The organism is Streptomyces sp. NPDC058307, assembly GCF_042880295.1.
Lineage (GTDB): Bacteria > Actinomycetota > Actinomycetes > Streptomycetales > Streptomycetaceae > Streptomyces.
In genome coordinates this window covers 1-56,783 of record NZ_JBHVYZ010000055.1, presented here as the reverse complement: position 1 = coordinate 56,783, position 56,783 = coordinate 1, and the positions used below count along the sequence as shown (strand labels likewise).

Here is a 56,783-nt window from a genome sequence, read left to right as displayed (position 1 = left end):
GCTTGGTGACGTTGGTCGTCTTGTTGAAGCTGAACTTCAGACGGCCGAGGGCCTCCCGGCCCGGCAGCAGCTCGGCGGACTCGGTCTCCAGCTCGTGCATGTCCATGCTCATGAGGGACGTCCTTTCAGGTGATGTGGATCGGGTACGAGGTGGTGCGCGGGTGCTACTGGGTGACCGTGATGTTCTGGCCGGCCTGCGAGGCGGCGGCCGAGGCCAGGGAGTGGTCGTTGACGGCCAGGGACGAGTTGTGGGCCTCGACGTTGGCGATGTGCTTGGTGACGTTGGTCGTCTTGTTGAAGCTGAACTTCAGACGGCCGAGGGCCTCGCGGCCGGGCAGCAGTTCCGCGGACTCGGCCTCGAGCTCGTGAGCGTCCATCATGATCAATTCCCCCTCAGGGATGGGCATTTCCGGTCGGACCGAGTCAGGTTCCCCCCACACTCTGTCCAACTTGGTCGGACGTGTTGTCCAACGAGATTGGACACTAGGGCCTCGCGGGGCCACTGCGCAACCCGTTCGGGGAATCACCCTTTCGGCGGCGGGCGGGGCCGCCCGTAGAATCGGCCCCGACATGGACGGTTCCGCCGAGCGGCGAGCAGGAAGTGACCCACCCGTGGCCAACGCACTCCAGCAGTTGATCCGTGAGCGCCTGGACCGCAAGGGCTGGTCCTACGGCGACGTGGCGCGCCGCGGCGGCATCCCGCGCTCCACCGTCCACCACCTGGCGACCACCGACCGCGTCGTCCGCATGCCCCAGTCGGCCACCCTGGAGGGACTGTCCAAGGGCCTGGAACTCCCGTTGGACACCGTCCGCCGCGCCGCCGCGGAGGCCTGCGGCATCCACGTGTACGGCACCCCGGCCGACCCCGAGGTGGACGTCCTGATCGCCAGCCTCCAGAAACTCTCACCCGACGACCGCCGCCATGTGGCCGCCCTCGTGGAATCCCTCCTGGACCGCACCCCGAAGAAGTGACCACCGGCCCGGAGTACAGCCTCCGGTGAGCGACCACCCGGACCGCTCCGCCGCGAGGACGCCCCTGACGGTCCCCACGCCACCCGGGCAGCGACCCGGCGGCGGCCCTCCCCAGAGCCACGCCCTTGAGGAACCCGCGCCGGGGCGGCACGTACGGCCATTGGCCACCGCGCCCACGCCAGGCAAGCGCCCACCCGGGTAGGCCTCCGGTGAACGACCGCCCGGACCGGCCCACTCCGAGGACGGCGCCCAAGAGCCCACCGCACGAGCGCCCCAGAGGGCCCCACCCCATGTGATGCGTGCGGCGCGCTCACACCACCCGAGGGCCGACCCTCCCCCAGGCCACACCGTTGAGGAACCCACGCCCAGGCGGCACGTACGGCCATCCGCCACCACGCCCCCCCGACGGCCGGCCGTCTCCAGCGACGCCCCTTCAACGCCCCGACCCCACACGGGACGTCCGGCCTTCCGTCACCCGGCCCCAAGCACGTATCACCCGGAGGCGACCAACGCTGGGGAGGATGGCCCCACACGGGCGTACGGCCCTCCGACCCCCGCCGCGCCAACCACTCGAAGACCTGCCCACCCCACGGTCGGAACCCCTTCCGGACCCCAGCCCGCACCACGCCGGCGCAACCGCGAACACCGAACGTCGCACCACGCAAGCAATCGCTCGGGGGCGGCCCAGCCGGGGACTCAAACCTCTCCGGGGCCCGGCGCCCGCGCCGCGCGCACCCCCTGTGAGAACCGACCCGCCGCCAGGCGACCGCCCACCCGGAACCCACCCCGGACCACACGAGCAACCGCCGCGCCACCCGCACGCGACGAACGACCCCGACCCCACCCCTGCCCAAGGAAGTGACCGTCCGGAAGCCAGGTCCCGGCGGTCCGCGACCGCGGATGTTCACTCTTCCGTGGAGTCGGAAAAAGAATTCGACTGTGCCCGAAAGTGCCGGACTCCCCCGCTAGTCTCTCGTCCTGCCCGGGGAGCGAGAGCCGTACGACCCCGGGCTCCCAGGGGGGAATGTGTTGTTCGTGCATGGCGGACCGGCCACGGCCGTGGTCCGCGGGCCCGCCGGAGAATCAGTCGTTCTGCTCTCCGGCGAGCTGCCCGAGGTACTGACCGATCAGTCAGTGACCGAACTCGTGGAACTGGCCGCCGCCGTCCTGGACACGGACGAGCTGCCCCTGTTCCACGCCTGTCTGAGAACCCTGCGCCGCGACGGTCTGCGCGCCGGCCGCCGGATCGAGATCGACGGTGCCGTACTGACCGTCTACGAGGGTTGACGACAGCACGCCGGCCCACGCGGGACAACCCGCGTGGGCGGGAAAGTGCCCGGAGCCGGACTTGAACCGGCACGCCCGCGAAGGGGCAGCGAGGTTTAAGCTCGCCGTGTCTGCATTCCACCATCCGGGCAGGCCATGGGCTCCGCATCGAGGTTCCGAGCCTATCGGGATACATCCCCCGAACAGCGGGCGGGCGGATCCATGTTGTCTTATTTTATTGACGCCTGAGGGTGCATCAGACCGTGGAACACGCCATCCGCACTTGCCAATAGCGTTCCGTGCGACATCCGGCCGCGCATGTGGAATGACGGAATTTCACCGCCCGAACGAGGACGCTCCACCTGTTCTTCGCGCACGCCCCCGATCAGGGGCCGCCGTCATCCCCAGGTATGACACCGAGCGGCGCGGTCCCTCCGAAGTCTGCCTTCGGAACCAGAACTGCGGCTGACTACACGACGGGCTCCGGCCACCACGATGGAAGACGTCCCTCAACGATGTCGTCCCGCTAGGAGTTCCATCCCGTGACCACCACACCAGTCGCCGGCCGGGCCACCACCGTGGCCGCACGCGCCACGGATCTGTCGAAGATCTACGGACAGGGCGAGACCCGGGTGGTGGCCCTGGACCGGGTCACCGTCGAGTTCCGCCAGGCCGAGTTCACCGCGATCATGGGCCCCTCCGGCTCCGGCAAGTCCACGCTGATGCACTGCGTGGCCGGCCTCGACACCTTCTCCTCCGGTTCGGTCCGCATCGGCGACACCGAGTTGGGCTCCCTGAAGGACAAGCAGCTGACCAGGCTGCGGCGGGACAAGATCGGCTTCATCTTCCAGGCGTTCAACCTGCTGCCGACCCTGACGGCCCTGGAGAACATCACCCTCCCGATGGACATCGCGGGCCGCAAGCCGGACAAGGAGTGGCTGGACTCGGTCATCCGGATGGTCGGGCTGCGGGACCGCCTCAGCCACCGCCCCGCCCAGCTCTCCGGCGGCCAGCAGCAGCGCGTCGCCGTCGCCCGGGCTCTCGCGTCCAAGCCCGACATCATCTTCGGTGACGAGCCGACCGGAAACCTCGACTCGCGCTCCGGCGCCGAGGTCCTGGGCTTCCTGCGCAACTCGGTACGGGAGCTGGGGCAGACGGTCGTCATGGTGACCCACGACCCGGTGGCCGCGGCGTACGCGGACCGGGTGGTGTTCCTCGCGGACGGCCGGATCGTGGACGAGATGTACAAGCCCACGGCCGACAACGTGCTTGATTTCCTGAAGCAGTTCGACGCGAAGGGCCGCACCTCCTGATGTTCCGCACAGCCCTGCGCAACGTACTCGCGCACAAGGCCAGACTGCTCATGACCGTGCTCGCCGTGATGCTCGGCGTGGCGTTCGTGTCCGGCACCCTCGTCTTCACCAACACCATCTCCGAGGCCTACCAGAAGAGTTCGGCCAAGGGCTTCGACCAGGTCGACGTCGCCGTCACCGCCAAGTCCCGGAAGGACAAGGGCAACACGATCGGGAAGAACCCCGAGCTGACCCAGGCGCTGCTCGAGAAGAGCGCCGAGGTTCCGGGCGCCGCGAACGCCATCGGTGTCGTGAGCGGCTTCACCGCCATCGCCGACAAGGACGGCAAGCTCATCGGCGGCGGCTTCCAGTCGCAGGGCGGCAACTACTACGGGGACAAGGACCCCCGGTACCCGCTCGCCGAGGGCACCGCACCGCATGGCGCGAACCAGGTCGCGATCGACTCCGAGACGGCGAAACGGGCCGGCTACAAGGTCGGCGACACCGTACGCATCTCGGTCGACGGCCCGGTCCTCAAGCCCGTCGTCACCGGCATCTTCACCACCGACGACGGCAATGTCGCGGCCGGCGGCAGCCTCGCGCTGTTCGACACGGCCACCGCACAGAAACTGTTCGGCAAGCCGGGGACGTACGACGAGATCGACGTGAAGGCGGCTTCCGGCACCTCGCAGACCGCGCTGCGGGCGGCGCTGGACAAGGCGCTCCCCTCGGACCTGGTGGAGACCGAGACCGGCAAGGAACTCGCCGACAGCCAGGCCGAGTTGATCTCCTCCTCGATGGCCGGTCTCAAGCAGGGACTGCTGGTCTTCGCCGGCATCGCGCTGTTCGTCGGCACCTTCATCATCGCCAACACCTTCACCATGCTGGTCGCCCAGCGCACCAAGGAGCTGGCTCTGCTCAGGGCGGTCGGCGCGTCCCGCAGGCAGGTCACTCGGTCGGTGCTGATCGAGGCGTTCGTGGTCGGCCTGATCGCCGCCGTGACGGGTCTCGTGGCCGGCATCGGAGTCGGGGCCGGGCTCAGGTCCCTCATGAGCACGCTCGGGGCGACCGTCCCGGACGGACCGCTCATCATCACCCCGGGCACGGTCGGCACGGCCCTCGCGGTCGGCGTCCTGATCACCATGCTCGCGGCCTGGCTCCCGGGCCGCAGGGCCGCCAAGATCCCGCCGGTCGCGGCGATGAGCAGCGTGCACGCCAAGGCGACGACCAAGTCACTGGTGCTGCGCAACACGCTGGGCGCGCTGTTCAGCGGGGCGGGGGTCGCCGTCATCCTGGCGGCCACCACCATGGACGGCTCGGACGGCCAGGCTCCCATGGGCATGGGCGCGGTCCTGCTGATCATCGGCGTCTTCATCCTCACCCCTCTGCTGTCCCGCCCGCTGATCGCGGCCGCGGCCCCGCTCCTGCGCGTGTTCGGCATCTCCGGGAAGCTGGCCCGCCAGAACTCGGTGCGCAATCCGCGCCGTACGGCCGCCACCGCCTCCGCGCTGATGATCGGGCTCACCCTGATCACCGGCATGACGGTGATGGCGGGCAGCCTCCAGAAGTCGATCGACAAGATGGCGTCGGCGGCCATCGAGGCGGACTACGTCGTCTCCATGGCCAACGGCAACGAGCTCTCGCCCGACGTCGAGAAGAAGCTGGCGAAGGTCGACGGCGTCACCGCCGTCAGCCCGCTGCGCAACGCGGCCTCCCGCATCGACGGCGAGACCGAGTACCTGACCGGCGTGAACGGCTCGGCGATCGGGAAGCTGACCGACCTGAAGGTCGACAGCGGCACCTTCGAGGTCGGCGGCACGCGGGTCGTCGTGGACAAGGACACCGCCAAGTCCTACGGCTGGAAGGCGGGCTCTTCCTTCACCGCGCACTACGAGGACGGCAAGGCGCAGAAGCTCACGGTCGCCGGGGTCTACGAGGGCAACGAGCTGATCAGCGGCATCATGCTCGACACCGCGACGCTCAGTCCGCATCTGAGTGACCTGTCCGACATGCAGGTGATGCTGAAGACGTCCGACGGCGCCTCCGCCGCGGCCAAGGACCGGCTGGAGAAGGCCCTCGGCTCCAACCCGGCCATCAAGGTCCAGGACAAGAAGGACCTGTCCGACTCCATCGCGCAGATGTTCACGCTGATGCTGAACATGCTCTACGGCCTGCTCGCCATGGCGGTGATCGTCGCGGTCCTCGGGGTCATCAACACCCTGGCCATGTCGGTGTTCGAGCGCTCCCAGGAGATCGGCATGCTCCGCGCGATCGGCCTGGACCGCAAGGGCATCAAGCGGATGGTCCGTCTGGAGTCCCTGGTCATCTCCCTGTTCGGCGGGGTCCTCGGCATCGGCCTGGGAGTCTTCTTCGGCTGGGCGGCCGGTGAGCTCCTCGGCACGAAGATGGCCACGTACGAACTCGTCCTGCCCTGGACCCGAATGGCGGTCTTCCTGCTGCTCGCGGCGACGGTAGGCATCCTCGCCGCCCTGTGGCCGGCCCGCCGGGCGGCCCGCATGAACATGCTGACGGCGATCAAGGCCGAGTGAGCCGAGCCGGCCGTACGACAGTGGGGGCCCGTTGCCCGGCAACGGGCCCCCACTCGTGAACCGCTCGCCTCAGTTCCAGGTGCGGGCGCGCAACGGCAGTCCGGAGGTGCCGGACTCGGGGGTTCTGATGGCGAGGACCTGGTTGACGCCGATGCGGTTGCGTTCGAAGGCGAGGGCGCTCGCGGCCATGTACAGCAGCCACACGCGGGCCCGCCCGGGGCCGGCGATCCGGACCGCGCGCTGCCACTGGGCCTCCAGGTTGGTGACCCAGCGGCGCAGGGTGTGGGCGTAGTGCTCACGGATCGACTCGACGTCCCGCACCTCGAACCCGGCCCTCTCCAGCATGGTCACGGTGGTGCCGAGAGGAGCGAGTTCGCCGTCGGGGAAGACATAGGAGTCGATGAACTCGTCGACGTTGTACGCCGATTCGTCGGTGTGCGGGCGCCGGGCGATCTGGTGGTTGAGCAGCCGCCCGCCGGGCTTCAGCAGCTTGAGCAGGTCCTCGGCGTACTCCAGGTACCGTTCCGCGCCCACGTGTTCGGCCATGCCGATGGAGGAGATGGCTTCGTACGGCCCGTCGGTGACGTCCCGGTAGTCCTGCACCCGGATCTCGACGCGGTCGGTGAGCCCCTCGTCGGCGACGCGCTTGCGGGCGTAGGCCGCCTGCTCCTGGGAGAGGGTGATGCCGACGACGCTCACGCCGTACTCGCGGGCGGCGTGGATGGCCATCGAACCCCAGCCGCAGCCGACGTCGAGGAGTCGCTGCCCGGCCCTCAGGCCGAGCTTGCGGCAGACGAGGTCCAGCTTGTCGCGCTGGGCCTGCTCCAGGGTGCCCTCGGGTTCGGGCGCCGCCCAGTAGGCGCACGAGTACACCATCGACGGGCCGAGAACGATCTCGTAGAACGCGTTGCCGACGTCGTAGTGGTGGCTGATGGCCCGCTTGTCGCTGCGCCTGGTGTGCAGATGGCCGCGGGCCCGGCGGACCTCCTCGGGCGGCGGGGCGGGCGGCAGCGGCGGCCCGGCGAGGGCGACGAGTCCGCGTACGGCGGAGCGCACCTCGGGTTCGCGCAGGGCCTGCCAGAGGGTCCTGGCGTCCTCCCCGCGCTCCCAGACGAGCCCGGAGATCAGGCCGAGGGCGGTGAAGAGGTCGCCGTCGATGTCGAGGTCTCCCGCGACCCAGGCGCGGGCCAGCCCCAGCTCGCCCGGCTTGAACAGCAGCCGGCGTACGGCACGCCGGTTGCGCACGACGAGCGCGGGCGCGTCGGGCGGCCCGGCCTCCGAACCGTCCCAGGCGCGGATCCGCACCGGTAGCGGTACTCCCAGCAACTGCTCGAAGAGGGCTCTGAGCCGCAGCGCGGCATCTGCCATGGCGCACACCTCCGTGACGAGGATCCCGGATTTGTCCACCCTGGTAAACAGCGCCATGCCGGAGCGCAGTCCCTTCGGCGGGTCACGTCCGGGCAAAACACGTGGAGCAGCCATGTACACCCGGTGGGCGCGGGAAGCGCGGGAACGCCGAAGGACCTCCCGCACCACGGATGGCGGGAGGTCCTTCGGGGTGGATCAGCGACCGGAACCGTTCGGATGACCGGAGCCGGTCAGTGGCCGAAGCCGGTCGGGTGACCGGAACCGGTCAGTGACCGGAACCGGTCAGGAGGCCTTCGCCTCGGTCTTCTTCGGCTCGGCGGCCGGCACGGGACGCGCGGCCTCGTAGAACTCCTCGCGCGGGTGCTCCATCGCGCCGAGGGAGACGACCTCGCGCTTGAGGAACATGCCGAGGGTCCAGTCGGCGAAGACGCGGACCTTGCGGTTCCAGGTCGGCATGGCCAGACCGTGGTAGCCGCGGTGCATGTACCAGGCGAGACGGCCCTTGAGCTTGATCTTCATCTTGCCCATGACGATCATCGCCACGCCCTTGTGCAGGCCGAGACCCGCGACAGCACCCTTGTTGGAGTGGCTGTACTCCTTCTGCGGGAAGCCCCGCATCCCGGAGATCACGTTGTCGCCGAGGACCCGCGCCTGCCGCAGCGCGTGCTGCGCGTTCGGCGGGCACCAGGCGTTCTCGACGCCGGCCTTGCGGGCGGCGACGTCCGGGACCTGGGCGTTGTCGCCGGCGGCCCAGATGTAGTCGGTGCCCTGGACCTGGAGGGTCGGGGCGGTGTCCACGTGACCGCGCGGGCCCAGCGGGAGGCCGTAGCGGGCCAGGACCGGGTTGGGCTTGACGCCGGCGGTCCACACGATGGTGCTGGAGTCGACCTCCAGGCCGTTCTTGAGGACCACGTGGCCGTCGACGCAGGAGTCCATCGAGGTGGAGAGGTAGATCTCCACGCCCCGGCTCTCCAGGTGCGCCTTGCCGTACTGGCCGAGCTTGGGGCCGACCTCGGGAAGGATCTTGTCGGCGGCGTCGACGAGGATGAACCGCATGTCCTCGCGCGAGACGTTGCTGTAGTACTTGGCCGCGTCGCGGGCCATGTCCTCGACCTCGCCGATGGTCTCCGCGCCCGCGAAGCCACCGCCGATGAACACGAAGGTGAGCGCCTTGCGGCGGATCTCCTCGTCGGTCGTGGAGTCGGCCTTGTCGAGCTGCTCAAGCACGTGGTTGCGCAGGCCGATGGCCTCCTCGATGCCCTTCATGCCGATGCCCTGCTCGGCGAGGCCGGGGATCGGGAAGGTGCGGGAGACCGCGCCGAGCGCGATCACCAGGTAGTCGAAGGGCAGCTCGTACGCCTCGCCGACCAGCGGGGCGATCGTGGCGACCTTGCGGTCCTGGTCGATGGTGGTGACCCGGCCGGTGAGCACCTCCGCCTTCGGCAGCACGCGTCGCAGCGGGACGACGACGTGGCGCGGGGAGATGTTGCCGGCGGCGGTTTCGGGGAGGAAGGGCTGGTAGGTCATGTACGACCGGGGGTCGACGACCGTGACGGTCGCCTCGCCGTAGCGCATCTTCTTGAGAATGCGCCGAGCTGCGTACAGGCCTACGTACCCACCGCCTACTACGAGGATCCTGGGACGCTCCGTGGTGCTCATGCCATCGAGTATCCACCCGCCTCAGGGGGGTCGCTCGTGCGCCCCTTCACAAGCTCTTGCAAGGGGTGTGTTATCCTCCGCGACTCGCGTGATCCACATCATGCCGTGGGACGGGAACCACCCTATCCGGCAACCCGTTGTCAATGCCGCGTGAGCTGCCTCTCCGTGCCGGAACCGGTCCCGTGAGGGGCCCTCGCGGGACCCCCGCGCACCCCTCCGCCGAAGCCCGCCTCCCACCGTTTTGAACGTGTTCACACGGGTGTTGAGCCCCCGGAAGGGTCAACCGGACGACATTCGTCGTCCGACAGGACCCAATTCCTTGTGAAGAACTTCACGAACTTTCTCGGCGCCACGTCAACGAGGGGCCCCGAAGGGCCCCCCGGACGCGCTCATACGTTGTTCTGCCTGCTCAGCAGAGGTGCCGACAGGGCCTATGCGAGGGACCACGCGATGCCGTCGAGGATGTCGTGCTCGCTCACGACGACCTCCTCGGCGCCGATCCGCTCCATGATCGCGAGGAGTACGAGGGCCCCGGCGGCGATGACGTCCACGCGCCCCGGATGCATGGAGGGCACGGCCGCGCGCTCGGCGTGGGTGGAGTGCAGCAGCCAGTCGGTGATCTCGCGGACGCGGTCCTGGGAGACGCGGGAGTGGTGGATGGCCTCGGAGTCGTACTCCGGGAGCTCCTGGGCGATCGCCGACACCGTGGTGACGGACCCGGCGAGCCCCACCAGCGTGCGCGCCTCGCGCAGCGGGACACTCTCCTCGGCGAGGTCGAGGGCGCCCTCGATGTCGCTCCGTATGGCGGCGATCTGCGCGTCGGTGGGCGGGTCGCTGACGACCCCGTCCCGCACCAGGTGCCGCTCGGTCATCCGCACACAGCCGATGTCCACGGAACGTGCGGCGCGCACATGGTCGTCGCCCACGACGAACTCCGTCGACCCCCCGCCGATGTCCACCACGAGGTAGGGCTTGGCCAGGTGGTCGCCGCCCCTCAGCTCCCTGGTAGCCCCGGTGAAGGAGAACTCGGCCTCCTGGTCCCCGGAGATGACCTCGGGCTCGACCCCGAGGATGTCCAGGACCCCGCGCACGAACTCGTCCCGGTTCTCGGCGTCCCGGGAGGCGGAGGTGGCGACGAACCGCAGCCGCTCGGCCCCGTGCTCCTTGATGACCGCCGCGTACTCCCGGCACGCGGCGAAGGTCCGCTCCAGCGCCTCGGGCGCGAGCCGCCCGGTCCGGTCGACCCCCTGCCCGAGCCGCACGATCGTCATACGGCGGTCCAGGTCGACCAGTTCGCCGGTCTCGGGGTCGCAGTCGGCGACAAGGAGCCGGATGGAGTTCGTACCGCAGTCGACGGCGGCGACACGGGTCACTTGGCGTCCTCCTGCTGCTCGGTCAGGTTCACGCAGGCCCCCTTGCGCCACCACTCCGGCAGCATCGCGATCGCCTCGTCACCCAGCGGGTTGACGCCCGGGCCCGCGGCCAGCGAATGACCGACCAGGACGTGCAGGCACTTCACCCGGTCCGGCATGCCGCCCGCGCTCGGGAAGCCCTCCAGGACCTCGATGGCGTCACGGCGCGCGAGGTAGTCCTCGTGCGCGGCCCGGTAGGCGGCAGCGAGTTCCGGATCGGTCTGCAGCCGCTCCGTCATCTCCTTCATGACGCCGTTCGCCTCCAGCGTGCCGATCGCCGAGGCGGCGCGCGGACACGTCAGGTAGTACGTCGTCGGGAAGGGCGTGCCGTCCGGCAGCCGGGGCGCGGTCTCCACGACGTCCGGCTGCCCGCACGGGCACCGGTGCGCGATCGCGCGCAGCCCGCGGGGCGGCCGGCCGAGCTGCTGCTTGAAGGCCTCCACGTCCGCGTCGGTCGGCTCGGTGCGCGGGGTGGAGGGCGGAGGCGTTTCCATGCCTGTCTTTCTATCGGTCCATCGGTCGGTTCACTGGTCGGAGGCGTCGGACTTGTCGACCCCGTCCCAGACGTTCGCGTACCAGGGGCGGTCGGCCGCGCCCAGGTCGGTGCGGGACTGCCTCGCCGCGTCCGGGTCGACCACGATGAAGCCCGTCTCCCCCGGCAGCACGTAGTGCAGCCGCTGCCGGATCTGCTGCTCCGCGTACGCGTCGTCCTGCCAGCGCGCCTTGAGGTCGCGCAGCTTCTCGACCCGCTCGGCGGCCCGCGCCTTCTCCCGCTGGAGGTCGGCGATCTCGGCGCGCTGGGAGACGTACTGCCTTATCGGGTACGCCAGCGCCACCACCAGCGTGCACAGCACGAGGGCGAGCAGCGCGGCCCGGCCGGTCAGCCGGGAGCGGCGGGCCTGCCGCTTGGTCTGGGAACGGTAGACCCGGGCCGCGGTCTGCTCGCCGAGCAGCCTGATCCTGGTCGTGGTGGAGAAACGGTCCCGGTCCTTCACGGCCATCGGCTCTCCGCCTCCCCTTCTACGTACGTACGTCCCCGCACACGGTACGGGACCGGTACGGGGACGTACGTACGACTGGCTAAGGCTTAGCCCTGCCGGGGTCAGCCCTTGAAGCGGGGGAAGGCCGAGCGGCCCGCGTACACCGCCGCGTCGTCGAGGATCTCCTCGATGCGCAGGAGCTGGTTGTACTTGGCGACGCGCTCGGAGCGGGCCGGGGCGCCGGTCTTGATCTGGCCGCAGTTGGTGGCGACGGCGAGGTCGGCGATGGTGACGTCCTCGGTCTCGCCGGAGCGGTGCGACATCATGCACTTGAAGCCGCTGCGCTGGGCGAGCTCCACGGCGTCCAGGGTCTCGGTGAGCGAGCCGATCTGGTTCACCTTGACGAGCAGGGCGTTGGCGGTGCCCTCCTCGATGCCGCGGGCCAGGCGCTCCGGGTTGGTGACGAACAGGTCGTCGCCGACGATCTGGACCTTGTCGCCCAGCTTGTCGGTGAGGACCTTCCAGCCGGCCCAGTCGTCCTCGAACAGCGGGTCCTCGATGGAGACGAGCGGGTAGGCCGCCACGAGCTCCTCGTAGTACTCCGTCATCTCGGCGGCGGAGCGGTCCTTGCCCTCGAAGGAGTAGACGCCGTCCTTGTAGAACTCGGAGGCGGCGACGTCGAGCGCCAGGGCGACCTGCTCGCCGGGGATGTAACCGGCTTCCTTGATCGCCTCGAGGATGAGGTCCAGGGCGGCGCGGTTGGACTCCAGGTTCGGCGCGAAGCCGCCCTCGTCGCCCAGGCCCGTCGACAGGCCCTTGCTCTTCAGGACCTTCTTGAGGGTGTGGTAGACCTCGGTGCCCCAGCGCAGCGCCTCGGAGAAGGACTCCGCGCCGATCGGGGCGATCATGAACTCCTGGATGTCCACGTTGGAGTCGGCGTGCGAGCCGCCGTTCAGGATGTTCATCATCGGCACCGGCAGCAGGTGCGCGTTCGGGCCGCCCAGGTAGCGGAAGAGGGGGAGGTCGCTGGCCTCGGAGGCGGCGTGGGCGACGGCGAGGGAGACGCCGAGGATGGCGTTGGCGCCGAGCGAGCCCTTGTTGTCGGTGGCGTCCAGGTCGAACATCGCCTGGTCGATCAGACGCTGCTCGGTGGCGTCGTAGCCGACCAGCTCCGGGCCGATCTGCTCGATGACGGCCAGCACGGCCTTCTCGACACCCTTGCCCTGGTAGCGGTTCGGGTCACCGTCGCGCAGCTCGATGGCCTCGAAGGCGCCCGTGGAGGCGCCGGACGGGACGGCGGCACGACCGGTGCTGCCGTCGTCGAGGCCGACCTCGACCTCGACCGTGGGGTTGCCTCGGGAGTCCAGGATTTCCCGGGCTACGACGACGTCGATGGACGGCACGAGCATCTCCTTCTTGGGATGTGACACGGTCCGCCGGGACCGCGGTGGGTTCTGCGAGACCGAGCCTAACCGGCTCCGGGGGATCGGCCACCGTGTGGACCGCCCCCTGGACAGAACCGAGAGTAAATTGTTTCTGAACTGAACAAAGACGGGCCTCGGCGAGCATGAAAAAACCCCGCCCCGGTGCGTACGGGGGAACACGCACCGGAGCGGGGAGCCCGTGGGGACGGGGGGTGACCCTCACGAGGCCTTCATCATGAAGGACACGGCTGTGAGGGCACTGTGGTTCAGCCGGGGCCTACTTCAGGTGCAGCTGCTGACCCGGGTAGATGAAGTCGGCGTCGGTGATGATGTCCTTGTTCAGCTTGAACAGCTTCTGCCAGCCGCCCTTGACCTTGTGCTTCTCGGCGATCGAGCTGAGCGTGTCGCCCTTGACGACCTTGTACTCGCCGTCGCCCTTCTTGACCTTCTTGCCGGTCGGGGTGGTGACGGTCTTCTTGGCGGCCGGACGCTCGGCCGAACGCGAGGCGCTCTGCTTCTCGGTCGAACGGCTGCTCGTGTTCGAGGAGCTGGAGTTAGAGGAGCTGGAGTTCGACGAGGAGGACGAGCTGCTGCCGCTGTAGCCGGCGCTGGACAGGCCCTTGCCGCAGACCGGCCAGGCACCCTTGCCCTGGGAGGCGAGGACCTTCTCGGCGACGGCGATCTGCTGGGACTTGCTGGCCTGGTTGGCCTGCGCGGCGTACTGCGTGCCGCCGTACGCGGCCCAGGTGGAGGCGGAGAACTGCAGGCCGCCGTAGTAGCCGTTGCCGGTGTTGATGGACCAGTTACCGCCGGACTCGCACTGGGCGACGGTGTCCCACTCGGAGGCGGTAGCGGCGGAGGCGTTGCCGGCCGCCATCAGCGGGGCGGCGATGGCGACACCGGTGACACCCGCCAGAGCGGCGGCACGGGTGGCCTTGGACGGACGGCGGTGCTTGCCCTTGCCGGAAAACAGCATGGTGGATCCCCTCACCGACGCCTGCGAGGTGAGCTGTCGGGTTCGGGCCGGTTGAGTTGCCCGGCCGCGCACCTCCCGGTGCGCGACTTAACCCCAAGCCGGTCCAGCTGAACTGCTGGGTCCGGCACTTACCTTGGGTCCCCCGCTCCTGCCTACGGCGCTTGACGCGACGACTGTTCCCGTTCGGCCACTGGCAGGATTCGGCGTTGCGACCGACGGGGCTCGGGTTGCCGAGCGGTCACGACCGTAGACACGGGCTCGGTCGAATTTCAAAGACGATCAGGGCTTCTGAGACTCATCCCACACTTTCACCAAAGTGGACATTCAGTGCGAAGTGTGACGTGAACTCCCGCTGTTTTTCAGGCCTTTTCAGCCCTATTCAGCCCCTGTGTCGAGGGTCTGACCGGCGACGATGCCGTTCGGGTCGGCCCCGATGCGGTCCTTGTTCTCGGCGTAGAGGGCACGCCATCCGCCGTCGAGGCCAAGGGAGTCGGCGATGGAGACGAGGGAGTCGCCCTCCTGGACGGTGTAGGTGCCGACGGCATGCCGGCCGGCCGGGGAGGAGGCTGTGCTCTTCGTCGCAATCTCCTCGGCGCTGGAGCCGCGGTGCTTGCCGGAACCGAGGGCGCCGACGTCCACGAGGGCCGAAGAGCTGCCCCGCTGCCACGACTTGTCCGCTTCGTCCTCTTCCGTGCTCACCACGGGCGAGCTGTCGGAAGGCTGGGTGTCCGCTGCGGCGGAACCGTCGGAAGTCGAAGGGTTCTTTTTGTCCGGCTTGGCGGAACTGTCGTCACCGGAGGGAGTGGCCGACGGCGAGGGCGTCACGGACGAACCGTCCAGCCCGTCGAGCAGACCGGAGGACTCCTCGGAGCCCGAAGAGTCGGCGGAACCGGAGGAACCGGACGAGCCCGATGAACCGGATGTGTTCGACGAGTCGGACGCCGAGGGCGAGGGCGTCCCGCTCCCCACCCCCGTGTCGACGTCGGCCGAGCTCGAGTCCTTGCTGAGACCGCCGAGCAGACCGCAGGTCGGCCAGGCGGCGATGCCCTGGTCCGCGAGGAGCTTCTCGGCCACGGCTATCTGCTGGTTGCGACTGGCGAGGTCCGCCGTCTCGGCGTATGCGAGGCCGCCGTACTTCTCCCAGTTCTCCTGGGACATCTGCAGGCCGCCGTAGTAGCCGTTGCCGTCGTTGGCGCTCCAGGAGCTGCCGCTCTCGCACTCCGCGACCCGGTCCCAGGTGGTGCCGGTGGCGGCGCTCGCCCCGGTCGCTCCGAGCAGTGGGATCGCGATGGCGGAGCCCGTCACACCGGCCGCCACGAGGAGAGCGGGAGCCTGACGGGGGCGACGGTGACGACCGTTCCCGGAGAGCATGAGGGGACCTTTCCCGAGACAGCAAGTACCGGCGCGGCGAGTGGTGCGGGGCACCGCGCTGGTCCGTGAACGTATAGGGATTCGATCACTTGTCACAAGTTAATGCCGCGTAGATCACGTGAGGATCACAAACTTGAGGACTCGTCACGTTTACCCGCCTCCGATCCGGGACAAGAGGGGTCTCTCGGTCGATTACCAGACGGGCGTGAACTCCACCGGCAAAGTGCGCAGTCCACGCATGATGAGTCCCCCACGCCACCGCAAATCAGCCGAATCGACCGCCAGTTGGAGATCCGGGAGGCGGGTGAGGAGGGTGGCGAGCGCGGTCTGGCCCTCCAGGCGGGCCAGCGGGGCACCGAGGCAGTAGTGGATGCCGTGGCCGTAACCGAGGTGCTGATTGTCACGGCGGGACAGATCGAGCACATCGGGGTCGGCGAACCGCTGTGGATCCCGGTCCGCGGCGGCGAGTACGACGAGCACCGGGTCACCCGTGGCGATGTCCTGCCCCCCGATCCGCAGCGGTTCGGTGGCGAACCGCCAGGTGGCCAGTTCCACCGGGCCGTCGTACCGCAGCAGTTCCTCCACACCGGTCTCCAGGAGGCCCCTCTCCTGCCTGGCCAGGGATTCCTGCAGCCGGTGGCGCTGCTCGGGGTGGGTGAGGAGGGCGTAGGCACCGTTTCCGATCAAATTGACGGTGGTCTCGAAACCTGCGAACAAAAGAATGAAGGCCATGGCCGCGGCCTCGTTCTCGGTGAGGTGCTCCCCGTGGTCGGAGGCCCGGATGAGCGCGGAGATGAGGTCCTCGCCGGGAGGGGGCTCATCGGGCAGCGCTTCCCGCTTCCGGTGGATGAGCTCGGCGAGATAGCCGCGCATCTTCTTCACGGACCGCGCCACCCCGCCTCGCGGACCGCCGCCGTGACGGATCATCATGCCCGCCCAGTCCCGGAAGTCGTCCTGGTCCTCACCGGGGACACCGAGCAGGTCGCAGATCGCGTAGATGGGGAGCGGGAAGGCGAACTCGTGGATGAGGTCGGCGGAACCCGTGGCCGCGAACCCGTCGATGAGACGGTCGGTCAACTCCTGTACCCGGGGCGCGAACTCGGCGACCCTCCTGGGCGTGAACGCCTTGCTGACGAGCCGTCGGAGCCTGGTGTGGTCCGGTGGATCGATGTTCAGCAGATGCGTCATCAGCTCCGCCTTGCGCTCCCCCGGGATGCCGGTCTTGCCCTTGGCGTGCGCGGGCTCGTCGTGATGCGCCGGGTTCTTGCTGAGCCGCTGGTCGGCGAGGGCCTGTTTGGCTTCGGTGTACCGGGTGACCAACCAGGCCTCCACACCGCTGGGCAGCCGGGTCCTGTGGACCGGGGCGTGCTCGCGGAGCCAGGCGTAGGCGGGGTAGGGGTCGGTGGCGAACTCCCAGGAGAAGAGCTCGGGGGTGGGGGCCGAGGAGGGGGGAGTCTCGGGGGTGGGAGTCTCGTCGGTGGGACTCGCAGGGGCGGGAGTCGCGGGGGCGGGACTCGCAGGGGTGGTGGCGGGCTGGTCGGTCACTCCTTGACGTTATCCGGCGGGGTGGGGCGCGAGGTTCCCCGGCGGGGTGGGGCGCGAGGTTCCCCGGCGGGGTGGGCCGCCAGGTCCCCGGCGGGGTGCGCCGCCAGGTCCCCGGCGGGGTGCGCCGCCAGGTCCCCCGGCGTGGGCGCCAGGTTCCCGGCGGGGGGCGCCAGGTTCCCGGTGGGTGGAGTGGGGCGCGAGGATCCCCGGTGGGCCGGCCGCAACACTCCCCGTCAAGATCGGCCACCAGGCTCCCCGGCGGCGTCGGCCACAACACTCCCCGCCAAGATCGGCCGCGAAGCTATTCGGCGGCCCGGGCGGCCTCGGCCTCGCGGATCGCGTCCCGGTAGGCCCGTGCCGCCGCTCTCAGCGCTGCCTCCGGGTCGATGCCCTCCGCCTCGGCGTGGGTGGCCAGGGCGAGGAGTTCGTAGCCGAGGCCCTCGGTGGTGGGGAGGGGGACGTCCAGGCCTGCCGTGCGGACGCGGGAGGCGAGCTTGGCGGCGAGGGCCAGGGCCGGCTGGCCGAGGGGGATGCCCTCGGTCACCGAGGTGCGCTGCTTCTCTATCGCCTTGGTGCGCAGCCAGTGGGCCTTGACCTCCTCGGGGGTGCTGGCCGTCTCGTCGCCGAAGACGTGCGGGTGGCGGTGGATGAGCTTGGCGACGATGCCGGCGGCGACGTCGTCGACGGAGAAGGGGGCGTCCGGGTCCTCCTCGGCGATCCGGGAGTGGAAGACGACCTGGAGGAGCACGTCCCCGAGTTCCTCGCGCAGTTCGTCGCGGTCGCCCTCCTCGATGGCCTCGACGAGTTCGTACGCCTCCTCGATGCCGTACTTCGCGAGGCCCTCGTGGGTCTGCCGGGAGGACCACGGGCACTCGGCGCGGATGCGGTCCATGACCTGGACGAGGTCGAGGAGCCGGGCGCCGGGCAGGTCGTAGGAGGCGGGGAGCAGCTCCAGCTCGGGCATCTGCAGGCGTCCCGATCCGGCGAGGCGGGCCAGACCGTCCGTGAGGGCCGGCTCGCCCTCGCCCGTGGCCACGACGACCACCGCGTGCCCGCCCGCGCACGCTGCGACCAGTTCCTCGGCGGTCGGGGAGGTCTCGTCGACCGCTATTCCCGCCTCCCGCAGATACGGCAGTTGGGGGTGGGTGCCGTCCGCGCACAGGACCCGGTCGGCTCCGTGCAGCACCTGCCAGGCGGGCCAGGACAGCAGGCCGGGGGCGACGCGGTGGCTGGTGGTGAGCAGGACGATGCGGCCGGGGGCGGACGCCGGGTCGGTGTCCTGGTCGGGGGCGGGCTCGAAGCCGGTTGCGTTCACAGTTCGAAGCTAACGCACGGCGCCGACGGGGCGATCAGGTTGTCCACAGGCAGGGGGTGGCGGGGTGATCGTATGATCACCCGTCTGCTGTGGAGGCCGTCTCTGTCCCGCTACGCGCTCTGTTCGCTCCCCGCCGCCGTGACCTCCCGCACCCACGGCGTCTTCGCGTCGACGCGGGTGCTCTTCTTGACGTCCCAGGTGCCGTAGCGCGGGTTGAGGTCGACGTCGAGTTCCTTGGACGCCTTGCTGAGGGCGTTCCAGAAGGCGGGGTCGCTGGTATCGGTGCCGAGGGCGCCGGCGAGCTTCTGGGCCTCCAGCTGGAGGCGGAGGTTGTCGTCGAGGCGTTCGGGCGCGATGCCGTACCGCTGGAGCCAGGCCGTCTCCAGGCCCTTGGTGCCGCCGGCCTGCTCCTCCAGGCCGGAGCGGAGTTCCTGGACCTGCTTGCGGGTCACGGTCACGCCCGCGTCCTCGGCCGCCCGGTGCAGCACCTGGTCGAGGACCATGCCGTGCAGGACGTCGCGGGTGAGGGTGCCGGTCTTGGCGATGGCCTGTTCGTACTGGGCCTCGTCCGTGACGGCCGCCCGCTGGGCGTCGCGCACCTCGGTCACCCGGTTCTCCAACTGCGCGACGGTGATCCGCTGGCCGCCGACAACGGCCGCCGCGCCGGGATGCGCGTCGCTTCCGCAGGCGGTGAGGAGGGGGGCCGCGGCGGCGAGCGCGGCGGAGAGGAGGAGCGCGGTGCGACGACGGCGGTGCAAGGGTGCCTCCCGAGGAGATTGTGCGACGGTGCACAAGGTCTTGCGGTGATCGATGGTAGGCAGGGGACCGGCTCTGGCCAACCCATTCGACCAACGATTCACCGGGACTTCGGGCACCGCCGCGCCCGGGCGGGGTCGCGGGGCGCGGGGCGCGGGGCGGGGGGTCGCGGGGGCGGCGGCCGATGCTGCGATGTGCACCCCGGCTTACGGCTACGAGGGGCGGGTCTACGGGCGGAGCGGTCTACGAACGGGGCGGGCCTACGAACGGGGCGGCCGGTGGGCTCAGCCCTGTGCCTCCACGGCCTGCCGCACCGCGGCGGCGACACCGGCGCGCAGTCCGTCGTCGTCGGGCACCCAGGCCACGTTCGTATCGGCCTTGCCTTTGCTACCGCTGCCGCTCCCGTTCTCACTGCCCACGAGCACGAAACCCTGTTTCGCGTACCGCCGGGTCGCCTCCTGCGCCGCCTTCACCTCGGGGCCGCCCACCGCGAGGACGACCTCGCAGGATCCCTGGAGCAGGGCGTTGAGGAAGGGGCGGGCGTTCGCGGTGCTCTGTTCTCCGGTCACCGAGGAGTAGCTCACGCGCGCGTGCGTCGTGTGGGAGGCGTCCTGCATGCCCTGCCAGACGGCCGCGGCGGCCTTGGCGTTGATGCCGTGCCGGTCGGTGAGGAGGCACGCGTCGGACTCGGTGTAGTGGCGGGCGCGGGTGGCGGGGATCGGCGGGCGACTGCTGCCGTGCCGGTGGAGGAAGAACCCGGTCACGATCATCACGAGGGCCAGGGCGACCGCCGTACCGATCATGGCGAGACTGCGTCCGCTGAGTGAACGCAGCCCGACCACCGTGGCACGCCCCACAGCCGCGAGCCGCCCCGTCTCCTCGGCCCGGACCGACCGTGTCCGCGTGACCTGCCGAACCTGCTTGACCATGTAATGCTACTCCTCCACGCGCACGGGCACCGGGCGTTCGGCCACCTGGTCGGCGTCCACGTCTCCCGACCGCTCTGCCGCTTCGTCGACCGCCGTACCGCCGGCCCGCGCACCGATCCACCGTGGCTCACGCCGACCCGCCCGTCGGGGCCAGGCCGTCCACGCGTGCACCGGGGCGACTGCCATCGACAGGGTGATCAGCAGCAGGTCGACCCCGAACAACGCACCGTGAGTGTCGTCCGGCGTCAACGTGAGTTCGGTGACCCAGGCCACCAGGACCACGCTGAAGCCCGCGAAGGCCAGCCAGTCGGTGCGGCTGCGGCGCCGCAGGGCGAGCACGAGGGACGGGACGGGACAGAGAAGGCCGAGGCTGACCACCGGCAGCGCGGCGAAGCCCGCGCGCACGGCGGGCAGACGCAGCACCGGCGCGGCGGGCAGCTTCAGCACCCTGGAGATCAGCCTCGGCATCCTCATCGCCCTCACCTTTCGGTCCTCGACGCTCAGCACCGTCGGTCCTGGGCTTTCAGTTCTGCCGGTCCTCGGCTCGCGGTCACATGCTCAGCCGGTGATGGCGACCGGCCCGTCCCACGCGTCGCGGTCCACGGTGATCGTGTAGCCGCCGCGGGACTCCTTGCTGTTGACCATGTACTGGTGAGCCCGGCTGTGTCCGGTGTACTGGGTGGCGCCCCAGGGCCAGTCCGAGGTGGTCGTGTTGACCTTGTCCCACAGCGCGTACCAGAGGTTGCCCGGCAGGTCCGTCTTGTTGGTCGCGGTGGCGATCGCCTTGGCGCTGGAGCTGGTGAAGCCGTAGTAGCCGGCCCGGTAGGTCTTGGCGTGCAGTTCCTTGTCGAACGCTCGGACGTACGTCAGCACGGCGTTGTTGCAGGAGGTGTTCGTCGTGTCGTACGCCTCCATGTCGAGGAAGATCGGGCTGCCGGCCTTCATGCCGAGCGCCGAGGCCTTGGCCACCGCGTCATCCGCCTCGCTCTTGCCGACGGAGGCCGCGGTGGAGGCGCTGATCTTCACCGAGCCGCCGGAGCCGCAGGACGGCTGGGAGCCGACGTAGAGCGGAACGAGCTTCCAGCCGACCGTGCTGACGGACTTGACCCAGGACGCGGTGAGGTTGGGCTGGCTGCAGCCGCGGTTCTTGCCACCTATGTAGACGGCGGCGGCGCCGTAGAAACCGGTGTGCCAGGCCTTCATCGCGGCGAGGGAGGGGGCGGCACAGGTGTCGAAGGCGCGGCCCGTGAAGGTCTTCTGCGCGGGCCAGGTGGTGGCCGCCATCGAGGTCGTCGCGGCGATCCCGCCACCCGCGACGACGACGGCACCGGCCACACTCCACGAGATGTACCTGCGCTTCTTCGACTGCCGATGGTCTGCCATCCCCACCCCTGTTCATGACAAGCGGACCTGTACGACGTCGCGTACACGTCCGACGGAAGATTCCAAGTGCCCTTGCCCTGCGGCGGCGCGGGTCCGGCACGGTGAGGCGGTACGACGGCGGCCGTACGACTTCTGCGTGGACTGTTCCTGCGCACACGGAAGTCGGGCACCATGAGCGGATCGCACCGTAACCGATGCCGTCCTTTCCCCCGGGAAACAGAGTCCCTGGATCGCCACAAGATTCCCTCATTTCACGGCAAAAACTCCTGAACCAGGGAACGCGGGCCGTGCGAACTCCGTATACGGTCGCGAACTTGGCGAACACGGGACCAAGTCGAACAGAACACGTCGGCCGCCGGCCTCGGTGGCGATACTGAGGCCGATACCGATACCGCCACCGCCACCGCCACCGTCACCGCAGAACCCGTGTCCGCGGTAGGTCACGCCCGCCGGGTGCGCCGGAGGATCCGTATCGCGGGCCAGGCCAGCAGCCCGGTGACGGCCCAGAGGAAGCCCGCGAGGCCGATCCATTCACCGGTGGTGGTCTCGGGATCGCCCCCGCCGAAGACGGTGACCGCGAGCGCGAGGAAGGCGAACAGCCCGCCGAGGACGCTGAGTACGACCAGCCCGGCGGTCTGCCCGCCGGTGCGCCGGGTCGCCGACTGCGCGGGGGCCGATGCGCCATGGACCTCCGCCGCTTCGGCGACCTGCGCTCTCGGCACCCGCTGCCGCGGCGGCAACTGCACGCGCGCGTGCGGCGGTACGGCCGCGTCGAGCGCCGCCATCGTGTGCGCGTCGACGCCGTGCAGACCGGGTTCCACGGCGACGGCGAGGCCGTCGGTGCCGATGAGCCGCCGACCGCCGTCGGGCCAGCTCAGCACGGCGGCGCAGGCACGGTACGGAACGGTCACCGCGAGGTCGCCGCCGTCCCGCCCGCGCACCGTCAGGCTGACCCCGTCGTCGCCCACCACCAGCGCGGACCCGTCCTTGGCCAGCGCCTCGAAACGCCGCCCCGTGACGGCGTACGTCGACCGGGTCGGCGCCTCCGTGTACCCGGCCCAGTCGGCGCGGTGCCCGGCGGGTACCTGCAGCAGGGCTGTGCCCGCCGCCTCCAGGGCCACCGCGTGCAGATGGCCGGGCGTCACCGACCACAGTTCGTGGCGCAGCTCGTCCAGGCTCCGGGGCGGCCGACCGGCGAGCAGGTCCTCCGCCGCGCCCGGCAGCCTTCGTACGGCCCCGTCGGCCGCCGTCAGCGCCGCGTCGGAACGCGCCCGTACGGCGTCGAGGTCGGCCTGTCCGACATGCCCCGCCTGGAGCGCGGCGAGGACGTCGACGAAGCCGCCGAGCACCGCGTCCTGCTTGGCGGGCAGGGCGTCGGCGAAGGCGGTGAGCAGGGCGTGGCCGTCGCGGCGGGAGGTGTGGTCGGTGGCCGCGGTGTAGGAGTAGCCGCCCTCCTGGCGCAGGGAGCGGGTGAGTTCACGTTCCAGGACACCCGCGTACAGCCGGGAGGCGGCGGTGTCGGTGACGACGGCGTCGAGCAGGACACCGCCCTGGCCGTCGGAGAAGTGGGCGGGCGTGACGGGGAGGGCGGACGTGACGACAGGCAGCGGGTGCCGTGGGCCCGGGGGCAGCTTCGGGGAGAGCCCCGCCGGGATGCGCTCGCCCGCGATCCACAGCACGGCGTTGCCACCCGTGAACCAGGTCCGCGTCCAGTGCCGTACGTCCTCCGGACGCAGGCCGGGGACACCCCACTCCGGGTAGCTGACCAGTCCGTAGCCCTGGGCGCCGTAGCGCCACAGCGGGAGTTGGCCGGGCTCGCGGCGGGACTCCTCGGTGCGCAGGATCTCCTTCTCGGTCTCCAGGCGCTCCATGGGGAGGTCGGCGAGAGAGCCGCAGACGCCGTGCAGGTAGGCGACGATCTCGTGCTCGGCGCCCTCCACGTGGAAGTGGGTGAAGGCGGCCTTGGTCGCGCCGTTGTAGTGGTAGTCGGCGATGCCGTGCCGGTACAGGGCGAGGTGCTCGACGAGGTGGGTGACACCGGCGCGGGCGAGGGTCTCGTCGGCCATGCCGACGCGGAAGACGAGTCCGGCGCGGGTGGGTCCGGGGGCGTGGGCGAAGAGGGTGGGGATGCCTTCGACCTCGGTGAGGTGGATCGCAGCGGGAGCGTACTGGCCGTCCTGCGGGGCCTGTTGGTTCATCTTCGGCCTCTCAGGGCGGTGTCGCGGTGTCGGACGTATGCCTCGGCGGGCTTGCCGAGGTAGCCCCACGGGTATTCGGAGGCGAGGTTGCCGAGGGCGCGGAAGTGGGCGGCGGCCTGCTCGGTGTCGCCGATGAGGGAGAACAGCGCGGCGAAGCCGCCCTGGACGGTGACCCAGCCGTACGGGCGCCGGAACGCCGGGTGGAACACCGACCTCCCGGCCGCTTCGAGGAGTTCGGCGTGGACGTGCGGCTGCCGCAGGTACTCGGCGCGCTTGTCGTCGCCCTTCAGGTCGAGCCAGTGCTCGATGTGCGCCTCGGCGACCAGGCCACCGCTCAACGAGCCTTCCGGGGCGGCCAGCAGACACTCGCGGGCGAACCCGTGCGCCTCCTCCCAGGTGCCGCCCCACTTGGGGCAGAGTTTCTGGAGGAGGCGGGCCTGCCCGGTGAAGTGGTGCGGGTGGTACTTGGCCAGCCGGTCGTAGCGCCGCCGGGCCTCGTTCTTCCCGAGCGACAACCCGAGGGCGGTGTTGAGCCGTTCGGCCCAGGCGGCGTCGTACGACGGGTCGAGGGCCGTGGCGCGGATGAGCAGTTGCTCCGCGTCCCGCAGGTGCGCGTGGAAGGCCTCGAACTGCTCCCTGCTCACATCCTGGGCCCGCGCCGAGGTCCGTATCCCCCACCCGGCCTGCACCAGCCGCGCACCGAGCACGGTGAGCGCGAACACGTCGTACGGCGCCGCACTCACCTGCTGCCGCAGCGCGTGCTCGACACCGTCGACCTCGGCCAGCACCCGCACGACGAAGGCGCGGTCGGTACCGGGCGGCAGGTTGTCGTGATACTGCCGGACCGAGGCCCAGTCGGCGATGGTGGCGGCCTGTCGCAGCCAGGTGACCTCCGGGAAGGCAGAGGCGAGTTCGAAATCGGGTTCGGGAGCGGGCCCGGGGTCGGGTGGCATGCGGCGGATCCTAAGCGAGGCTCGTGACATAGAGCGCGGCGGGGAAAGCCGAGGTCAGGGATGGGATACGGCATACGTGGTCTTGACTGTCGACGGACCTGCCCGCCAACTTCCGTTCACCGGGACGTCATATCGTGCGCACTTTTCCGCCCACACTTCCGGAAGGCCCCCCATGTCGCTGAACGCCCGTCGCAACCGCCAACTCCTGGAGGCGGCAGCCCCGTTGCTCCTGCAGGACGAGAGGATCGAACTCACCTCCCTCGCCGGCGTCGGCTCGGTCTCCGTCCGCAAGCAGGCCCTGACGGCTGCCGTGGTGGGCGTGTTGAGCGCCGGAACGGTGATGGCCACGGTCACTCCACGCCCCATGTACGTCGTCCTGACCGACCAGAGAGTCCTGTTCTTCGACGGCAACCGCGGCGGCAGACCGGGCAAGCTTCAGTTGAACCTGCCGCGTCCGTACGTCTCGGCCGGCGGCTCGAAGAAGGCGTTCCTGGGGCTGCAGTTCGTCACGCGACTGTCGGTGGCGGGGCAGGAGCAGGGGCTGAAGGTGACGTTTCCGGTGCAGCATCGGGGGGATGGGCCGCGGTTCGTGGGGGCGTTGCCGGTGACGCGCTGAAGCGCACTGGAGTGCTGGAGTGCTGGAGTGCTGAGGTGCTGAGGTGCTGACCGAGAAAGGTCCTCCATTTCAGGCAGCGGCGAACGCGCACCATACGTACTTGCCCCGACGTCCATGCCTGGCCAGCGGCTGCCAGCCCCACTGATCGGCGCAGGCCCGCACCAGCGCCAGGCCCCGGCCGCCTTCCGACTCGGCGACCTGCTCCCACGCGTTCGGCGGTTCAGGGGGCTCGGGGTCGGCATCCCAGGCGCCGACGCGCAGCACGCCGGGCGACCACTGCACGCGCAGGGCCACGGGCCCCTTGGTGTGGCGTACGGCGTTGGAAACCAGCTCGGTGGCGGGGAGCTCGGCGACGTCGACGAGGGTGATCAGGCCGTGCATGGTGAGGATCAGGCGCAGGGTGCGGCGGCAGACGGTGACGGCTCGGGGGTCGTTCGGGATGTGGAGGGTGTACTCCCAGGGCTGCTGGGGGTCGGTTTCGGTTGCTGAATGGGGTGCGGATTCGGTCCTGGTTTCGGTCTCGGCTTGGCGCTCGGCCTCGGCTTGGGGCTCGGTTTTGGCTTGGGGCTCGGTTTCGGGCATGCATGAACTCCCTTTTGATGGTGGGGGGTTGGGAGCGGTGGCAGTATCGCGGCCGTCATGGCGGGACGGAGCGGTGCACTTCCGCAGAGTGCGCGCTACGTCACCGACGGTAGGGCTTTCATGTAATACATGGCAAGCGAGTCGCGTAATCTGCCCCCGAACGAGCCACCCGGGCAGGCATGTTGATCCGAGGAGCAACCGATGGTCCTGAGGCGCGAACCAACTGCGCGTCACATGCGCCTGGGGGTCGAGCTACGCAGGCTCCGCGAGGGGGCCGGGCTCACCACCATCGAGGCAGCGGCGCTGCTCGGGGCGAACCGGGTCCAGATCACCCAGATCGAATCCGGACTCGCAGGCGTGAGCGACGAACGGGTACGCCGCCTCGCATCCCACTACGACTGCACGGACCAGGAGTTCGTCGACGCCCTGGCAGTGATGGCCACCGACCGGACACGCGGCTGGTGGGAGGAGTACCGGGGGGACCTGCCCACCTCGTTCCTCGACCTCGCCGAACTGGAGCACCATGCCACCTTCCTGCACGAGGTGGCGATCCTGTACGTGCCGGGGCTGTTGCAGACCGAGGACTACGCCCGCGCCGTCTTCTCGGCCAGGGTGCCTGAACTCACCGACGACGAGCTCCAGTTGCGCGTGCGGCATCGCATGAGGCGGCAACAGAGCAGCGTCACCTACGAGTCGGTGATCCACGAGTCGGCCCTGCGCATCAGGGTCAGTGACCGGGCCGCCTGTCGGGCACAGCTCATCAGACTTCTGGAACTCTCCGAAGCGGACAACATCACCATCCGCGCCATCCCCTTCGATTTGGACGGCTTCGCCTCAGCCGCCAGCACCATGACGTACGCAGGTGGCCCGGTTTCCAAACTGGACACCGTGGTGCGTGACGTACCGCACGGCTCGGCCTTCATCGACTCCGAGGCACAACTCACCGCCTTTCGAACGCGCTTCCGTAAGGTGGAAGCCGTATCACTCGACCCCGGACAGACGCGTGACTTCATCAACCGGCTGGCGAAAGAGCTGTGAGGCACCCATGGACAACTGGCGGAAGTCGTCCTACTCAGGTCCCGACGACGGCAACAACTGCGTCGAGATCTCAACCCGCCCCACCCACATAGCCGTCCGCGACTCCAAGATCCCGACCCGGGCCACGCTCACGTTCCGGAAGGGAGCCTTCACCGCCTTCGTCGAGACCGTCAGGACAGATACGGGACACCTGCACGCCGCGGTGGAGGCGAACTGAGACCGGGAGGAGCGCCGCCCATGCCGGCCCCAGACATCGCCGTGGGAGCCTTATCGTGATGGCCGTGATTTCGCAGAACCTGTAGAGCCTTCTGAACAGCCGTTGACTGTTCAAGGCTGCATGCCGGGCAGTGCGGGCACAGGTCCTGCTCTCCACCAGGAGTTGCCAGAGCAGTCGACGGCTGGTGGTCTCCCCGTAGGTCAACGACCTATCCGACTACCCCACAGGTGTGGCACACCGCGATGTGCTGCATCGCTCCGCTTTCCTTATTGGTCACCTAGCCTCGACATCTTTCTTGCTGCCTTGTAGTCGAGTACCGGCGGGTTGGCTGCCCGTTCCCCTACCACTCAGCTCTCCGGAACCCCGGCCAGATATTCGATGAGCTCTTCCAGGAATTTTTCGAAAAATTCGTTTCCGATAATACAGTCATCGAACTGACCGTACATGTCGCCAATCTTCACACGCTGCCCGTTCAGGCGTTCAGAACTGGCGCCGGGTGTGCCCAATACGTACTCCGCACCATACTCGCGCGCCATTCGCCTCCATTCACGAAGATACGTCGAAGCGCTCTGCCGACTGAGACCGAACGGAATGATCAGCGTTTCAAGTGCAAGAACAGTATTCTTGGGAATTTCAGGCACGACCGACAGTGTTACCAATTCATCGCTGTCCACTTCAAAGCGCCACGCGACATCGGCCACGGTCTACCCTCCATCGGGGAAGAAGGTTGACGGTGTGTAGGAGTACTCCTCCGCCCCTGTACGTTCCCTGAGTGAAGAGCTCCACTCCCGCTGACATAACGTCGCCCTCAGACCAACTCGCTGCGAAGAAGGTGAGTCGTGCGCTAGCTACCTTCTGCAGCGTGTTCCTGTCTGGGCGGAGTGCGCCAACCGTACCGCGATAGTCGCAGTTCCATCGGCGTTGGTAACCAACTCGCCGTTTATGAAGCAGTTTCCGGCACACCCCAGTCTAGTCCGGATGTGTTCGAGCCGCCGAGCTGTGCACCCTGCACGTGTGCTCGGTTTCACCCCCTACCGCTCTATGCGGACGGCGACGAGGAGCGATTCGACAGGTGGCGGAAGAACTGCGCGACCTCATCTACGGTATCGACGACACCGCTCTTGCGCACAACGGGTTCTGGGAGAACCTCTGCGACGACGTAGCGATCGGGGACTATGCGGACTGGGATGAAATCTTCGGATCCTAAACACCGAGATCTCAAATCCAGGCTCACTCATCAATCCACCGGAAATGCCGTGAGAGCTAAAGTCATCTCATTGCTATATTCATCACAGAGTTCCAACAGTTGGCGACCCAATACAGAAGAGAGGAGCTCCTCATTGACTGAAGAAGCCAGGATGGCCTCATGGCAGGCCCCTTCAACTACCAGATTCCTCGTACCGAAGTACCCCATGCCATATGAGGTGAACCGCTCGTCAACACCGGCAAGGTAGCGCTCACGATCCACCTCGCCCGCGACCACCGTGAGCGAGTTCTCCATGTATTTATCGAGGTAATCAGCCAACTCTCGGGCAAGGGAAATCACCTTGTCGGTCTGGGCTTCGCTTAGCTCTCCCAGCGCATCCCCAAGCATGAGCCAGCCATTAATGGCCTCCAGCTGAAAACTTTGTGCGAATTCTGGCTCAATCTCGGACTGGAACAACGGTGCAGCGTGAAGGTCAATCACAGCCTGTTGTAGTTCTCTATTAACCTCTCCATCCATCTGCGCTTCCCCACTTCGAAGCAGGGCGTTCATAACGGAAGCTTCGACTCCCCAACTCTCCGGCATCGGGATGCCTACGAGTGGCCTCTCCAACCTGCGCAGCGCAAGGTAGGCAGCCTGGTTGCGCTGCCTTCGCGACATGGCGCGAATCTGAGTTGACAGCGTTTCGTCGTCGCGCCAGTCCATTTAACTCGCCACTCCGTTCATCGATAACCCGCTGCTGCCAAGAAGTTCGTCCATGCTTCATGCCCTCTCCAGACATACATGGACTGCCCTGGAATCTTCGCGCTGGTGCCAAGGGTGACTGGCCCCGCCATCTCCGCGCCTACCTGGCCCAGGAAGTCTTCACAGCCGTCAGGAGCACAGGCATTACGTGACACTCCGCCAGCAACTGGTGTCAGGTTGTTTTGTGCCATGTGATGAACGGCTGTCGCCTCAGCATGAGCACCTTCCATGTTGGCCGCGACCTCAATGTCACCACGTCCCAGCGAGTCGATGTAGTCAACCTGCGCCTTCTCCAATCCTCGGCCAGCACCTGAAACGACGTGCACGAGTGAACCATCAGTTCTACGAGCAGCAGTCACCGCGGTGGTCCTGAAGACGTCCCGTGCAAACGGGCTTTGAATCTGGTTGTGGATATCGTCAGCAAGCGACTTAGCTCCTGCTGCGATTTCCTCCTCATCGCAGTTGTGGACGAGGACTGGGGTATCGCCTGCCTCCACATAGTAGGTGTGCAGGCTGCCGATGGTCAGGTCGTACGTCGTGGTGTTCGCGTGGTACAGCCGGACACCGGTGATCTCGGCTGTTCCGGTCGGCGTCTGGAGGACGTCGCCGGGCTTCAGGTTCTTGGCGTCGACGAACGCCGACTGGGTCTCGTCGTAGAAGGGGTGGTGGAAGGTCGTCGTCAGGTGTGCGCCCTGCACATCCGGCGGCGTCCCAGCCGTCTTAGGCGTTTCGTCAGACGTCGTCGCCGACGAGACCGCCGCGACCGTCTTGGTCGCCGGCTCCTGAGCGGTGCCGTGGCCGTGGCTCGCCGCCAGCGCCCCCAGGACCGCCGCCGACGCCGCCAACCCGAACGCCGCCTTGCGGGCGACCTTCTTGGCCAGCGACTTCGCCCCCGCCTTCGCACTCTTCTTTGCAGCGGAGTCGGCCGTCGCCTTGATGGTCAGGTCCACGAAGTCGTGGTCCGTGTGCGTCACGATCACCGCGGTGACCTTGTGCGCCTCCGTGCCCGCAAGCCCCGGCACCGAGTTGGCGATCGTATCGCCCACCTTCAGCTTGCCGATCGCCTTGGTCGTGCCGTCTGCCATCAGCACCTGGGTCGATCCCGTGAAGCTGTGTTTCTGAGGAATCGGGCAACTACCCGACCGGGACTGCGACCTCGACCCCGCCCCCTCGGCCTCCGCCGCCGAAGCCGCCTCGTCCGTGGCGTCCGCCGCCCCGGTCTCCCCGGCCTCGGTCGCGCCCTTGCCGAACAGCCCGCCCACGACCTCCATCGCCTTCGGCGCCGCCTTCGCCAGGAGCTTGCCGCCCAGGGAACCCAGTGCGCCGCCCACCGCACCGGCCACCGCGCCCTCGACCGCCGAGCCCGCGAAGGCTCCGACACTGCAGTCGCTGCCGCCGTTGTCCGCGCACTTGAAGCCCTGTTCGACCAGGGAGCCGGCCGCGCCCGCCAAGGCCGCGCAGCCGATCGTGCCCACGCCCCACGTCGCCGCCTCGCAGCCCGCGAACACCGCCGTCGAGACCACGATCGACGTGATCGCCGCCGCGTGGTTCTTCACGAACTTCGCGGTCGTCTTCACCGCCTTGACCGTCGCGTGATACGCGGTACGCGTCGCATGCGCGACCGCTTTCGCCGCCTTCTTCACCGCGTGGGCGACCTTGTGCGCCGCCTTCTTCACCGCGTGGACCACGCGGTGCGCCACCTTCGACACCTTGTGATACGCCGTATGGACCGCGTGAACCGACGCATGGTAGATGCGTTTCACGTGCCGGACCGTGTAGTGGTAGACCCGCCGCGTCACCCGCTGCGTCGCCCGGTACACGTCCCGCACCTGGTGCACCACCTTGTGCGCCGCGTGCTTGACCGCGTGGACGACCTTGCGGGCCACGTGCTTGGCCGCGTGGTAGACGGCCTTCGCGACGTGCTTGACCTTCTTCGCCACGTGCTTGACGGCCTGCGTCTCGCAGGAACCCGTCCACCAGGAGCAGTGACCCGACTCGTCCGTGCCCACCAGCGGGTTGTCGTCGACGTACGCGAACGGGTTCGCCGCCGCCGAGTCCGGTGTCGGGCTCGGTGAGACGCTGTCCTTGTTCAGGAACTCGCCCGTGTTCGGGTTGTACCAGCGTGACGCCGTACCGACGTCACCCGTCCCCGGTTCCGTCCAGCCCGACTGGAAGCCCAGATGACCGATCAGCGACGCCACCGACGTCACCTTGCCCAGCGGGTCGTACGTCGCCGAGCCCGACAGTGAGGTGGCACCGGACGTGAAGGTGCCCACCACGTCGTCGTGCAGGTCCGTCAGGGCCAGGGCGCCCGATGAGGCGCCCGTCTGCTTCACGCCGACCAGGCCGCCCGACGGGTCGTACGTGTACGACGCGTCGCCGTCCGTCGCGATCGTGTTGTCCGCGCCCGAATAGGTGAAGGTCCGGGTCGTGGACGCACCCGTGTCCGTGTCGGTGATGTTCCGGCCCAGCGCGTCCAGCGTGTACGACTGCGCGCCGGCCACGATCTGGCCGCCGAACGCGTCCGCCTTGAAGGCAGCCGTTCCGCCCGCTGTCGACGACTCCTGCGTCATCGTGCCGCGCGCCGAGTACGTGTACGAGTTGGTGCCGTCCGAGGTCAGCTGGTCCCGTGCGTCGTACGTGTACACGTTCGAGCCGACCCGCACCCGGTTGCCCGAGGCGTCGTACTGGTACGCCGTCGTGGTCGTGCCGTTGTTCCACGAGGTCAGGCGGTCCGACCAGTCGTAGGTGTACGTGTTCGCCGACGCGCCCGTCACGCCCGCCGTCGTCTTCGACGTCAGGTTGCCGTTGTTGTCGTAGCCGTAGGTGAAGCTCGACAGGGTCGAGGCGCCCTGCACCAGGACGTCGCTGGACAGTTCGTGCGCGCTGTTGTAGTTGAACGTGCGGGTCTGGCCGGTGCTGCCGTACTTGACGGTCTTGACGTTGTTCAACTGGTCGTAGGTGTACGTCAGATGGGTGCCGCTCGCCGCGTCGTCCAGGGAGGACAGCCGGCCCGCCGTGTCGTAGCCGTACGACTGCGTGCCCGCCGCGTCCGTCCGGCTCAGCATCGAACCGTTGTTGTCGTACGTGAAGTTCGACGAACCCGCCGAACCGGAGGCGGACAGGACGTCACCGCGGTCGTCGTAGGTGAACGCGTCGTGTGTGGACGCCTGGTGGTCCACGGCGCCGGTCGTGCCCGCCTCGTCCGTGTCCGCGGACGTCACCCGGCCGTCCGCGTCGTAGGAGAAGGTGTGCTTCGCCGAGGCCGCCTCCGCGCCCGAGCCCGACATCGTCTTCAGCTGGTCGTTGGCGTCGTACGTCATCGACGTCGTGACACCGCCGGGCGCGGTGGCCGAGGTGGTGTTGCCGTCCGCGTCGTAGGCGAGGGTCGTCGTGGAGTCGGCGGCCGAGGTGTACTGGGACGTCGTCGGCTCGATCACCTTCTCCTGCTGGCCCCACGGGGTGTAGCCGTAGCGCCAGGAGTTGCCTCGGCCGTCCGTGAAGCGCGTGCGGTTGCCCGCCTGGTCGTAGCCGAAGGACGTGGTGATCGACGTCGTCGCGTCGACCGGCTCCACCTGCTGGGTGATCGTGCCCGCCGCGTCGTACGTCCAGTGCGTGGTGTGCTGGTTGGCGTCCGTCGCCGCGACCAGGTTGCCGTTGCCGTCGTACTGCTGCGAAGTGCCGTACAGATAGGCGCCGTTGGAGTCGTAGCTGCGGGTCGCCGTCGGGTCGTCGTCGACGTTGTAGTCGGTGACCGTGTAACTGCCGTCAGCCAGAGTCGTCTTGGTGTTGTTGTCCTCGAAGTCGTAGGCGTAGGAGGTGGAGTTGCCCGCACCGTCGGTCACCGAGGTGACGTCACCCGCCCGGTTGTAGGCGTACGACGAGGTCACTCCGCCCGGGCTCTGCACCGACGCCGTGTGCGCGCCGTAGGGGTTGCCGGTGGTGACGCCGTAGGAGTAGTTCGTCGTCAGTGTGCGCGTGGAGGGGTAGCGCTCCAGGGTGGTGGAGGTGACCTGGCGGCCCAGGTAGTCGAAGGTCGCCTGGGTCTGCGCGCCCGTGCCGTCCGTCGCCGTGCGCTGCTCGCCGTTGGCGTCGTAGGTGGCGTGGGTCTTGGTGCCGTCGGGCTCGGTGATCTGGGCGAGGTCGCCCAGCTGGTCGTAGAGGTAGGAGGTGGTCCTGCCGCCGGGTGTCGTCTCGCCGGTCTGGTTGCCCTCGCTGTCGTACGTCCAGACGGTGGTGCCCGCGTTGGGAGTCGACGCCCCCGCGGGGGTGTACGACGGGAGGGTCTCGCTGACCTTGTTGCCGTTGGCGTCGTACGCCGTGGTGGTGACCAGGCCGTTCGGGTCCTTCTCGGCGACGGCCTCGCCGAAGGTGTTGAAGCCGCTGTAGGTGACCGGACGGACCGTCACGGCGTTCGCGGCGATGCCGTCGGCCTCCGCCTGGACCGCCGGTGCGGTGGTGGCGGCGAGGTTGCCGGCCTCGTCGTAGTCGTAGTTGGTGGTGTGCTGCTCGGGGTCCGTCTCGGACACGGGCAGGCCGCGCTTGTCGTATGTGTACTTGGTGGTCTGCTGGTCCGAGGAGCCCACCGTGCCACCACTGCGGCCCTTGCCGTAGAGGGAGGAGATCTCACTCGCCGACAGCGCCCGCTGGTAGGTCTGGACGTTGCTGACCGCACCGTTGACGGCGTTGCTGACGGTGCCGCCGGCGGTCTTCGCGCCGCCGATGGACAGCGGGCCGGTGCCGCTCCACGGTGCGGCGTTGCTGGCGGAGCCCGCGAGGGCGCCGTTGACGTACAGGCTCATGGTGCCCGTCGACGCGTCGAAGTCGCCGACCAGGTGGGTCCAGGTGTTCAGCGCGGGGGTGCCGGAGGCGGCGGCGGTGTAGTACGCCGACGGGGCGGCGGAGGTGTCCTGGCTGGGCGAGATGAGACGGAAGACGCCCGTGGTGGAGGCGTACTGGAGGTAGAAGGAGGAGCGGTTGGTGCCGCCCTGGGAGACGAAGGTGCGGAAGGTCGAGGTGTCCGACAGCTTCACCCATGCGGAGACCGTGTAGGAGGCGCTGGTGTCCAGGACCGGGCTGTCGGTGGCGATGATGTCGCCGTTGCCGCTGGTGTCGCCGCTGAACTGGGCGGCGTCGTCCGACCAGGTCACGCCCGATCCGGCGGTGGCGGTGTTGCCGGTGCCGGCCGCGTCGGTGACGCTGCGGCCGCTCGTCTGGTTCAGCTTCCACCAGCCGGCCGGGTGGCCGGAGGCGTCGCCGTACAGGGTCTCGCTGAGGACGTTGCCCATGTCGTCGTACGTGTCGGTCGTGGTGCGGTCGTAACCGGTCGCGTCGTGATCGTTCTCCGACGCGACCTGGTCGTCCGGCGTGTACGACATGGTCGACACGCGGTCGACTCCGGTCGGGTCGACGGTGGTGGAGGTCGTGCGGTCGGAGGCGTCGACCGTGTACTGGGTGACGTTCTCGCCGTTGTCGGTCGTCTGGGCGAGCAGGTTGCCGGCCGCGTCGTAGGTGTCCGACTCCAGGGTGTAGGTGCTCGACCCGTCGGAGCTGGTCTTCTTCACCGTCGCCGTGAGGCCGTCGTCGGTATAGGTGTACGACGTCTTCGCGCCCAGCGCATCGGTGATCGAGGCCAGCCGCCCGGCCGGGTCGTAGGCGCGGGAGGACTCGACGAGCGAGGTCGCGGTCTGCGGGCTGACCGGGTCGCCGGTGTACATCAGGGCCTGGGTGAGCAGGTTGCCGTTGTCGTCGTAGGTGTAGTCGGTCTCGTTGCCGGCGCTCGTCACCTCCTTGGTCTTGTTGCCGGAGGTGTCGTAGGTGTACGTCGTCGTGTTGCCGTAGGACGTGCCCGCGGCGACGTTGGCGTCGGACTCGGTCAGCAGCCGGTCGTAGGCGTCGTAGGTCTGCGTCTCGGTGCGCGAGGCGTCGCCGCCCCTGGCGTCGGACACGGTCTGGGAGAGGACGTCGCCGTCGTCGTCGTAGACCGTGCCGGAGACGGCCGCGTGCGTGGCGCCCTGGACGCGGTCGGTGATCTGCGGGTCGCTCTCGGAGGTCACCTGGCCGTTCTTGTCGTACGTGTAGGTGGTCGTGAGCCCGTTCGGGTAGGTGTCGGAGACGACCTTCTGGGTCAGGACCTGGCCCACGCCGTCGTAGGTGTACGACGTGACCAGGCCGATGGCGTCCGTGGTGGAGGCGACGTCGCCGTTCGCGAAGTACGACACCGAGTTGACCGCGCCGCCGGGGCTGACGGTCTTCACCGGCAGGCCCTTGGGGACCACCCCGCCGTCGGCGGACGGGTAGGTGCTGGTGCCGTCGCTGTAGACGGTGGTCGTCGCGCGGCCGCTCGGGAAACCGGGCACGGCCGGGCCGGTGACGACGGTCTGGTTGCCCGCCGAGTCGTAGGTGTACGACGTCAGATAGGTGGTGTCGGTCGCGGACGCCGAGCGGCCGTCGCGCTCGGTCAGCAGCTGGTCGTTGCGCGGGTCGGCGGTGGTCAGCTGGGCGGTCGTGTCGTCCGGGTAGTACGTGTAGTACTCGGTGTTGCACTTGTTCGCGACCTGGTCCTGGCAGTTCGTGGACGAGACGATGTTGCCGCGCACGTCGTGGCCGGTGGTGGTGACCGCGCCGTTGGGGTCGGTGACGGTGTGCTCGAAACCGGCCGTGTCGTAGCCGAAGCTGGTCTTGTTGCCGAGGCCGTCGGTCTCGGTCAGGGCGCGGTTGCCGTTGGTGACGTCGTAGGTGTTGGTCAGCGTGGACGTCGTCGGCGAGGTCACCTTGACCGTCTCGACCGGAAGCAGGCCGGTGGAGTTCTTGGCGGCCTCGACATGCGCGGCGACGTCGGCGGCGGTGAGCGCCGAGTGGTAGAAGGCGGCGTCCGCGATGGAACCGGTGAAGTGGCTGACGTCCGCCGGGGAGTCGAGCCAGGCCTTGGAGAACCCGGCGCCGAGGTAGACGTGGTTGTAGGTCTGGTCGGCCGGGGTGCCGGAGTAGCCGGCCTGCTTGACGCCGTCCAGGTACAGGGTCTGGGTGGCGCCGGAGGCCGTGAGGGCCACGTGGTGCCAGGTGTTGTCGGTGACCGTCCCGGTCGAGCCGAACGCGGTCGTGGCGGAGCCGCTGCCCGAGTAGTAGTGGCCGTGCAGCTTGTTGTCGGTGCCGACGTACAGCAGGGGCGCGTAGGTGCCGGAGGTGGCGGTCGCGCCGGATATCGCCGCCGACTGGGCACCGACGATGACGCCCTGGCTCGCCGTCTTGAACCAGAGTTCGAGACTGCGGTCGCTGGTGCCGAACTGCACGGAGGTCGGCAGTTCGGTGTACGAGGTGCTGCCGTTGTAGGTCGTGGCCTTGGCGTCGCTGAAGGGGCCCGTCGCGCCGAGCGTCACGGCGCTGTAGGTGCCGTTGCCGCCGTGCACCTCGTTGACGGCCGTGGTCGCCCCGGCCGCTTCACCGAGCCGGTAGTAACCGGCGGGCCCCGCGCCGAGCACCGCGCCCCGGTAGGTCTGGCTGGAGCCGGTGACCGTGGGCGCGGCGAGCTTCCAGACGCCGCCGTTCTCGTCGGTGAGCTGGGTCAGCGTCGTGGTCGCCGGGTCGTACGTCATCGCCGCGAAGGTCTTGCCCGAGGGCCGCTTGACCGAGGTGAGCAGGTTCGCGGAGTGGGTGCCGTACTGGTAGAGGGAGTTGACGTCGGCGGCGACCAACGGCCGTCCGTACCACGCGACGTCGGCGATCGAACCGGTGAAGTACGTCGCGTACCCGGTGGCGTCGCTGGAGCTGCTGTGCGGTTCGTCCGGCCAGCTGCCGCCGAGGAACCCGGTGCCGAGGTAGTTGAAGACCTGGTTCTTGCCGAAGGCCACCGCGCTCTTGATGGAGACGGTGCCGGAGCGTGAACCGACCTTCGTGTTGTCCAGGAACAGCGACTGCGAGTTGCCCGCCGCGCTCAGCACCACGTGGTGCCACTTGCCGTCGGCCACGGACGCCGAGGACACGATCGGGTTGATGCCGCCGCTGTACCAGAACTCGGCGTTCAGCTTGCCGTCGGTGCCGACGTAGATCGACGGGGTGTAGAAGCCGCCGGCCTGTCCGGAGCCGATCGGCTGGGAGGCGTAGGAGTAGAGCACGCCTGGTCCGGCCGAGGTCTTGAACCACAGGGACAGGGCGCCCGAGTCGGTGTCGTTGCCGGTGTTCTTGGGCAGCGCGACGTCGGAGGTGGTGCCGTTGAAGGAGGCGGCGGTGGAGGAGGAGCCGGTGAGCGGGCCGGCCGCGCCGAGCGTCACGTTCTCGTACGTGGCGTTCTTGGTGCCCTCGTTGGCGAGGACCGCGTCCTTGGCGGTGGTGCCGGAGCTCTCGGTGAGCGGCCAGGCGGCGCTCGGGTCGAGGTCGAGGGAGGCGTTCTGGTACTGCGAGCCGGTCGTGTAGCCGTACGTCGTGCACTTCGTCGTCGACAGCGGGGCGCACACGGTCGTCAACTGGTCGCCGGAGTAACCGTAGGTCCAGGTCAGCGCGGACGAGGAGTCCTTGGAGTCGACCAGGTCGGTGGTGACGGTGGCGACGTGCGCGGCCAGGGCGCCGGTCGGCGTGGACCAGGCGAAGTTCAGGGAGCGACCGGAGACTGCGGACTTCATCTTGGTGACGTGTCCGCCGGCCCAGGTCAGCGTGATGGCACGCCCGTTGGCGTCGGTGACGGTGGTGAGGCCGTAACCGCCCGAACCCAGTGAGGTGGTGAAGGCGTAGACCGTGTCGTCCTTGTCGGTCAGGCGGTAGCCGCCGGTGACCGTGGTGAACGTGGCCCAGCGGCCGGTCCCCGGTGCGAAGGTGCCGTCGCTGTTCTTGCCGTAGCCGACCTGGGAGCCGTCCGGGTAGGTGACGTTGACGCCGGTGACGGTCCCGGCGGCGTTGTACTGCTCGGTGGCGCGGGCGTCGAGGATGGACGACCAGCCGGCTCCGAAGGCGCCGGTCCAGCGCGGGTCACGGGAGTTGTAGTCGCGCTCGACGTCCAGGGACGGGCCGACGGTCGAGATCGAGGCGTCGGTGTCGGAGGTCGTGTAGTTGCCTATCGAGGCGTCGAAACCGTGGTCACTGCTGTTCTGCGAGAGGCCCGAGGTGATGACGGGCTGGGGTACCTGGACGGACAACTCATAGGGATTCGCGGGTGAGTAGAGCCCGGTCGTGGAGTCGTACGCCTGCACCTGCCAGGTGTAGTTCTTGCCCCAGGCCAGCTTCCCGGCCGGCACGGTCCAGTCGCCGGTGGAGACGAGGCCCGAGTCGGCGACCAGGGCATTGTTCGCGTCGTAGACCTTGAACTGGTACTGGCCGGCGCTGCCGCTGGAGTTGGCGCCGCCCGCCCAGGCGGTGAGTTCCGGGGTGGTGGTGCCGACGACCGCGTTGTCGGCGGGGAACTGCTCGTAGAGCTGCGGGGCGGTGTTCCCGGTGTAGTTGACGACGATGTACGGGCCGAACGAGGGGGGGTCGTTGAACGATCCGAACTGCTTCCAGTGCAGGGCGTCGCTGTTCGACGCGTACACCGCGAGGCCGTGGTCGGCCGTGGAGCCGCTGAACCAGCCCTGGATCGCGGAGGTCGACAGGGAGACGCTGACCCAGTCGCCGACCGAGCGGTCCGCGGCCGTGTTCGCGCAGGCGTTGGACACGGTCGGGGTCGCGTTGCCTATGGAGGAGCCGTAGGTCGGGCCGGGGTAACTGGTGACGCCCTCGGGCGTCCACGCCTGGGTGACCAGGGCTACGTCGAACCGTTCGGCGGTGCAGGTCGAGGCCCAGGTGTCGAACAGGTGCAGGCTGGCCGAGGTGACGGTCGCGCCGCTCGCGTCCCAGGCGGTGTCCCAGTGGTTGACGTAACCGGCGGCGGAGTGCGTGCCCGAGTCGTACGAGCCGACCTTGATCGTCTGCTCGTAGGAGTGGTCGCCGGCCGCGCCCGACTCCGCGTAGGTGGTCGTCCAGCCGTCGGTGACGGACGGGTCGACGGTGACGGGGAAGACGCGGTGCGCGTCCTTCAGCCAGGCCTCGTCGAGGGTGATCCTCAGCGCGTAACCGCCGCTGCTCCGCACGAGGGTCGTGGTCACGTCGTGCGTGGTGGTGGGGTCACCGGAGCGCGGATCGACCTTCGAGTCGTAGGCGTACGACGAAGGGATGCGCTCTACGGTCTTCCCGGCGCCGTCGCGCAGGACGATCGAGCCGTCCTTGTGCTGGACCGGGGTGAGTCCCTTGAGGTGGAGCGGGAAGGTCCAGGAGTTGCCGGCGTCCGCGGAGTGCAGGACGACCGCTTCCTTCACACCGGTGGCGGTGGGGGCGACCTGGAGATCGGTGTCGGCGAGGACACCGGCGTAGGTGACGCGCGAGCCGTCGGCGGTGCCCTTGACGGACTGTGCGCCCTTCAGCTCGTAGGCGACGGAGTGCTGTGCGTCGGGAGCCAGGGAGACGAGGTCGGAGTCATCGGCCTGCGCGGCGAGGTCGACGCCGACGGAGTTGGCCTTCTCGTACCAGCGCCCGTCCGGCCCGGCCCGGACGTCCACGTCGATGGGCGCCCATCTGCCCTTACCGACCTGGTAGTTGACGATCGTGGGGTAGATCCGTCTGGTGGTCGTTCCGTCGGCGTTGTCGTACACGGTGTCGGTGGGTGAGGACTTGCCGGCGTCCCGCTTGCTGGTCTTCGCGTTGAAGCCGCTGCCGCCGACGGCGCTCTTGCCCCGCTTCACGGACGCCTGGTGCGCGTGGTACGCGGAGAGCTCGCCCTTGCCCTTGCCCGGCTGACGGCCCGCGCCCCGGTGGGCCTCGGTGGCCGAGGCCGGCACATGGTGCCGCTTGCCCGCCGCCGTGCCCGACTCCTGCGCCGGCAGTCGGCCCCAGTGCGGGTCCTTCAGCCAGGCCGTGACCGAGGACAGACGCGGCAACGAGAGGTCCACCGCGTGCAGTTCGGCCCCGGCGGCCATCGCCGACTGTGTCGTCCACATGCAGGCGAACACGGTCAGCAGAAGTAGCGCGACACCGCGACGGGCGCGCCGTGTACGGCGGGTGGAGCGGACACGGCTGAAGGGCCGAACGCGCACGGCTGGGACTCCCGGACTCGGATGGGCACAACGGGGCAGGGCCCGATACCAGTTGACGCACTGACAGAGAGGCCGGAGGAACGGAGAGATCTTGCCCGTTGTAAACAAAGAGTGAATAGAGCAAATGAGCGAACTTGGGTGGCGTTTGACCGTTCCTTGCGGAACCTGTCCACTTTGCTCCTGGCGCCCCTTTGCTCCTTTCGGAAATCTTTGCGATTCCATTGACGAGAACGCATCAGGCATGGCCATGACGTGAGACGGTCGGCCTGTGAGGTGATCACCTGGTGGCGGGTCAGGACGCGGCGGCTGAGGTCCCTCTGATGGATGACGTGGCGATCGGGCCGCCGGCGACGACCTTCCCCGACGGGATGGTCCGGGTGGCGCTCGCGGGTCCGGCGCGTGCGCGCTCAGCAGGCCGTGGCGAACCCGTGCCGGCATGGTCGCCCATCAGGCCCGGGTAAGCCCTGCGCCCGGAGGCCCGCAGCAGACTCGACACCGCCTTCATCACCCGCACCTACCTGGGCGGCATCGCAGGATCCTCGTTCGGGGTACGGGCGTACGGCGAGGCCGGGTGGTGGGGCGTGCGCGCACTCGTGGCGCTGCTCAGCCCGGAGGCCCGGAACGACGTGAGGCCGGTCACGGACCGCTGCCGGGCAGCAGCCGATCCAGCCTCGTCGAGAAACCCGTGCCGCATGTCAACCGCCGCACTGGCGCAGCATCATCTGTTTGTCGGGGGCGGTGACCGGCATCTCGTACTTGACGGCGACCTGAGCGAACCGGACCACGTAGGCGCACCTGATCTGTTTGTTGGGCGGCAGCCAGGACGCGGGTCCGGAATCACCCTTGGCCGAGTTGGCTCGCCCCTGGACCGGAATCAGATTGAGCACGTCGTTCGCAAGCTGTTTGCGCTTGTTCTCCGGCCAGCGCGACGAACCCATCTGCCAACTGTAGGACAGCGGCACCACGTGATCTATCTGCACCGCAGAAGCCTGCTGCTTGCGCCACTCGATGGTCGTCCCGGTGTACGGGTCGTGCAGCGTCATGGCGACGACCACGCAGTCGGAACCGGCTCGGAAACGAAGGTTCAGGCCATCACGATGGATGAGATCGTCTCGCGTGTCACACCCGTTCCTGGCCAACGGCACCCCGTCGGCCGTGTCCATCCAGGCGTACCCGAACTTGTCGCGGGCGTAGCCCGTCTTGGGGCCCCGCCCCTTTGTGGACAACTCCTCGATGAGCTTGCGCGCCGCAGCCCTGTCCGCGCCCGTCGTCACGGGTGCAAGGCCTGGCTTCGTGCCATCGGGGTTCTTGAGCGGACTGACCGCCCGTCCATCCGGCGCAGCCGCGCCTGCACCCGCACCCGCACCCGTACCCGTCGAGGAGCCGTCCGCGCCGAGATCTTCGCATCCCGAACAGAGGAGAACGGCGGCTGCCGCCACCGCCGCGGCGCGGACGAAGCGTATGTTCCCGGCACCCTTGTGCCTCACGTCCCTCTCAGCAAGCACAGCTCACGACTCCCGACTTGAGCTGCACGAACACCTGGGCCACCCGACGAAGCACAGACATAACGCGGGTGTCGCAGTCGTTCGAGTCGGTGTCCGCCCACGCGGTGCCGAACCCGTCCCGCTGGTAACCCGTCTTGGGCGCCCGCCCCTTCACGGTGAGCGACTCCGCGGCGGTGAGCGCCGCACCCGAACCGGCGGCACCTCCGGTCCCCTCGGGCCCACCGGCCCCTGTGGTCGTATCCGCCTTGCACCCGGCCACGGCGAACACCATCCCGACGGCAGCCGCGGCCCCGCCCCTCAGACGCATCACGTGCGCCCCTCCCCTTGCAACCCGGTCCGCCCCCGCAGGGAGCGCCTTCCCGCGAACGACGCCGCGCACACCGTAGCGAGCGGGCACACCGCGGCATTCAGGAGGTCCAGACCATCCACCCCTCAATGGGTTCAAGAGCAACCGCGAGGTGCAGGACAAGGGCAAGAACCCGTCCGACATGGCGGAACGGAAGGTCAACGGCCGAACGGGCAACAAGTACGAGGGCCAGGTCGACGACGCGCAGCAGAAGACCGAAGGGTCGCTCGGCATGGACCGCGACAGGCCCGAACAACCGTAGGACCCGAGCAGCCGTAAGACCCGAACGCGCTCCCCATTCACACTTCACACGCTGAACGAGAGGCCGTCCGCCAAGACCCGTCTCCCGCGGGCGGCTTCGCGTGCCAGAGGGGTCATGCGGGTGGACCGGCCGGCCACGGCAGCACCGTGAGCTCCGGCCATTCCTCCTTCCAGCGCGCGGTCTTGGCCTCGTAGACCGCTTTCGGGGCGAGCACCGGGTTGGGCCGGACGACGAGGTTGAACACGTCGGACAGTCCATGGGGCGCGTAGACCCGCCACTGCCCGTCGGGCTCCAGCCGCACGCCCAGACAGCACGTGGTCGCGGCGAAGCGGTCGATGGCGGTCTCGGTGGAGTCGTGCGGCGGGCAGGGCACTTTGAACTTCCGCTCGTACCAGAGGTGCACCCGGGCCTCGTTGCGGATCTCCACCTCGGCCCGCAGGCCGTCGAACGCCTCCTGGCCCGCCTTGATCACGGCGTCCTCGGCCGCCCAGGAGAGATCGGTGTCGTCGAAGTAGAAGACGTCGTAGTCCCTGATGCCCTGGGCCGGGGGCCTGCCGGTGACCACGTTCCACACGGTCTGGAACAGGCAGCCCGCCGTCACGTACCAGCCCGGCAGGTCGAGCGTCGCCGTCCTGGCCATCACCTCGGTGAGGATCTCGTTGCGGCCGAGCGTGGAACGGAACGCGTCCAGTTGTTCCGTGAGGGGAAGTCGTCCGAGCATCCGTCCTGACTATCACGGTCAGACCTTGCCGATGCCCGGCGCCGTCTCCGACGAGAGCCCTGCGCAGGCCGGCACCGCGACCCAGAAGTCGCCTAGCAGGTCCGGGAGTCGGGTCACGTCGGCGGGCGCTGCACGGTCGGGGACCCGCCGCTCAGGCCCACCCGGGGCGGGCGGCCGACGGCCCGACCGCCGGTCACCCCACCATCGCGTCCACGCAACCGACGCCCGGCCCCGACCCTCCCGTCAAGGCCACGACACGACCGTCACGACCCCGCAAGGCCACGACACGACCGTCACGACCCCGCAAGGCCACGTCATGACCGTCACGACCCCAGGATCGACGTCAGGAATTCTCCCACCCAACCGAGCAACTCCCGCCCGACCAGCGGCTTTCCGCCCACCTTCGCGGTCTTCGGGCGCGGTACCAGCACCTGGTGCAGGGCCGGCTTGATGACGGTGCCCGGGTAGAGCCGCTTGAGCCGCAGCTCCTGGGACTCGCGCAACTCCACCGGTGCGAAGCGGATGTTGGTGCCCTGGAGGACGACCTCGCCGACGCCACACGCGCGTGCCAGCATCCGAAGGGCCGCCACCAGCAGCAGGTTCTCCACCGGCTCGGGCAACTTGCCGTAGCGGTCGACGAGTTCCTCGCGTACGGCCTTGATGTCCTCCTCGGTGTTCACCGAGGCGATCGCGCGGTAGGCCTGCAGACGCAGCCGCTCGCCCGGCGCGTAGTCGTGCGGGACGTGCGCGTCGACCGGGAGCTCGATCTTGACCTCCAGCGGCGGCTCCTCCTCGACTCCGCCCTCCAGGGAGGCCCGGTAGTCGGCGACGGCCTCACCGACCATGCGGACATACAGGTCGAAGCCGACGCCCGCGATGTGCCCGGACTGCTCGCCGCCGAGGAGGTTGCCCGCGCCGCGGATCTCCAGGTCCTTCATCGCCACGTACATGCCCGCGCCCATCTCGGTGTGCTGGGCGATCGTCGCCAGCCGTTCGTGCGCCGTCTCCGTCAGCGGCTTCTCCGGCGGGTACAGGAAGTACGCGTAACCGCGCTCACGGCCACGGCCCACCCGGCCGCGCAGCTGGTGCAGCTGGGACAGGCCGAAGTTGTCGCCGCGCTCCACGATCAGCGTGTTCGCGTTGGAGATGTCGATGCCCGACTCGACGATCGTGGTCGACACCAGCACGTCGAACTTCTTCTCCCAGAAGTCGACGACGACCTGCTCCAGGGCCTGCTCCGTCATCTGGCCGTGGGCGATGGCGATGCGCGCCTCGGGGACGATCTCCCGCAGCCGGGCCGCCGCGCGGTCGATCGACTCCACCCGGTTGTGGATGTAGAAGACCTGGCCCTCGCGCAGCAGTTCACGGCGGATGGCCGCGCCGATCTGCTTCTCCTCGTACGGTCCGACGAAGGTGAGCACCGGGTGGCGCTCCTCCGGGGGCGTGGTGATCGTCGACATCTCGCGGATGCCGGTGACCGCCATCTCCAAGGTCCTGGGGATCGGCGTCGCGGACATGGTCAGCACGTCGACGTTGGCGCGGAGCTTCTTCAGCTGCTCCTTGTGCTCGACGCCGAAGCGCTGCTCCTCGTCGACGATGACCAGGCCGAGGTCCTTGAACCTGGTCTCCGAGGAGAACAGCCGGTGGGTGCCGATGACGACGTCCACCGAGCCCTCGCGCAGGCCCTCCAGGGTGGCCTTGGCCTCGGTGTCGGTCTGGAAGCGGCTGAGCGCCTTCACGACCACGGGGAACTGGGAGTACCGCTCGCTGAACGTCCCGAAGTGCTGCTGCACCAGCAGGGTCGTGGGGACGAGGACGGCGACCTGCTTGCCGTCCTGGACGGCCTTGAAGGCGGCCCTGACCGCGATCTCCGTCTTGCCGTAGCCGACGTCGCCGCAGACCAGGCGGTCCATGGGGACCGACTTCTCCATGTCCTCCTTGACCTCGGCGATGGTGGTGAGCTGGTCGGGCGTCTCCGCGTACGGGAAGGCGTCCTCCAGCTCGCGCTGCCAGGGGGTGTCCGGGCCGAAGGTGTACCCGGGGGCCGCCATGCGCGCGCTGTACAGCTTGATCAGGTCGGCGGCGATCTCCTTGACGGCCTTCTTCGCGCGCGCCTTGGTCTTGGTCCAGTCGGCGCCGCCGAGCCTGTGCAGCGTGGGGGACTCGCCGCCGACGTACTTGGTGATCTGCTCCAGCTGGTCGGTGGGGATGTAGAGCCGGTCGCCGGGCTGGCCGCGCTTGGCGGGGGCGTACTCGACGACGAGGTACTCGCGCGTGGCGCCCTGCACGGTCCGCTGGACCATCTCGATGTAGCGGCCGACGCCGTGCTGTTCGTGGACGATGTAGTCGCCCGCCTCCAGGGTGAGCGGGTCGATCGTCTTGCGGCGCCGGGCGGGCATCCGGGCGCCGTCCTTGCCGGCCGCCTTCTGCCCGGTCAGGTCGGTCTCGGTCAGGACGGCGAGTCTGAGCGCCGGGTCGACGAAGCCGTACTCGATGGAGCCGCACGCCACATGCACGACGGACGGGCTCAGGGATTCGAGCTCCGCGTCGAGGCGGGCCGCGATGCCCTCGCCGCCGAGCACCTCGACGGTGCGGGCCGCGGGGCCGTGCGCCTCGGTCACGAAGACCGCGCGCCAGCCGTCGGCGAGCCAGCCCTTGGTGTCGGCGAGCGCCTTGGCGGTGTCGCCGCGATAGGTCTCGGGCGCGTGCATGCCGAGCTTGAGGGTGTCCGCCTCCAGTTCGAGGTCCGCGGCGAACGGCGACACCGACCACCACATCATGTCCAGCTCGCGCGCGCGGTCGCGGACATCGGCGATGGACCACAGGGAGGCCGCGCCCACGTCGATGGGCGCCTCGCCGCCGCCCGCGGTGGCCGCCCAGGACGCCTGGAGGAACTCCTGCGAGGTGGCCACGAGGTCGGACGCGCGCGTGCGGACCCGCTCCGGATCACACACGACGGCCATGGAGCCCTTGGGCAGGACGTCGATCAGGAGCTCCATGTCGTCGACGAGGACGGGAGCCAGGGACTCCATGCCCTCCACGGCGATCCCCTCGGCGATCCTGCCGAGCAGGTCGCCGAGCTCCGGGTGCTCCTCGGCAAGGGCGCGCGCACGTGCGCGTACGTCGTCCGTCAGGAGCAGTTCGCGGCAGGGCGGGGCCCACAGGCCGTGATCGGCGACCTCAAGGGAGCGCTGGTCGGCGACCTTGAAGTAGCGGATCTCCTCGACGTCGTCGCCCCAGAACTCCACGCGCAGGGGGTGTTCCTCGGTGGGCGGGAAGACGTCGAGGATGCCGCCACGTACGGCGAACTCGCCGCGCTTCTCGACGAGTTCCACACGCGCGTACGCGGCGGCGGCGAGGGCCTCCACGACCGCGTTCAGATCGGCGGTCTGGCCGGTGCGCAGGGCCACCGGTTCCAGGTCGCCGAGGCCCTTGACCTGCGGCTGGAGCACGGAGCGTACGGGCGCGACGACCACGGAGACCGGGCCGGTCTCGGGGTCGTCGGGGCGGGGGTGGGACAGGCGCCGCAGGACGGCCAGACGCCGGCCGACGGTGTCGGAGCGGGGACTGAGGCGCTCGTGCGGGAGGGTCTCCCAGGACGGGTACTCCACGACCCCTTCCGAGGGGAGCAGGGAGCGCAGGGCCGCGGCCAGGTCCTCGGCCTCGCGGCCCGTCGCCGTCACCGCGAGCACCGGCCGGCCGGCCTCCCGCGCGAGCGCGGCGATCGCGAAGGGGCGGGCCGCCGGGGGGCCGACCAGGTCGACGTGCATGCGGTTGCCGTCCTGGGCCGCCGTGATCGCTTCCGCGAGGGCGGGATCCTTGACGACGGCGTCGAGCAGACCGTGCAGGCTCATTCTGGGCGGCTTTCGTCCGGGGGCTTTCGGGTGGTGGGCAACGCGAAGGGCCCGACACAACGAAGGGCCGGGGGGTCTCCAGCCTACGACGGCGTCGGCCCGGCCGTCGGAGCCTGTGGACAACCCTGCCCCGCCCGCGAGTGCCCTGTGGACAACTCCGTCTCACCCCCGGGTGCCCGGTGGACGGCGAAGAACCCGCGAGCTGTTCCCCGGGGACGGCGAAGAACCCGCGAACTGCTCCCCGGGGACGGCAAAGAACCCGGCGCCGAGAAGTCCCCCGTGACTTCTCGGCGCCGGGCGTTCCCCGCGTTCCCCCGTCCCAGGGGTGGCTACTCGGTCGCGATGGCGTTCAGGACGTTCATCCGGCCCGCCCTGAAGGCCGGGACAAGGGCGGCGAACAGGCCCACGAAGGCCGAGCCGACGAAGACCCCGATGATCGTCGGCCAGGGGATGTCCAGGACCTTCAGGCCCTCCAGGGCGAGGAGCTTCTGGGCGGTGGCGCCCCAGCCCATGCCCAGACCCAGCCCCAGCAGTGCGCCGAAGAGCGCGATCACCACCGACTCCATGCGGATCATCCGCCGCAGCTGGCGCCGCGAGAGGCCGATCGCCCGCATGAGGCCGATCTCCCGGGTCCGCTCGACCACGGAGAGCGCCAGGGTGTTCACGACACCCAGGATCGCGACGATGATCGCGAGGGCCAGCAGGCCGTAGATCATGTTCAGAAGCCCCCCGATCTGATCCTTGAAGGCTTGCTTGTAGTCGGTCTGGTCGCGCACGGTGTACTGCGGGTAGTCGTGCAGCGCCGACTTCAGGGACTTGTACGCGGCGTCCTGCTGCCCGTCCTTGGCGTTGGCGAAGACCAACTGGTCGAGCGGCATCTTGTCGGCCGGCACGTACTTGGCGAGGGTGGCGATCGAGATGTACTTCGAGCCCGCGTCGATGACGACGTCGCTGCTGGTGATCGCCCGGACCGTCAGCTCGGCGGTCGCGCCGTCCTTGAAGGCGACCTTGATCTTCGAGCCCAGGTGGATGCCGTGCGCCTTGGCGAACTTCTCGTGCACGGACATCGAGTCGGCCTTGTAGGCGTCGGCGAGCTCGCCCGCCACCGTCTTGGTCTGCAGGTCGGTCGCGTACGTCGGGTCGGCCGCCGTGATGTCGGTGTCCTTGAGCGTCTTGCCGTCGGGGGTCGTGTAGTCGGCCTCCGTGGTCCTGTACTCGGTGACGTGCGCCAGGCCCGGCGTGGCCTTCACGGCCCTGACCGCGGCCGGGGTGACCAGCTGTCCGCTGTCGGACTGGATGATGAAGTCCGTGCCGACCGTCTTGTCGAGCTCGTCCGTCGCCGAGGCGACCATGGACGAGCCGACGACCGACAGACAGGCGACGAGCGCGAGGCCGATCATCAGGGCGGCGCCCGTGGCACCGGTACGGCGCGGGTTGCGCAGGGCGTTGCGCTCGGCCAGGCGGCCGATCGGGCCGAACATCCTGAGGACGATCGCGCCCAGGACACGCACCACGGCGCCGGCGAGCAGCGGTCCGATGACGACGAAGCCGATCAGGGTGAGCACCACGCCGAGGCCGAGCCACAGGGAGCCCTGGCTCGCCTTGTCGGCGGACGCGGCCACATACAGGCTGTAAGCGCCGGCTCCGGTCAGGACCGTGCCGAGCAGGGCCCGTACGCGGCCCGCCTTGGCGTCGGCCGGGGCGCCCGCGTCGCGCAGGGCGGCCATCGGGGAGACCTTGCCGGCGCGGCGGGCCGGCAGCCAGGCGGCGAGGACGGTGACGACCACGCCGAGCAGCAGGCCGACCACGGGGGTCGTCCAGGCGATGGTCAGGTCGCTGGCCGACAGGTGTATGCCCAGGGAGCCCATGAGCTTCATCAGCCCGACCGCGAGCCCGACGCCCGCGCCGACCCCGAGCACCGACCCGAACACGCCCAGCAGGAGCGCCTCGACCAGCACGGACCGGTTGACCTGTCCGCGGGAGGAGCCGACGGCCCGCATCAGCCCGATCTCCCTCGTCCGCTGCGCGACCAGCATCGAGAAGGTGTTGATGATCAGGAAGATGCCGACGAGGAAGGCGATCCCGGCGAAGCCGAGCATCGCGTACTTCATGACGTTCATGAAGCCCTCGACGTCCTTCTGGTTGGCGTCGGCGGTCTCCTTGGCCGTCTGCACCTTGTAGGTGCCGCCGAGTTCGGCGGCGACGTTCTTCTTGAGCTGTGCGTCGGTGACCCCGGACGCGGCCGTGACGTTGACGTTCGTGAACACGTTCGACGCGCCGACGAGCGTCTTCTGGGCGGTCCTGGTGTCCAGGTAGAAGATCGCCGCACCGGGGTTGGTGACCTGGAACTCCGCGACGCCGGAGATCTTCGCGGTGTGGGTGCCGACCGCGCTGATCACGCCGATCTCGTCACCGAGCTTCAGGTGGTGCTTGTCGACGGTGTCCTTGTCGACCATGACCTGGCCGGAGTTCTTCGGCGCCGCGCCGGAGGTGATCTTCATGGTGCGGGCGTCGTTGCGGTTCCAGTTGCCGACGATGGTCGGGCCGCCGCCGGACGGCGAGAGGCTGTCCTTGTCGGTGTCCACGACGGTCACCGAGGTCGAGAAGACGGTCCCCTCCGCCGTCTTCACGCCCTGCGCCTGGCGCACCTTGGCGAGCACGGAGGCCGGCATGACCGGCGGCTTGCCGTTGTCCGAGGTCGTCTCGCCGCTGTCGGAGGCGCCCTTGGCGCTCACCGTCACGTCCGAGGACGTGGCCGCGAAGAGCTTGTCGAAGGTGGTGTTCATGGTGTCGGTGAACACCAGCGTCCCGCAGACGAAGGCCACCGACAGCAGGACCGCCACGGCCGACAGGGCCATGCGTCCCTTGTGCGCGAAGAAGTTGCGCATGGAGGTCTTCATGACGGTCATGACGTGCGCCCCCGGGCGTCGAAGTCCTTCATGCGGTCCAGGACGGCCTCCGCGGTCGGCTTGTACATCTCGTCGACGATCCGGCCGTCGGCGAGGTACAGCACGCGGTCCGAGTAGGAGGCGGCCACCGGGTCGTGCGTGACGATCACGATGGTCTGCCCGAGCTCGTCGACGGAGCGGCGCAGGAAGCCCAGCACCTCGGCACCCGCGCGCGAGTCGAGGTTTCCGGTCGGCTCGTCACCGAAGATGATCTCGGGACGGGCGGCCAGGGCGCGGGCCACGGCGACCCGCTGCTGCTGTCCGCCGGAGAGCTGGGTGGGCCGGTGCTTGAGCCGGTCCGAGAGCCCCACGGTGTCGACGACCTGCGCGAGCCACTGCTTGTCCGGCTTGCGGCCGGCGATGTCCATGGGCAGCGTGATGTTCTCGAGCGCGTTGAGCGTCGGCAGCAGGTTGAAGGCCTGGAAGATGAACCCGACCCGGTCCCGGCGCAGTTGGGTGAGCTTCTTGTCCTTCAGGCCGGTGATCTCGGTGTCGTCGAGGTAGATCTGACCGCTCGTGACGGTGTCGAGTCCGGCGAGGCAGTGCATGAGCGTGGACTTGCCGGACCCCGAGGGCCCCATGATCGCGGTGAACTGTCCGCGAGCGATGTCCACGTCCACCTGGTCCAGGGCGACGACCCGGGTCTCGCCGGACCCGTACGCCTTGACGACCTGCCGTGCCCGCGCGGCAACGGCCGTACGCCCTCCAGTGCCCCCGTGCCTGGTGATGGTTACAGCCGATGTCACGGTATGTCTCCTATATCGGTCAGCCAATGAGCCGCCGGGAGCGCCCGGCGTGCGGTAAGTGCTGGTGCGTGTGCTTGGTACGGCGTTCAGTCTGGTGCCGTGAGGTGGTGCGGCGCGCTGGTGCTCAGCACCCTCTTCTACGGGGGAAAACCCCACCCCCGTCGATCCGGTCGCCCCTCCCCCACCGCTCCCCAGCGGCGTAAAGCCAGGTTAAGGACGTGCCGTGGCCCTTCTCCTCCTCCGGCGGTACGAACCCTCCCCCAGCCGTAGTGCGGAGGTACCCCTAGGGGCAGTCCACCGCCGGGTGGAGGCGATCTAGGGGTCGGCTCCACCCCCCGCCGCACCGAGACTGCCCCCTGCCGCCGCGTGAGGGGCAAGTGGGAGAGTGGTCGCCGGCAGATAGATGCAGGGGGAAGGAATCCGCGTGGACGACACGAAGCCGGCGATACGGGAGCCCGCGCGGCAGGTCTCCACGAACCGGCGCGGGGCTGTCGTGGCCGCCCTGATGCTCGCGATGGCACTCGCGGCCCTGGACGCCACCATCGTCTCCACGGCGGTCCCGCAGATCGTCGGTGACCTGGGCGGCTTCTCGGTCTTCTCCTGGCTGTTCTCCGGCTATCTGCTGGCCGTGACGGTGACGCTGCCGGTGTACGGCAAGCTGTCCGACACCTTTGGGCGCAAGCCGGTGCTGATCGCGGGCTCGGCGGTGTTCCTGCTCGGCTCGCTGCTGTGCGCGGTGGCGTGGAACATGGGGGCGCTGATCGCGTTCCGGATCGTCCAGGGGCTCGGCGGCGGGGCCCTGCAGGGCACGGTCCAGACGCTCGCCGCCGATCTGTACCCGCTGGAGGAACGCCCGAAGATCCAGGCCAGGCTGTCCACGGTGTGGGCGGTGGCGGCGGTCGCGGGGCCGGGGATCGGCGGGGTGCTCGCGGCGTACGCCGACTGGCGGTGGATCTTCCTGGTCAACCTGCCGATCGGCGCGGTGGCGCTGTGGCTGATCACCCGTCACCTGCACGAGCCGCAGCGCTCCTTGCGCGGAACGACGGCCACGCGTACGCGTGTCGACTGGGCGGGCGCGCTCGCGGTGTTCGCGTGCGGGGGCGTGCTGCTGACGGCGCTCGTGCAGGGCGGGGTGGCCTGGCCGTGGCTGTCGTGGCCGTCACTGGGCCTGTTCGGCACGGGACTTGCCCTGGTGGCCGCCGTGGTCCTGATCGAACGCCGGGCGGCCGAGCCGATCATCCCCGGCTGGGTGTGGCGCCGCCGCACGATCGCCGCGGTGAACCTGGCCCTCGGCTTCCTGGGCCTCCTCATGGTCGCCCCCACGGTCTTCCTGCCGACGTACGCCCAGTCGGTACTCGGCCTCGCACCGGTCGCCGCCGGATTCGTGCTGTCCGTATGGACGTTGAGCTGGCCGGTGTCGGCGGCCCTGAGCCAGCACGTCTACCGGCGCATCGGCTTCCGCAACACGGCGATGCTGGGCATCGGCACGGCGGCCCTGATCCTCTTCGCCTTTCCCTTCCTGCCCTACCCGGGCGCGGCCTGGCAGCCGACGCTGCTGATGCTCCTTCTGGGCGGCGCCCTGGGCCTGTTCCAACTCCCCCTGATCGTCGGGGTCCAGTCGACCGTCGGCTGGGCGGAACGCGGCACGACGACGGCCTCCGTCCTCTTCTGCCGCCAGACCGGCCAGACGGTGGGCGCGGCGGTCTTCGGCGCGGTCGCGAACGGCGTCCTGGCAAGTCGCCTGGGCGGCGCGAGCGACCTCGACTCCGTCACGCGCGCGTTGGACGCCGGCCCGGCCCCGGAGGCCACCCGCGCGGCCATCGCGGAGGCGGTGCACACGGTGTACGTGGGCGCGGGCTGCGCGGCGGCCCTGGCGTTCACGGTGCTGCTGGTGCTGGCGCCGCGGCGGTTTCCCGGTGCTCGAGGAGCACTGAGCGAGCCCTCGGCCACCGGCTGAAGCACACGCGAAGTAAGGACCCGAGCACGCTCCGGTGAGACCAAAAGTCGGAGTTAACGGGGGTAACACCGCAGGTCAGGGAAGTAAGCGCATACCGACCGATCAGTTTGTCGAAAGGGGTGTACAACTCCGGACCGCCGAGTAACGTGCGGGGCTCCGCTCCCCCGTCCACCCCCCAACTCCCTGCGGTCCGCCGCGCCGGACCCGAGCCTCGCAAGGAGCACCGGGTGTCCTACGACCCGTCACAGCCGTACCCCACCTATCCATGGCAGCCTCCCGCCCCGCCGCCGGAACCGGCCCGGCACCGCCCGCGCCACCGCGATCCGCTCGGCCACCACAGCGACCTGCGGATCCTGCGCAGCGCCTACCGCTGGCAGCGGCGCACCGCCACGCTCACCGCGCTCGGCTACTTCACGCTCTTCCTGGTGCTGTCCGCGTACGCGCCGTCCTTCATGGCGAGCAGCGTCACCGACGGGCTGCCCACAGGACTGCTCCTCGCCCTGCTCCAACTGCCCGTGACCTGGCTGGCGATCGCCGTGTACGAGCACACCGCGCGCCGCTACGTCGACCCGCTCGCGGACCGCATCCGCAAGCAGTCCGAGGTGGACGCCCGGCGAGGGGCGGCGGCGCGATGACCGGCTTCAGCGACTCCGCGCAGGCGATGAGCCTGGTGGCGTTCTCCGCCGTCGCCACCATCACCCTCCTGCTGTGCGTGATGACCGGCCCGGACGGCGACGACCTCGACGAGTTCTACACCGGCTACAGCTCCCTGTCCGCCCTGCGCAACGGCCTCGCCATCGCGGGCGACTACATCTCCGCCGCGACCGTCCTCGGCACGGGCGGGGTCATCGCGCTGTGCGGCTACGACGGCATCGTCCTCGCCCTGAGCACGGTCCTGTCGCTGATGCTGCTGATGTTCCTGCTGGCCGAACCCCTGCGCAACGCGGGCCGGTTCACCATGGGCGACGCGCTCGCCCGCCGGATGCCGGGACGTGCGGTACGCGTCGCCGCGTGCGTGGTCACCCTCGCCGCGCTGCTGCCGCTGATGCTGGTGCAGCTCGCCGGCGCCGGCCAACTGCTGGCGTTCATCCTGGGGTTCTCCGGCGACTCCCTGAAGACGGGCTTCATCATCGGCCTGGGCATCCTGATGATCTGTTACGCGGCCATCGGGGGCATGAAGGGCACCGCCCTCATCCAGATCATGAAGATCGTCATGCTCCTCGGCTCGGGCGCCGTGATCGCCGTACTCGTGATGAGCCGGTTCGACTGGAACCCCGCGGCGCTGTTCGACACGGCGGCCCGGCAGAGCGGGGTGGGGCCGGGCTATCTGCGCTCCGGCCTTGAGTTCGCGGGCGGGCCGTACCCGCGCCTCGACATGATCACCTCGCAGCTCGCGGTCGTCATCGGCGGGGCCTGTCTGCCGCACGTCACCATGCGCATGTACACCGCGTCCAGTGCCCGTCAGGTACGGCGTTCGATGTCCTGGGCGGTGTCGGCGGTGGCCGTGTTCGTGCTGGTCATCACGGTCGTCGGGGTCGGGGCGACGGCGATGATCGGGCGGACGGTGATCGCGGAGGCGGATCCGCGGGGCAATACGGCGTATCTGCTGGGCTCGCGGGCGGTGTTCGGGCCCGAGGTGTCGACCGGCGAGACGTTTCTCTTCACCGCGGTCACCACGGCGCTCTTCCTCACCCTGCTCGCGTCGGTCGCCGGCATGATCCTCGCCTGCGCCAACTCCCTCGCGCACGACGTGTTCGCGGCACGGGCCCGGTCGATGCCGGCGCATCGGGAGATCCTGCTGGCCCGGGTGTCCGCGCTGGCAGTCGGGGTCCCCACGATCTTCCTCGCGACGCTGATCCAGCACCGGAGTCTGCAGCCGCTGGTGATCCTGTCCTTCTGCGTCGGCGCGTCCGCGCTGGCGCCTGCGCTGGTGTACGCCCTCTTCTGGCGGCGCTACACGCGAACGGGGCTGCTGTGCACGCTGATCGGCGGCACGGTGACGGTGCTCCTGCTGATGCCGGGCACGAATCTCGTCTCCGGCTCACCTGTGTCCGCCTTCCCCGAGGCCGACTTCAACTGGCTGCCGTTCACGACGACGGGGCTGGTGTCGATTCCGGCGGGCTTCTTGTTCGGGTGGCTGGGGACGGTCGTCTCGGGGCGACGGAAGGCGGAGGAGCAGCGGCGGCAGTACGAGGCGGTGGAGGGGTTGATCTTGGCGGGGGCTGTGCGGAGGGGGTGAGCCGGGGTTGTGTGTCGGGTGCCGGTGCGTGGGGGCTGGTCGCGCAGTTCCCCGCGCCCCTGGGTGGGTGCAGGTGACCGGCGCCGGGCCTGTGCCGCCAGCCCGGCCGCCCTGACCGGCCCGGCTAGTTCGGCGTCGGGTCGGTGGTGCTGGGCGCGCAGTTCCCCGCGCCCCTGGGTGGGTCGGGTGACCGGCGTCGGGTCTGTGCCGCCGGCCCGGGTGTCATTCCGTTGCTGCTCTTCCCGTGAGGGCCGTCAGGCTGCTGCGTACGTGGTCCATCTGGGCTTGCATCTCGTCCCAGCGTTCCGCGTTCTCCCGCAGTACCCGTTCCGTCTCGTCGGCGATCCGCTCCTCCCGGGCCCGCGCTTCCGCGAGGATCTCCGCCGCACGCGCGCGTGCGTCCTCCTCGCACCGGCCCAGCGATGCCTCCGCCTCCGCGAACTCCCGCCGCGCGTCCGACAGCGCCGCCTCCGCCCGCGCCACCCGTTCGGAGTCCCGCGCGTCCGCCTCGGTTGCCCGCTTCTCCTCGGCCCGCTCCACCTCCGCCCACCGCTCCGCGTGCTCCCTGGCCTGCTCGGCGAGCATCGCGATGGTGCGCTGGCGTACGTCGCGCAACGCGGCGAGCGCCTCCCCGCGCCCCTGTTTCACCTCACGCCGGGCGGTGACACGGATCTCGTCCGCCTCGGCGCGCGCGGCGAGCAGCCGCTGACGGGCGCGTTCGTCGGCCTCGGCGCGCACCGCATCGGCGTGCGCCTGCGCGGCACCCAGTACGCCGTCGGCGTGCGCTCGCGCCTCGTCCGTGAGGCGCTGCGCCTCCTGCCGCCCCCTCTCCCGAACCGCCGCGGCCTCCTCCTGCCCCAACTCGAAGAGCCGCCGCGCCCCCTCGCCGAGTGCCTCGTACGCCTGCGGGGCCAGCGTCGCCACGACCTCCCGCATCCGCACCGCCTCGGCCTCCATCTCCCGGGCCAGCACAGTGAGCCGGGCGGCCCGTTCCCAGGCGGCGTCACGGTCATGGGACAGGGCGGCGGCGTACGCGTCGACCTGTTCGGGGCGGTAGCCGCGCCCCCGTACGGCCACGAACCCCGGGGGCGACACCGCTGCGCTGCTCATCCTGGAACCCCTCTCCGTCGACCACACAAACGGGCGCGAAATGATGATTTCGCGCACATCTTGATGTATCGGACGGAAATGTTCATAACGCGACACTCCGCAGAAGGCCCGTGGTCGACACCCGGTCGTCGGGTCAGAGGGCGCGCACACAAAAGGGCCGGACCCGGTCACCGACCGGGTCCGGCCCTCCGCGCACGCGTGGCTCAGCGGCGGCGGGGCGTCACAGCAGCCCGTCCCACATCTGTTCGAGCAGCACCGACCACCAGCTCTCCGGTGAACCCAGCGCCGCCGGGTCGAGCGAGGCCAGCTGGGCCTGGAAGTCGACGGTCCAGCGGCCCGCCTGCTCCTGGTTCAGACCGAAGCGAAGCCGCCACATCCGGCCGAGCAGCGCCAGACACCGCTGGAACTCGGGCAGGCCCGTGTTCACGAACTGCGGCGGTACGGGCGCACCGCCCGGGCCGGACTCCACGGGTACGGCGACGATGTTCGCCGTGCCGTACTGCACACAGATCGCCTTGCCGAAGTCGCTGCCCATGACGAGGTACGAGCCCGCGTCGGAGGCCGGCCGCACCCCGCGCTCGGCCGCCAGCTCGGCCAGCGTCGGCACCGGCCGCCCCGGCTGGGCCTGGGCCCAGAAGAACGGGCCCATGTCCAACGGCAGCCCCGCCACGACCAGCGAGTGCGCGACGACCGGCGGTACGCCCTGGCGGTCCACCGCGACCTGCTCGAACCGGAAGATCCCCGGGCCGAACGCCCCCGCCAGTTCCTGCGCCACACCCTCCGGCGGGATCGGCGGCGCGGCCTGCACGGGCGGCAACGGCGCACGCACCGGCGCGGGGCGGGCGGGACCGTCCGCCACCTGGTGCAACTCGCCCTGGTGTGCCAGCAGTTGCTGCATGCCCTGCTGGCGGCTCGCGTGATCCGTGCCGTACGGGGCGATGCTCGCGATCCGCGCCTGCGGCCACTGTTCCCGGATCATCCGCGCGCAGTACGCCCCCGGGAGCTCGCAGGACTCCAACTCGGTGTGCAGCTCCAGCACTTGGTCCGGGGGCACGTTCATGCCGCGCAGCTCGTGGAAGATCTGCCACTCCGGGTGCGGCGTCCCCGGCGCCGACCGCCGGATCAACTGCTGCTCCGACCCGTCCTGCGCACGGTACCGAAGGACGGCCTGATACCCGGGCCCGACGGTGGGCTGCGACTGCTGGGGGTAGCCGTAGGCCGGGGGCGGAGCGGGGGCGGGGTGGCCCGGTGCGGGCTGCCCGGGTACGGGGTGCCCCTGTGCCGGCCGGCCG

Annotated in this window: 40 protein-coding genes, 1 tRNA gene, 1 pseudogene and 1 riboswitch; of the genes and pseudogenes, 12 read left to right on the top strand and 30 right to left on the bottom strand. The window is 69.4% G+C overall.

Annotated features, from left to right (window positions below; translation table 11 throughout):
* Positions 1-164 precede the first annotated feature (164 nt).
* Positions 165-380, bottom strand: coding sequence for a hypothetical protein (locus ACFVYN_RS31215; RefSeq protein ID WP_352388241.1), 216 nt, complete (start codon positions 378-380; stop codon positions 165-167).
* 232 nt (positions 381-612) lie between these two features.
* On the opposite strand from ACFVYN_RS31215, the gene ACFVYN_RS31210 reads away from it, so the two are divergent.
* Both ACFVYN_RS31210 and ACFVYN_RS31205 read left to right on the top strand, forming a co-directional pair.
* Positions 613-972, top strand: a complete 360-nt coding sequence (locus ACFVYN_RS31210; protein WP_390004577.1) for a transcriptional regulator — start codon at positions 613-615, stop codon at positions 970-972.
* Positions 973-1,998: 1,026 nt separating this feature from the next.
* Positions 1,999-2,259 (top strand): hypothetical protein, encoded by a 261-nt coding sequence (locus ACFVYN_RS31205; protein ID WP_390004575.1) that lies wholly within the window; start codon positions 1,999-2,001, stop codon positions 2,257-2,259.
* 46 nt (positions 2,260-2,305) lie between these two features.
* On the opposite strand, the gene ACFVYN_RS31200 is transcribed toward ACFVYN_RS31205, so the two are convergent.
* A tRNA-Leu gene (locus ACFVYN_RS31200) sits at positions 2,306-2,389 on the bottom strand.
* A 391-nt stretch (positions 2,390-2,780) separates the two neighbouring features.
* Here ACFVYN_RS31200 and ACFVYN_RS31195 point away from each other — a divergent pair.
* Both ACFVYN_RS31195 and ACFVYN_RS31190 read left to right on the top strand, forming a co-directional pair.
* Positions 2,781-3,551: an ABC transporter ATP-binding protein gene (locus tag ACFVYN_RS31195; RefSeq protein ID WP_390004572.1), complete on the top strand. Its 771-nt coding sequence runs from the start codon at positions 2,781-2,783 to the stop codon at positions 3,549-3,551.
* Positions 3,551-6,079, top strand: coding sequence for an ABC transporter permease (locus ACFVYN_RS31190; RefSeq protein WP_390004571.1), 2,529 nt, complete (start codon positions 3,551-3,553; stop codon positions 6,077-6,079). The genes ACFVYN_RS31195 and ACFVYN_RS31190 overlap by 1 nt, the downstream gene beginning before the upstream one ends.
* Positions 6,080-6,148: 69 nt before the next feature.
* Here ACFVYN_RS31190 and ACFVYN_RS31185 read toward each other — a convergent pair whose 3' ends face one another.
* The 16 genes from ACFVYN_RS31185 to ACFVYN_RS31110 all read right to left on the bottom strand — a co-directional run bounded on the left by ACFVYN_RS31185 (position 6,149) and on the right by ACFVYN_RS31110 (position 24,348).
* Positions 6,149-7,447, bottom strand: coding sequence for a class I SAM-dependent methyltransferase (locus ACFVYN_RS31185; protein WP_390004569.1), 1,299 nt, complete (start codon positions 7,445-7,447; stop codon positions 6,149-6,151).
* 282 nt (positions 7,448-7,729) lie between these two features.
* The gene (locus tag ACFVYN_RS31180) at positions 7,730-9,106 is read right to left on the bottom strand and encodes an NAD(P)/FAD-dependent oxidoreductase (RefSeq protein WP_390004567.1); all 1,377 of its coding nucleotides are present in this window, start codon (positions 9,104-9,106) and stop codon (positions 7,730-7,732) included.
* 431 nt (positions 9,107-9,537) lie between these two features.
* On the bottom strand, positions 9,538-10,479 hold the full coding sequence (locus ACFVYN_RS31175) for an exopolyphosphatase (protein WP_390004564.1): 942 nt from the start codon (positions 10,477-10,479) through the stop codon (positions 9,538-9,540).
* Positions 10,476-11,012: a DUF501 domain-containing protein gene (locus tag ACFVYN_RS31170; protein ID WP_390004562.1), complete on the bottom strand. Its 537-nt coding sequence runs from the start codon at positions 11,010-11,012 to the stop codon at positions 10,476-10,478. Before ACFVYN_RS31170 ends, ACFVYN_RS31175 begins: the two co-directional genes overlap by 4 nt.
* Before the next feature lie 30 nt (positions 11,013-11,042).
* Positions 11,043-11,519 carry a septum formation initiator family protein gene (locus tag ACFVYN_RS31165; protein ID WP_390004559.1) on the bottom strand — a complete coding sequence of 159 codons (477 nt, stop codon included), beginning with the start codon at positions 11,517-11,519 and terminating at the stop codon, positions 11,043-11,045.
* A gap of 101 nt (positions 11,520-11,620) precedes the next feature.
* Entirely contained in the window at positions 11,621-12,907 is a 1,287-nt protein-coding gene (eno, locus tag ACFVYN_RS31160; RefSeq protein ID WP_390004584.1) for a phosphopyruvate hydratase, read from the bottom strand.
* A 292-nt stretch (positions 12,908-13,199) separates the two neighbouring features.
* Positions 13,200-13,898 carry a transglycosylase family protein gene (locus tag ACFVYN_RS31155; RefSeq protein WP_390004556.1) on the bottom strand — a complete coding sequence of 233 codons (699 nt, stop codon included), beginning with the start codon at positions 13,896-13,898 and terminating at the stop codon, positions 13,200-13,202.
* A 3-nt stretch (positions 13,899-13,901) separates the two neighbouring features.
* Positions 13,902-14,068: riboswitch (cyclic di-AMP (ydaO/yuaA leader) on the bottom strand.
* A gap of 205 nt (positions 14,069-14,273) precedes the next feature.
* Positions 14,274-15,269: a transglycosylase family protein gene (locus ACFVYN_RS31150; RefSeq protein WP_390004554.1), complete on the bottom strand. Its 996-nt coding sequence runs from the start codon at positions 15,267-15,269 to the stop codon at positions 14,274-14,276.
* A gap of 192 nt (positions 15,270-15,461) precedes the next feature.
* A complete protein-coding gene (locus ACFVYN_RS31145) occupies positions 15,462-16,814 on the bottom strand; it encodes a cytochrome P450 (RefSeq protein ID WP_390004551.1) in 1,353 nt (450 codons plus the stop codon).
* Positions 16,815-17,115: 301 nt separating this feature from the next.
* Positions 17,116-18,129: a nucleoside triphosphate pyrophosphohydrolase gene (locus ACFVYN_RS31140; protein WP_390004548.1), complete on the bottom strand. Its 1,014-nt coding sequence runs from the start codon at positions 18,127-18,129 to the stop codon at positions 17,116-17,118.
* Between the two features lie 110 nt (positions 18,130-18,239).
* Positions 18,240-18,887 (bottom strand): SurA N-terminal domain-containing protein, encoded by a 648-nt coding sequence (locus ACFVYN_RS31135; RefSeq protein WP_390004546.1) that lies wholly within the window; start codon positions 18,885-18,887, stop codon positions 18,240-18,242.
* A 282-nt stretch (positions 18,888-19,169) separates the two neighbouring features.
* Positions 19,170-19,814, bottom strand: coding sequence for a hypothetical protein (locus tag ACFVYN_RS31130; RefSeq protein ID WP_390004544.1), 645 nt, complete (start codon positions 19,812-19,814; stop codon positions 19,170-19,172).
* Between the two features lie 6 nt (positions 19,815-19,820).
* A complete protein-coding gene (locus ACFVYN_RS31125; protein ID WP_390004541.1) occupies positions 19,821-20,288 on the bottom strand; it encodes a hypothetical protein in 468 nt (155 codons plus the stop codon).
* 84 nt (positions 20,289-20,372) lie between these two features.
* Positions 20,373-21,197 carry a glycoside hydrolase domain-containing protein gene (locus ACFVYN_RS31120; RefSeq protein WP_390004539.1) on the bottom strand — a complete coding sequence of 275 codons (825 nt, stop codon included), beginning with the start codon at positions 21,195-21,197 and terminating at the stop codon, positions 20,373-20,375.
* Positions 21,198-21,637: 440 nt separating this feature from the next.
* Positions 21,638-23,395, bottom strand: coding sequence for an insulinase family protein (locus tag ACFVYN_RS31115; RefSeq protein ID WP_390004536.1), 1,758 nt, complete (start codon positions 23,393-23,395; stop codon positions 21,638-21,640).
* A complete protein-coding gene (locus tag ACFVYN_RS31110) occupies positions 23,392-24,348 on the bottom strand; it encodes a hypothetical protein (protein ID WP_390004533.1) in 957 nt (318 codons plus the stop codon). The genes ACFVYN_RS31115 and ACFVYN_RS31110 overlap by 4 nt, the downstream gene beginning before the upstream one ends.
* 172 nt (positions 24,349-24,520) lie before the next feature.
* On the opposite strand from ACFVYN_RS31110, the gene ACFVYN_RS31105 reads away from it, so the two are divergent.
* Entirely contained in the window at positions 24,521-24,964 is a 444-nt protein-coding gene (locus tag ACFVYN_RS31105) for a hypothetical protein (protein ID WP_390004530.1), read from the top strand.
* Positions 24,965-25,033: 69 nt separating this feature from the next.
* Here the strand turns inward: ACFVYN_RS31105 and ACFVYN_RS31100 are convergent, their stop codons facing one another.
* Positions 25,034-25,405 (bottom strand): ATP-binding protein, encoded by a 372-nt coding sequence (locus ACFVYN_RS31100; protein WP_390004581.1) that lies wholly within the window; start codon positions 25,403-25,405, stop codon positions 25,034-25,036.
* A gap of 342 nt (positions 25,406-25,747) precedes the next feature.
* On the opposite strand from ACFVYN_RS31100, the gene ACFVYN_RS31095 reads away from it, so the two are divergent.
* Together ACFVYN_RS31095 and ACFVYN_RS31090 are read left to right on the top strand one after the other, a co-directional pair.
* Positions 25,748-26,584, top strand: coding sequence for a helix-turn-helix domain-containing protein (locus tag ACFVYN_RS31095; RefSeq protein ID WP_390004527.1), 837 nt, complete (start codon positions 25,748-25,750; stop codon positions 26,582-26,584).
* Positions 26,585-26,591: 7 nt separating this feature from the next.
* Positions 26,592-26,801 (top strand): DUF397 domain-containing protein, encoded by a 210-nt coding sequence (locus tag ACFVYN_RS31090; protein WP_390004524.1) that lies wholly within the window; start codon positions 26,592-26,594, stop codon positions 26,799-26,801.
* A 347-nt stretch (positions 26,802-27,148) separates the two neighbouring features.
* Here the strand turns inward: ACFVYN_RS31090 and ACFVYN_RS31085 are convergent, their stop codons facing one another.
* Positions 27,149-27,502 carry a hypothetical protein gene (locus ACFVYN_RS31085; protein WP_390004522.1) on the bottom strand — a complete coding sequence of 118 codons (354 nt, stop codon included), beginning with the start codon at positions 27,500-27,502 and terminating at the stop codon, positions 27,149-27,151.
* Positions 27,503-27,873: 371 nt separating this feature from the next.
* Between ACFVYN_RS31085 and ACFVYN_RS31080 the strand changes: the two genes are divergently transcribed.
* Entirely contained in the window at positions 27,874-28,008 is a 135-nt protein-coding gene (locus ACFVYN_RS31080) for a hypothetical protein (protein ID WP_390004520.1), read from the top strand.
* A gap of 30 nt (positions 28,009-28,038) precedes the next feature.
* Here the strand turns inward: ACFVYN_RS31080 and ACFVYN_RS31075 are convergent, their stop codons facing one another.
* The 4 genes and pseudogenes from ACFVYN_RS31075 to ACFVYN_RS31060 form a co-directional block, all read right to left on the bottom strand.
* Positions 28,039-28,710 (bottom strand): hypothetical protein, encoded by a 672-nt coding sequence (locus ACFVYN_RS31075; protein ID WP_390004518.1) that lies wholly within the window; start codon positions 28,708-28,710, stop codon positions 28,039-28,041.
* Between the two features lie 17 nt (positions 28,711-28,727).
* Positions 28,728-39,707 (bottom strand): LamG-like jellyroll fold domain-containing protein, encoded by a 10,980-nt coding sequence (locus ACFVYN_RS31070; protein ID WP_390004515.1) that lies wholly within the window; start codon positions 39,705-39,707, stop codon positions 28,728-28,730.
* 791 nt (positions 39,708-40,498) lie between these two features.
* Positions 40,499-41,242, bottom strand: a complete 744-nt coding sequence (locus tag ACFVYN_RS31065) for an HNH endonuclease family protein (protein WP_390004579.1) — start codon at positions 41,240-41,242, stop codon at positions 40,499-40,501.
* A 130-nt stretch (positions 41,243-41,372) separates the two neighbouring features.
* Positions 41,373-41,615 (bottom strand): annotated as a pseudogene (locus ACFVYN_RS31060) (hypothetical protein); the annotation flags it as partial.
* A 151-nt stretch (positions 41,616-41,766) separates the two neighbouring features.
* Between ACFVYN_RS31060 and ACFVYN_RS31055 the strand changes: the two are divergent.
* A complete protein-coding gene (locus ACFVYN_RS31055; protein ID WP_390004512.1) occupies positions 41,767-41,916 on the top strand; it encodes an antitoxin in 150 nt (49 codons plus the stop codon).
* A gap of 112 nt (positions 41,917-42,028) precedes the next feature.
* Here the strand turns inward: ACFVYN_RS31055 and ACFVYN_RS31050 are convergent, their stop codons facing one another.
* The 4 genes from ACFVYN_RS31050 to ACFVYN_RS31035 all read right to left on the bottom strand — a co-directional run bounded on the left by ACFVYN_RS31050 (position 42,029) and on the right by ACFVYN_RS31035 (position 50,185).
* A complete protein-coding gene (locus tag ACFVYN_RS31050) occupies positions 42,029-42,637 on the bottom strand; it encodes a nucleotidyltransferase family protein (protein ID WP_390004510.1) in 609 nt (202 codons plus the stop codon).
* A 323-nt stretch (positions 42,638-42,960) separates the two neighbouring features.
* Positions 42,961-46,491 carry a transcription-repair coupling factor gene (mfd, locus tag ACFVYN_RS31045; RefSeq protein WP_390004508.1) on the bottom strand — a complete coding sequence of 1,177 codons (3,531 nt, stop codon included), beginning with the start codon at positions 46,489-46,491 and terminating at the stop codon, positions 42,961-42,963.
* Between the two features lie 329 nt (positions 46,492-46,820).
* A complete protein-coding gene (locus tag ACFVYN_RS31040; protein ID WP_390004505.1) occupies positions 46,821-49,400 on the bottom strand; it encodes an ABC transporter permease in 2,580 nt (859 codons plus the stop codon).
* The gene (locus tag ACFVYN_RS31035; protein WP_390004502.1) at positions 49,397-50,185 is read right to left on the bottom strand and encodes an ABC transporter ATP-binding protein; all 789 of its coding nucleotides are present in this window, start codon (positions 50,183-50,185) and stop codon (positions 49,397-49,399) included. The genes ACFVYN_RS31040 and ACFVYN_RS31035 overlap by 4 nt, the downstream gene beginning before the upstream one ends.
* 403 nt (positions 50,186-50,588) lie before the next feature.
* On the opposite strand from ACFVYN_RS31035, the gene ACFVYN_RS31030 reads away from it, so the two are divergent.
* The 3 genes from ACFVYN_RS31030 to ACFVYN_RS31020 all read left to right on the top strand — a co-directional run bounded on the left by ACFVYN_RS31030 (position 50,589) and on the right by ACFVYN_RS31020 (position 54,381).
* Complete coding sequence (locus ACFVYN_RS31030) at positions 50,589-52,142, top strand: MFS transporter (RefSeq protein WP_390004500.1); 1,554 nt, start codon at positions 50,589-50,591, stop codon at positions 52,140-52,142.
* 227 nt (positions 52,143-52,369) lie between these two features.
* Entirely contained in the window at positions 52,370-52,777 is a 408-nt protein-coding gene (locus tag ACFVYN_RS31025) for a DUF485 domain-containing protein (protein ID WP_390004497.1), read from the top strand.
* Positions 52,774-54,381, top strand: a complete 1,608-nt coding sequence (locus tag ACFVYN_RS31020) for a cation acetate symporter (protein ID WP_390004495.1) — start codon at positions 52,774-52,776, stop codon at positions 54,379-54,381. Before ACFVYN_RS31025 ends, ACFVYN_RS31020 begins: the two co-directional genes overlap by 4 nt.
* Positions 54,382-54,603: 222 nt before the next feature.
* On the opposite strand, the gene ACFVYN_RS31015 is transcribed toward ACFVYN_RS31020, so the two are convergent.
* Together ACFVYN_RS31015 and ACFVYN_RS31010 are read right to left on the bottom strand one after the other, a co-directional pair.
* The gene (locus ACFVYN_RS31015) at positions 54,604-55,491 is read right to left on the bottom strand and encodes a cellulose-binding protein (protein ID WP_390004493.1); all 888 of its coding nucleotides are present in this window, start codon (positions 55,489-55,491) and stop codon (positions 54,604-54,606) included.
* Positions 55,492-55,711: 220 nt separating this feature from the next.
* A partial coding sequence (locus tag ACFVYN_RS31010; protein WP_390004491.1) for an SUKH-4 family immunity protein occupies positions 55,712-56,783 on the bottom strand: 1,072 nt, incomplete at its 5' end.

What these genes read in the sequence shown, in the direction of transcription:
- ACFVYN_RS31215 (WP_352388241.1), bottom strand. Translation starts at nt 380, where the DNA reads ATGATGGACGCTCACGAGCTCGAGGCCGAGTCCGCGGAACTGCTGCCC.
- ACFVYN_RS31190 (WP_390004571.1), top strand. Translation starts at nt 3,551, where the DNA reads ATGTTCCGCACAGCCCTGCGCAACGTACTCGCGCACAAGGCCAGACTG.
- ACFVYN_RS31185 (WP_390004569.1), bottom strand. Translation starts at nt 7,447, where the DNA reads ATGGCAGATGCCGCGCTGCGGCTCAGAGCCCTCTTCGAGCAGTTGCTG.
- ACFVYN_RS31180 (WP_390004567.1), bottom strand. Translation starts at nt 9,106, where the DNA reads ATGAGCACCACGGAGCGTCCCAGGATCCTCGTAGTAGGCGGTGGGTAC.
- ACFVYN_RS31170 (WP_390004562.1), bottom strand. Translation starts at nt 11,012, where the DNA reads ATGGAAACGCCTCCGCCCTCCACCCCGCGCACCGAGCCGACCGACGCG.
- ACFVYN_RS31165 (WP_390004559.1), bottom strand. Translation starts at nt 11,519, where the DNA reads ATGGCCGTGAAGGACCGGGACCGTTTCTCCACCACGACCAGGATCAGG.
- eno (WP_390004584.1), bottom strand. Translation starts at nt 12,907, where the DNA reads ATGCTCGTGCCGTCCATCGACGTCGTCGTAGCCCGGGAAATCCTGGAC.
- ACFVYN_RS31155 (WP_390004556.1), bottom strand. Translation starts at nt 13,898, where the DNA reads ATGCTGTTTTCCGGCAAGGGCAAGCACCGCCGTCCGTCCAAGGCCACC.
- ACFVYN_RS31150 (WP_390004554.1), bottom strand. Translation starts at nt 15,269, where the DNA reads ATGCTCTCCGGGAACGGTCGTCACCGTCGCCCCCGTCAGGCTCCCGCT.
- ACFVYN_RS31130 (WP_390004544.1), bottom strand. Translation starts at nt 19,814, where the DNA reads ATGGTCAAGCAGGTTCGGCAGGTCACGCGGACACGGTCGGTCCGGGCC.
- ACFVYN_RS31125 (WP_390004541.1), bottom strand. Translation starts at nt 20,288, where the DNA reads ATGAGGATGCCGAGGCTGATCTCCAGGGTGCTGAAGCTGCCCGCCGCG.
- ACFVYN_RS31120 (WP_390004539.1), bottom strand. Translation starts at nt 21,197, where the DNA reads ATGGCAGACCATCGGCAGTCGAAGAAGCGCAGGTACATCTCGTGGAGT.
- ACFVYN_RS31115 (WP_390004536.1), bottom strand. Translation starts at nt 23,395, where the DNA reads ATGAACCAACAGGCCCCGCAGGACGGCCAGTACGCTCCCGCTGCGATC.
- ACFVYN_RS31110 (WP_390004533.1), bottom strand. Translation starts at nt 24,348, where the DNA reads ATGCCACCCGACCCCGGGCCCGCTCCCGAACCCGATTTCGAACTCGCC.
- ACFVYN_RS31105 (WP_390004530.1), top strand. Translation starts at nt 24,521, where the DNA reads ATGTCGCTGAACGCCCGTCGCAACCGCCAACTCCTGGAGGCGGCAGCC.
- ACFVYN_RS31095 (WP_390004527.1), top strand. Translation starts at nt 25,748, where the DNA reads ATGGTCCTGAGGCGCGAACCAACTGCGCGTCACATGCGCCTGGGGGTC.
- ACFVYN_RS31090 (WP_390004524.1), top strand. Translation starts at nt 26,592, where the DNA reads ATGGACAACTGGCGGAAGTCGTCCTACTCAGGTCCCGACGACGGCAAC.
- ACFVYN_RS31075 (WP_390004518.1), bottom strand. Translation starts at nt 28,710, where the DNA reads ATGGACTGGCGCGACGACGAAACGCTGTCAACTCAGATTCGCGCCATG.
- ACFVYN_RS31070 (WP_390004515.1), bottom strand. Translation starts at nt 39,707, where the DNA reads ATGTGGACGACACAGTCGGCGATGGCCGCCGGGGCCGAACTGCACGCG.
- ACFVYN_RS31050 (WP_390004510.1), bottom strand. Translation starts at nt 42,637, where the DNA reads ATGCTCGGACGACTTCCCCTCACGGAACAACTGGACGCGTTCCGTTCC.
- mfd (WP_390004508.1), bottom strand. Translation starts at nt 46,491, where the DNA reads ATGAGCCTGCACGGTCTGCTCGACGCCGTCGTCAAGGATCCCGCCCTC.
- ACFVYN_RS31040 (WP_390004505.1), bottom strand. Translation starts at nt 49,400, where the DNA reads ATGACCGTCATGAAGACCTCCATGCGCAACTTCTTCGCGCACAAGGGA.
- ACFVYN_RS31030 (WP_390004500.1), top strand. Translation starts at nt 50,589, where the DNA reads ATGCAGGGGGAAGGAATCCGCGTGGACGACACGAAGCCGGCGATACGG.
- ACFVYN_RS31020 (WP_390004495.1), top strand. Translation starts at nt 52,774, where the DNA reads ATGACCGGCTTCAGCGACTCCGCGCAGGCGATGAGCCTGGTGGCGTTC.
- ACFVYN_RS31015 (WP_390004493.1), bottom strand. Translation starts at nt 55,491, where the DNA reads ATGAGCAGCGCAGCGGTGTCGCCCCCGGGGTTCGTGGCCGTACGGGGG.